The 47,008-nt window shown below is 48.6% G+C and carries 36 protein-coding genes and 1 pseudogene (1 of these 37 running past the window's edge); 20 read left to right on the plus strand and 17 right to left on the minus strand.

Translation table 11 applies throughout. From position 1 onward, the window contains the following. The 6 genes from HC229_RS09085 to HC229_RS09110 all read right to left on the minus strand — a co-directional run. Window positions 1-76: the 5' end (the start) of a hypothetical protein gene (locus tag HC229_RS09085; RefSeq protein WP_191020162.1), read on the minus strand. 524 nt of this gene lie to the left of the window's left edge; the window shows 76 of its 600 coding nt (coding positions 1-76); the start codon lies at window positions 74-76; the stop codon falls past the left edge of the window. Between the two features lie 68 nt (window positions 77-144). Further along, window positions 145-1,485, minus strand: coding sequence for a DUF58 domain-containing protein (locus HC229_RS09090; protein WP_223845563.1), 1,341 nt, complete (start codon window positions 1,483-1,485; stop codon window positions 145-147). Between the two features lie 272 nt (window positions 1,486-1,757). Next, entirely contained in the window at window positions 1,758-2,810 is a 1,053-nt protein-coding gene (locus HC229_RS09095; RefSeq protein WP_191020163.1) for an AAA family ATPase, read from the minus strand. A 2-nt stretch (window positions 2,811-2,812) separates the two neighbouring features. Then, window positions 2,813-3,994, minus strand: coding sequence for a DUF4350 domain-containing protein (locus HC229_RS09100; RefSeq protein WP_191020164.1), 1,182 nt, complete (start codon window positions 3,992-3,994; stop codon window positions 2,813-2,815). After that, window positions 3,994-4,725 carry a DUF4129 domain-containing protein gene (locus HC229_RS09105; RefSeq protein WP_191020165.1) on the minus strand — a complete coding sequence of 244 codons (732 nt, stop codon included), beginning with the start codon at window positions 4,723-4,725 and terminating at the stop codon, window positions 3,994-3,996. The genes HC229_RS09100 and HC229_RS09105 overlap by 1 nt, the downstream gene beginning before the upstream one ends. After that, on the minus strand, window positions 4,718-5,689 hold the full coding sequence (locus HC229_RS09110; RefSeq protein WP_191020166.1) for a stage II sporulation protein M: 972 nt from the start codon (window positions 5,687-5,689) through the stop codon (window positions 4,718-4,720). The genes HC229_RS09105 and HC229_RS09110 overlap by 8 nt, the downstream gene beginning before the upstream one ends. A gap of 20 nt (window positions 5,690-5,709) precedes the next feature. Between HC229_RS09110 and HC229_RS09115 the strand changes: the two genes are divergently transcribed. Both HC229_RS09115 and HC229_RS09120 read left to right on the plus strand, forming a co-directional pair. After that, on the plus strand, window positions 5,710-6,453 hold the full coding sequence (locus HC229_RS09115; RefSeq protein WP_191020167.1) for an RDD family protein: 744 nt from the start codon (window positions 5,710-5,712) through the stop codon (window positions 6,451-6,453). 525 nt (window positions 6,454-6,978) lie between these two features. Continuing rightward, on the plus strand, window positions 6,979-7,584 hold the full coding sequence (locus HC229_RS09120; protein WP_191020168.1) for a trimeric intracellular cation channel family protein: 606 nt from the start codon (window positions 6,979-6,981) through the stop codon (window positions 7,582-7,584). On the opposite strand, the gene HC229_RS09125 is transcribed toward HC229_RS09120, so the two are convergent. Continuing rightward, the gene (locus HC229_RS09125) at window positions 7,585-9,381 is read right to left on the minus strand and encodes a gliding motility-associated C-terminal domain-containing protein (protein WP_332871641.1); all 1,797 of its coding nucleotides are present in this window, start codon (window positions 9,379-9,381) and stop codon (window positions 7,585-7,587) included. A 289-nt stretch (window positions 9,382-9,670) separates the two neighbouring features. Here HC229_RS09125 and HC229_RS09130 point away from each other — a divergent pair, with 289 nt between their 5' ends. Genes HC229_RS09130 through HC229_RS09140 form a run of 3 tightly spaced genes read left to right on the plus strand, consistent with a single transcriptional unit; the run spans window position 9,671 to window position 13,032 of the window. Continuing rightward, entirely contained in the window at window positions 9,671-10,648 is a 978-nt protein-coding gene (locus tag HC229_RS09130; RefSeq protein ID WP_191020169.1) for a GNAT family N-acetyltransferase, read from the plus strand. Further along, window positions 10,645-11,742, plus strand: coding sequence for a DegT/DnrJ/EryC1/StrS family aminotransferase (locus tag HC229_RS09135; protein ID WP_191020170.1), 1,098 nt, complete (start codon window positions 10,645-10,647; stop codon window positions 11,740-11,742). The genes HC229_RS09130 and HC229_RS09135 overlap by 4 nt, the downstream gene beginning before the upstream one ends. Beyond that, window positions 11,743-13,032, plus strand: a complete 1,290-nt coding sequence (locus HC229_RS09140) for an O-antigen translocase (RefSeq protein ID WP_191020171.1) — start codon at window positions 11,743-11,745, stop codon at window positions 13,030-13,032. On the opposite strand, the gene HC229_RS09145 is transcribed toward HC229_RS09140, so the two are convergent. Then, window positions 12,963-14,639, minus strand: coding sequence for a hypothetical protein (locus HC229_RS09145; RefSeq protein ID WP_191020172.1), 1,677 nt, complete (start codon window positions 14,637-14,639; stop codon window positions 12,963-12,965). The genes HC229_RS09140 and HC229_RS09145 overlap by 70 nt on opposite strands. Between HC229_RS09145 and HC229_RS09150 the strand changes: the two genes are divergently transcribed. Then, window positions 14,638-16,266: an NAD(P)/FAD-dependent oxidoreductase gene (locus tag HC229_RS09150; protein WP_191020173.1), complete on the plus strand. Its 1,629-nt coding sequence runs from the start codon at window positions 14,638-14,640 to the stop codon at window positions 16,264-16,266. The genes HC229_RS09145 and HC229_RS09150 overlap by 2 nt on opposite strands. 50 nt (window positions 16,267-16,316) lie before the next feature. Here HC229_RS09150 and HC229_RS09155 read toward each other — a convergent pair whose 3' ends face one another. Next, window positions 16,317-17,459: a glycosyltransferase gene (locus tag HC229_RS09155; protein ID WP_191020174.1), complete on the minus strand. Its 1,143-nt coding sequence runs from the start codon at window positions 17,457-17,459 to the stop codon at window positions 16,317-16,319. Between the two features lie 40 nt (window positions 17,460-17,499). Here HC229_RS09155 and HC229_RS09160 point away from each other — a divergent pair, with 40 nt between their 5' ends. Next, window positions 17,500-18,582, plus strand: coding sequence for a glycosyltransferase (locus tag HC229_RS09160; protein ID WP_191020175.1), 1,083 nt, complete (start codon window positions 17,500-17,502; stop codon window positions 18,580-18,582). Beyond that, on the plus strand, window positions 18,582-18,974 hold the full coding sequence (locus HC229_RS09165; RefSeq protein WP_191020176.1) for a sugar 3,4-ketoisomerase: 393 nt from the start codon (window positions 18,582-18,584) through the stop codon (window positions 18,972-18,974). The genes HC229_RS09160 and HC229_RS09165 overlap by 1 nt, the downstream gene beginning before the upstream one ends. On the opposite strand, the gene HC229_RS09170 is transcribed toward HC229_RS09165, so the two are convergent. The 3 genes from HC229_RS09170 to HC229_RS09180 all read right to left on the minus strand — a co-directional run bounded on the left by HC229_RS09170 (window position 18,968) and on the right by HC229_RS09180 (window position 21,574). Further along, the gene (locus HC229_RS09170) at window positions 18,968-19,906 is read right to left on the minus strand and encodes a glycosyltransferase family 2 protein (protein ID WP_191020177.1); all 939 of its coding nucleotides are present in this window, start codon (window positions 19,904-19,906) and stop codon (window positions 18,968-18,970) included. The genes HC229_RS09165 and HC229_RS09170 overlap by 7 nt on opposite strands. Next, window positions 19,906-20,790: a glycosyltransferase family 2 protein gene (locus HC229_RS09175; protein WP_191020178.1), complete on the minus strand. Its 885-nt coding sequence runs from the start codon at window positions 20,788-20,790 to the stop codon at window positions 19,906-19,908. Before HC229_RS09175 ends, HC229_RS09170 begins: the two co-directional genes overlap by 1 nt. A gap of 100 nt (window positions 20,791-20,890) precedes the next feature. Continuing rightward, the gene (locus tag HC229_RS09180; RefSeq protein WP_191020179.1) at window positions 20,891-21,574 is read right to left on the minus strand and encodes a cell division ATP-binding protein FtsE; all 684 of its coding nucleotides are present in this window, start codon (window positions 21,572-21,574) and stop codon (window positions 20,891-20,893) included. A 102-nt stretch (window positions 21,575-21,676) separates the two neighbouring features. On the opposite strand from HC229_RS09180, the gene HC229_RS09185 reads away from it, so the two are divergent. The 10 genes from HC229_RS09185 to secDF all read left to right on the plus strand — a co-directional run bounded on the left by HC229_RS09185 (window position 21,677) and on the right by secDF (window position 39,135). Further along, a complete protein-coding gene (locus tag HC229_RS09185; protein ID WP_191020180.1) occupies window positions 21,677-21,823 on the plus strand; it encodes a hypothetical protein in 147 nt (48 codons plus the stop codon). A gap of 518 nt (window positions 21,824-22,341) precedes the next feature. Continuing rightward, window positions 22,342-25,353 (plus strand): tetratricopeptide repeat protein, encoded by a 3,012-nt coding sequence (locus HC229_RS09190; protein ID WP_191020181.1) that lies wholly within the window; start codon window positions 22,342-22,344, stop codon window positions 25,351-25,353. Between the two features lie 68 nt (window positions 25,354-25,421). Continuing rightward, complete coding sequence (locus HC229_RS09195; RefSeq protein ID WP_191020182.1) at window positions 25,422-27,173, plus strand: TonB-dependent receptor; 1,752 nt, start codon at window positions 25,422-25,424, stop codon at window positions 27,171-27,173. A 51-nt stretch (window positions 27,174-27,224) separates the two neighbouring features. After that, window positions 27,225-27,674: a hypothetical protein gene (locus HC229_RS09200; protein ID WP_191020183.1), complete on the plus strand. Its 450-nt coding sequence runs from the start codon at window positions 27,225-27,227 to the stop codon at window positions 27,672-27,674. A gap of 23 nt (window positions 27,675-27,697) precedes the next feature. Beyond that, window positions 27,698-29,251 (plus strand): hypothetical protein, encoded by a 1,554-nt coding sequence (locus tag HC229_RS09205; protein ID WP_191020184.1) that lies wholly within the window; start codon window positions 27,698-27,700, stop codon window positions 29,249-29,251. A gap of 168 nt (window positions 29,252-29,419) precedes the next feature. Beyond that, on the plus strand, window positions 29,420-31,036 hold the full coding sequence (gene asnB / locus HC229_RS09210; protein WP_191020185.1) for an asparagine synthase B: 1,617 nt from the start codon (window positions 29,420-29,422) through the stop codon (window positions 31,034-31,036). Between the two features lie 441 nt (window positions 31,037-31,477). After that, on the plus strand, window positions 31,478-32,500 hold the full coding sequence (locus tag HC229_RS09215; RefSeq protein WP_191020186.1) for a dipeptide epimerase: 1,023 nt from the start codon (window positions 31,478-31,480) through the stop codon (window positions 32,498-32,500). Between the two features lie 117 nt (window positions 32,501-32,617). Further along, window positions 32,618-34,555: a DNA topoisomerase (ATP-hydrolyzing) subunit B gene (gene gyrB / locus HC229_RS09220; RefSeq protein WP_191020187.1), complete on the plus strand. Its 1,938-nt coding sequence runs from the start codon at window positions 32,618-32,620 to the stop codon at window positions 34,553-34,555. Between the two features lie 282 nt (window positions 34,556-34,837). Continuing rightward, complete coding sequence (mdh, locus tag HC229_RS09225; protein WP_191020188.1) at window positions 34,838-35,773, plus strand: malate dehydrogenase; 936 nt, start codon at window positions 34,838-34,840, stop codon at window positions 35,771-35,773. Between the two features lie 374 nt (window positions 35,774-36,147). Then, the gene (secDF, locus tag HC229_RS09230) at window positions 36,148-39,135 is read left to right on the plus strand and encodes a protein translocase subunit SecDF (protein ID WP_191020189.1); all 2,988 of its coding nucleotides are present in this window, start codon (window positions 36,148-36,150) and stop codon (window positions 39,133-39,135) included. 200 nt (window positions 39,136-39,335) lie between these two features. Here secDF and HC229_RS09235 read toward each other — a convergent pair whose 3' ends face one another. From HC229_RS09235 to folE, 5 genes are all read right to left on the minus strand, one after another. Continuing rightward, entirely contained in the window at window positions 39,336-40,634 is a 1,299-nt protein-coding gene (locus tag HC229_RS09235) for a S41 family peptidase (protein WP_191020190.1), read from the minus strand. A 103-nt stretch (window positions 40,635-40,737) separates the two neighbouring features. Further along, complete coding sequence (gene lgt, locus HC229_RS09240) at window positions 40,738-41,679, minus strand: prolipoprotein diacylglyceryl transferase (RefSeq protein ID WP_191020191.1); 942 nt, start codon at window positions 41,677-41,679, stop codon at window positions 40,738-40,740. Window positions 41,680-41,743: 64 nt separating this feature from the next. After that, window positions 41,744-41,992 carry a membrane protein insertion efficiency factor YidD gene (gene yidD, locus HC229_RS09245; protein ID WP_191020205.1) on the minus strand — a complete coding sequence of 83 codons (249 nt, stop codon included), beginning with the start codon at window positions 41,990-41,992 and terminating at the stop codon, window positions 41,744-41,746. Between the two features lie 407 nt (window positions 41,993-42,399). Further along, window positions 42,400-43,881, minus strand: coding sequence for a cysteine--tRNA ligase (cysS, locus tag HC229_RS09250; RefSeq protein ID WP_191020192.1), 1,482 nt, complete (start codon window positions 43,879-43,881; stop codon window positions 42,400-42,402). A 201-nt stretch (window positions 43,882-44,082) separates the two neighbouring features. After that, window positions 44,083-44,754 carry a GTP cyclohydrolase I FolE gene (gene folE / locus HC229_RS09255; RefSeq protein ID WP_191020193.1) on the minus strand — a complete coding sequence of 224 codons (672 nt, stop codon included), beginning with the start codon at window positions 44,752-44,754 and terminating at the stop codon, window positions 44,083-44,085. A gap of 362 nt (window positions 44,755-45,116) precedes the next feature. Here folE and HC229_RS09260 point away from each other — a divergent pair, with 362 nt between their 5' ends. Further along, entirely contained in the window at window positions 45,117-45,335 is a 219-nt protein-coding gene (locus HC229_RS09260) for a hypothetical protein (RefSeq protein ID WP_191020194.1), read from the plus strand. A 2-nt stretch (window positions 45,336-45,337) separates the two neighbouring features. Further along, window positions 45,338-47,008: pseudogene (locus HC229_RS09265) on the plus strand (hypothetical protein); the annotation flags it as partial.

Genomic DNA, 47,008 nt, shown 5'->3' on the forward strand with positions numbered 1-47,008 from the left:
CCGCCAAAAGCTGCCAGATAAAATCGATAAACGTCCAATCTTCCATAACATACCGGAAACTCAATACCGAAATCATCCAATTATCTCATCATCTAATTATCTCATCATCTCATCATCTCATCATCTCATCATCTAATTATCCAATTAAAGAATCCCTCTCGCCTTGATCTCGAGGTACATATTGATGGTATCCAACGTCAAATCTTCGGGCGAGGTCAGCACCGAATAGATTCCGTATTTGCGCAATTCATTGACGATCAACCGTTTCTCAAACATGAATTTTTCGGCCACGACCTTGTCGTACACTTCGTGAATGCCTTCGGATTTCTTTTCGATGATCGAATTGAGTTCGGTGTTCTTAAAAAACACGACCACGAGCAAATGATGCTTGGCAATTCCTTTGAGGTAGCGCAATTGCCGGTGCAATCCGTCTAGGGTTTCAAAATTCGTGTACAAAACCACGAGGCTTCTATGGTTGACGTTTTTACGGATATCGGCATACAAACGGCTGTAATCGCTCTCAAAAAAATCGGTTTTGACGTTGTAGAGACTTTCGAGGATTTTCGCCATTTGGGACGAACGCTTTTCGGCAACGACGCGGTTCTCGACCTTTTTCGAAAACGAAAACATACCCGCTTTGTCCTGTTTTTTGAGGATGACGTTCGACAAGACCAACGTCGCGTTGATCGCGTAATCGAGCAGGCTCAATCCGTTGAACGGCATTTTCATCACGCGCCCTTTGTCGATCGCCATGTATACCGACTGGGATTTTTCGTCCTGGTATTGGTTGACCATGAAATTCGACTTCTTGGCCGTGGCCTTCCAGTTGATCGTACGGATGTCGTCTCCCGAAACGTATTCCTTGATCTGTTCGAATTCCATCGTATGGCCGATGCGGCGGATGCGCTTCACGCCGTATTGCGTCAGATGATGCGAAAACGCCATCAAATCGTATTTGCGCAGTTGGATGAACGACGGATACGTTTTGACCATCTGCTTGTCCTGGAACCGGAAACGGCGCGAGACCAGCTGTAACGGAGACGATACGAAGATATTCAGGTGGCCGAAATGGTATTCGCCTCTTTCGGTCGGACGCAAATGGTACTGGAAATCATCTGCAGACGAAGCCGCGATTTTGCGTTCGATGTTGAAATCGCGTATCTGGAACTGTTCCGGAATCTCATCGATGACCTTCACGCCGATTGCGAACGTGTAAAAGTTGCGCACTTTGACCAAGACGGGATTTTCGTCCCCGTTCGAAAATTTTTCGGGCAGTTCGCGCTCGCCTTCTATCGGATTTTTTGCCGAAAACAGAATCAGGATGTCGAGCACCAGGAACGTCATCAACGCCAGAAACAGGTAGCGCGCGGCATTGAAAAGGTTCGGGAAAAAGAACGCCAATACGAAAAACGTCCCGACTCCAATGAGGAGATAGAAAAAGAAGTTGTTGATGTACAACCCGAAAAGTCGGATGCGCTTTTTCAATGTTTACTTGTTTATGCGATTTTTAGTTTTGCTCCTTCGGCTGCGCCTGGTACGTTTGTGAAAATGTGGACAAGCGTTTTGTTATCGAATCGAGACTTGTTTAATTTTTTGAGAATCCTTTTTAATCGTCGAATATTCCATAGACCTTGCGAAACTTCCATTATCTCATCATCTAACTATTTCATTCGCTAATTCGCTAATTATCTAATTATCTAATTATCCCATCATCTAATTACCTCATTCGCTAATTACCTCATTCGCTAATTCGCTAATTACCTCGGAATCTCCACCGACTCCAAAATCTGTCTTACGATCTCCACGCTGTTCAAGCCTTCCATTTCGCGTTCCGGAGTCACGATGACGCGGTGTTGCAAAACCGGGATCGCGGCTTCCTTGATGTCTTCGGGCGTGACGAAATCGCGTCCTCTCAATGCGGCAAAACCTTTTGAAGCGTTCAAAATCGCAATCGAGGCACGAGGCGAGGCGCCAAGATACAGGAAAGCGTTGCTGCGGGTGTTGATGACGATCTTGGCGATGTACTCCACAAGCTGAGGTTCGACGACGATTTGCTTGACGAGCGCCTGGTAATGCCGGATCTGGTTGCCCGAAAGTACCGGCTTGATGTTGCCGAGTTTGTCGTGATCCTGGAGCTTATGCTCACGCATGATGATGTCGATCTCTTCCGAAAGCTTCGGATATTCCACCGAAATCTTGAACAGGAAACGGTCGAGCTGGGCCTCCGGCAAGCGATAGGTTCCTTCCTGTTCGATCGGGTTTTGCGTAGCCACGACAAGGAAAGGCGCGTCCATTTCGTACTGCTTTCCGTCGATGGTGATTTGTCGCTCCTCCATGACCTCGAAAAGCGCCGCCTGGGTTTTGGCAGGAGCGCGGTTGATCTCATCGATCAGGACCAGATTCGAGAAAATCGGGCCTTTGCGGAATTCGAACTCCGTGGTTTTCTGGTCGTAAACCGATGTTCCCAAAATATCCGACGGCATCAGGTCCGGAGTGAATTGTATGCGGCTGAAACCGATATCGGTAGATTTGGCGAGCAATTTCGCCGTGATCGTCTTTGCGACGCCGGGGACGCCTTCGAGCAGGACATGTCCGCCGGAAAGCAAGGCCACGAGCAATTGGTCGATCATTTTTTCCTGTCCGACGATCACGCTTGACAGCTCTCGCCTTACTTGTTCCAGGCTTGCGGAAAGCGGCGCGAGGTCGAGGCGGTTGCTGAAGCGCACGTCTTCGGATGAAGAAGTTTCATTCGTCGGTGCAAAACCTTCGCTATTATTTTCAAATTCTGGATTTTGGTTTTCGTTTTCCATCGCTATGAGAGTTTTTCCAATGCGGAATTTATTTTGATTAGATCGCCTTCGACCGCCAGGTGCGGGCTTCTGCGGTGGTCGTTTATCAGGTCGACCGCCTGTCTGATGTCATCCGTGCTTTTTCCTGACTTCTGTTGCAGTTTCACAACAAAGGTCTCGTCGAGACGCGTCGTGTCGATATGATAATCGTTCCTGATTTTTTCGAGGAAATAAATGATTTTTTTATCGATGACGGTATTGTGGTCGCCTTCCTGGAAATAAAGGTTGCCGATCGTCTTGGCGAAGTCGACCGTCGTGTTCGGCAACGGGTCAAGGATCGGCACGATGCGTTGTTTGCGCCTGGCGTTGAAAATCATGAATCCGACCATTCCAAAAACGAAAATCAGCCAGGCCCAATGCAGAGCAGGTTGCGACCTTATAAAGCGCAATGGCGACCCACTGATAGAGGACATGTCTTTCGAAACATGCCAATAAGTCTCGGCCTGAGGCAGATAAGAAAGCACTTTTTCGGCATATTCGCTGTGGTCCGCCTTGAGCAAATGTACGTTGGTGAACGCGGCCGGTGTCGTATGCAGCAAAAACGCTCCGTTGCGGTAGTAGACCTTGACGAAATTGGGGCGCAAGCTATCGGATTCGAAACTGCCCAAGATTTCGGTGTTTTCCTGATCGAAACCAGAGAAATACGCCGGCATCACGTCTTCGTGCATCGCATAGGTTTTCTTGCCGAAAATACTGTCTTTGAATTTCAGCCTGAGCGTGTCCCTCAAATTGAACTTCGTCCTGACTTCGATTTTGAGACTGTCCTTGAAAATGTCCGGCAACGTGCCCATGCTCACGAAAGCCGTATTGCCGTGACCGACGAAATAGAAAATCTCCTCCCACGATTGTTTGTCGAGGTTGTCGGCCCGGGAAATGGCCATTATGTTTCCGTTGGCTTTGTAGGCATTGGTCCCGTAGTCGTAGATCGAGTCGAAAAACTCGTAAGGGCTGCGCCTGATGCGGTGAACATCTGTCCCGAGCAACTGGTCTACTTCGCGATTGAATACGTAAAGCCCGAGCGGGATCTTGTCGTAAGCGGAATACGTCGGCGTCCAGTCGATTGGTTTTGGCTGGCTTCCGTCGAGCCAGATGATGAGCCCGAAAAGCGCCACGAGGAACATGATGTAATACTTGAGCTTTCCCATCAGTTGCGTTTTATCGTTTTCTCGAATGCGGACACGGCGCGCGCAAACGTCGGTTCATCCAAGTCAAAATCGCCGTACCAGATATAGTTGAACAGGTAGGAGAGGTAGGCGAAGTCTTTTTTGTCAGCTTTGGATTTTATTTCGTACAGATAATCCGAATTCGTTTTTTCGATGTCCCAATCGATTATGCCACGTTTGGAGAACTGCTGCAACACCCAAAGATAGTAATAGCGCACGGCCAGGCGTTTGTCTCCCGAGATCAGCGTTTCCTGTATCAGTTTGCCGAAGTCGGCTGTTTCGATGTTGCGTTCGATGTCGTCTGCCGAAATCAGTTTTTTGGACGTGCTCCTGCCAAAAATCCAACTTCCTTCCTTGTTCATGATCGATTTTACGATGAGGTAAATCACCACGACGACCAAAATAATCGCCAGTATCCTGAAAAACCAGGCCGCGGCCGTCAACGATTCTTCGCCTCCGAGCTGGAATAGCTTCTGGATGAGGCGTGCCAGCCATGCCTTAAATCGGTCCCACCAGGTTTCTTCTTCGGGTTTGGGGATGTAATTGAATTCCTCCGACTGGTATTTTTGTTTGAAATCGGGCGAAAAACGGCGTTCGACAATGGTGTCCGAAACAGCCGACTGGGCAACCAATGGAGGCTCTTCGTATACAATGCTGTCCTGAGCCTGTACCGATGCAACCGTCAACCACGTTACGAATAGAAACTTACGCAAGGCTTTTGATGAATTTTTTGTGTACGACAATCGGATAAATCAAATAGTACCAGGAAATGAGCGCCAATGTGGAAAGTATGATCGCCGAGCTGAGCCAAATTGGCATATCGATCGAATAACGCGTGATAAAACCTTCGAGAAATCCTGCGGCAATCGTGAAAACCCAGGTACTCAGGAAAATCTTGAACGAGGCCATGAATCCGATTTTGAGCGAACTCAAACGCGAATATGTTTTGGGGAATAAAATCGAGGCGCCCAAAATAAAACCGGCCGCCGTTTCGATCACGATGGCAAAAATCTCCATTGCCCCGTGAATCCAGATGCCGCGCACGCTTTCCCAAAAAACGCCTTTGTCGTAAAACATATATTGGAAAGCCCCGAGCATGATCCCGTTCTGGAACGCGACCTGGAAGGTCATGATCCCGGCCGAAATGCCATAAATGAAACAACGCGCCCCAACATAAAGATTGTTGAGCGTAATGCCGATGAAACTTCCCCAGTTGCTACCCGATTTGTAAACCGCCACGGGATTGCCTTTGTCGATATTTTCCATGGTCATGTTCACGTAACCGTCGCCGAGTATGAGCCTCACGAAATCCGTGTCGTTGGCGGCCGAGACCACACCAATGGCAACCGACAGGAAAAACAACACGAAAGCGTACAAGATATAGCGTCTGTAACCGTAGCATAGCAAAGGCACTTCGGTCTTGAAAAAATGAACGAGGCGGTTTTTTTCCATGCGCCTGGTCTTGTAAATGCGCTGGTAGACGCGGGCGGCCATGTCGTTGAGGTAAGAAACGATTTTGCTTTTCGGATAATACGTCTGGGCGTACGAAAGATCGTTGATCAGCTGAATGTAGAGGCTCGAAAGTTCGTCAGGGTTTTTTTTGTCGCCCGACGCTATGGCGCGTTCAAATTCAAACCATTTTTCTTTATTTTGCCTGATGAACGCTATTTCTCTCATGGGACGCTAAAATAGGAATTATGACCCAATTATCAATAAACACCACACAAAATGTGAACATCGTCTTTACGGCGGCCACGGTAGGCGATCGCATCCTGGCTTGCCTCGCGGACTGGCTCATCAAAATAGCGTACATGATCCTGGTTTACTACACGATTTTCGTCTACTCCGGCCTCATGGAGCAGTTGGACAAGATGGATAACTGGTCGGCGGGCGCCATTATAGTGGTTTGTTATCTTCCCGTCGTGTTTTATACCTTGGTTTTTGAAAGCTGGCTCGAAGGTCAAACCTGGGGAAAGCGCCTGCTCAAGATTAAAGTGGTCAAGATCGATGGTTACCAGGCGTCATTTTCGGATTATCTCGTCAGGTGGTTTTTCCGGCTCGTCGATCTTATGATGTTCAACGGACTGATTGCGGTAATTTGTGTTTCGGTGTCCAAAAAAAGCCAACGATTAGGTGACATGGCCGCCGGTACGTCCGTGATCACGCTCAAGAGCAAGGTCAACATCAGCCATACGATTCTCGAGGATATCGGTAGCGAATACGTTCCGACTTATCCGCTGGTGATCAAATTGTCGGACAACGATATCCGCATCATCAAGGAAACGTTCAACAACGCCATCGGGAGGCACGATTTCGAAACCGTCAGCAAACTCGTCAATAAAGTCGAAACGGTTTCCGGAATCCGGAACCAGTCCGGCAACAACAGCGATTTTTTACGGACGATCATCAAGGATTACAATTTTTACACGAGAGGTAATTAGTCAATTAGTCAATTAGCGAATTAGCGAATTAGTCAATTAGCGAATTAGTCAATTAGCGAATTAGTCAATTAGCGAATTAGCGAATTAGTTAATGTGGTAATTGACGGATGGCCTCGCGGTAAATCTTGCAGAACGGATTTTTTTAAACTCATTATTCTTTATTGTATTTTACTAGCACATCATTATCAAACTCCGACCGCTAATTTCCACATTCGCCATATATTCATTCGCTAATTGCCACATTCACTAATTTTTTCATCCGTTCGGCTGCGCCTCGGGCCGCTAATTATCAAATTATCAAATTATCAAATTACCAAGTTATCACATCTTCTACCATTCGCTAATTCGCTAATTATCAAATTATCAAATTACCAAGTTATCACATCATCTACCATTCGCTAATTGACTAATTCGCTAATTATCAAATTATCAAATTACCAAGTGATCACATCATCTACCATTCGCTAATTATTTCATCCGTTCGGCTGCGCTTCGGGCCGCTAATTATCAAATTCGCTAATTGAAATGTTCTACTACCTAAACGTCATCGGAACCATGGCTTTCGCCGTATCGGCATCGCTCACGGCCATGAATAAAAAACTCGATCCGTTCGGCGTGTTCGTGATCGCTTTCGCCACTTCGGTAGGAGGAGGGACGTTGCGCGATGTGCTCATCGGGAATACGCCCGTGGGCTGGATGCGAGACCTTAACGTGGTGTATTTCATCATCGCAGGATTCCTGCTGGCGGTGATTTTCCGGAAGAAACTCGACAAATTGCGCGTATCCTTGTTTTTGTTCGATACCATCGGGCTTGGCGTTTTTACCCTTATCGGAATCGAGCAGGGCATCGCAACCGGTCTGCATCCTGTGATTTGCGTGGCATTGGGGACCATGACGGCCTGTTTCGGAGGCGTGATCCGCGATATTTTGTGCAATGAAATCCCCGTCATTTTCAGGAAGGAAATTTACGCGACGCTGTGCATCGTAGGCGGGATTTTCTTTTTTACGCTTCGGGATGCGTTCAGGATGAACCAGGACGTGCTCTATATCACGACCTCGGCGCTGATCATCACATTGCGGCTTTTGGCGGTGCGTTACAAATGGTACCTCGCGCCCCTGGATCGCAATTGATCACTGCGTGATGTACAGAAAACCCGTAAACGGTTCCGGGTAATCGGGATCGTTGAGGTCGAGCACGTAATAATAGGTGCCGTCCGGCACGTTTCCATCCGACCATTTCAGGCCTTTCGTAAGACGGCCGTCCCACTCTGGGATATTGTTGTTTCCGGTCCAGACGAGCGCGCCCCATCTGTTAAATACGGAAATCTTGTGGTGCATGAAGATGTCCCGCAAGCCATCGATGTGGAAGTAGTCGTTGATCCCGTCTCCGTTGGACGAAATGAAATTATAAATCTTCGGCGGACAATTGCGCACCCTAAGCTCAAAATTCCCTGCGTTAAAACAGTTTTGGCCCTGAATCCTGAAGTAGATCAGATAGGGCGTGGCATTCGCGTGGAAATTATGGGCGTCGAGAATTTCATTGCTGCCATTTTCCGCATCTTCCAGGCTGTGATGGAAGGTGACCACCTCGCCGGGATTTAATCCGATCGTATCGTAATAGCCGGAAAAATCGAAAATCCCCGAAGTCAAGCCCTTGTTACACGAAAATACGGTCTGCGGCTGATTGAATTCCGGCAGCGGCATCAGGATTCCCGAAGTTTCCGAACCATTGTTGCCTTCGTTGAGTTCGGTGACGATTCCCGTTCCGTTTCCGATATCGTCAACCGATAACGTGATGGTGAAATCGGACGTGACCGAATTAGGCAAAGTCAACGTAATCTGTCCTGACTCGGCCGACCCGATCGCGATTGGTTGCTGGGTCGTCGCGCTCGAAAGAAGGACATCACCGAGGTAAAATGCAATGGGTGTGTTCGCTGGCAGCGTGTCGGTACTGTTGACATTATACACCGTATAATCGAGCACCACGGTTTGAGAGTTGCAGAAAGTTTCGAGGTTATCGGCTGCGATGGTGGCGTCCGGCAACTGGCTGTTGAGTTTGGTCACGATGGCGTTTACCATTACGACATCCTGGTTCGATTTGAGCGTGATCTCGGCCGTGGTATCGCCAATATTGATGTTTCCTTGGATGTTGTAGACATCGAGATCCATATTGTAGAGGTTCTCGGAATTGGTGAACGTGTTGGTGCCGTTGAAAGCATTGTCCTCCGGATTCAGTGCATTGCTGAGCAAGTCCTCGTTTATGCTCAGCGATTCGAGGTTGGCGATGTTGCGGTCGCCTTCCCAAGCCAGGAAACCGATTTTGGCGCCCACATTGTCGATCACATTAAGGCTGTCGAGCATAATGGTTATTTCGTAAGGCACCGACTGCATTCCGTCGTACACGTTGAGTTGGTTCAACGGAAGCGCGTCGTTCTTGTACACCACGACAATGGCCCATCCGGCGAAATTGGTGCGGTTCTGGAACGCATAGCCGATGTAGTCCGAGACATCGAGTTCACTAAGGGTGTAATTGCCGTTTCCGGTATTTTGGACGAGCGATGTGACATCCGCGAAAGCGCTGAAATAATTATAGGTCAGCCCGCCGCTTAACCATTCGTGGGAAAATGTCCGTTCTGCAACAATCGGTGTGGCATTCAACTTTACGCTGAAATCGCCGAATCCGCAACCGGCCCAATAGAGGTAAGCCGCCTCGATCTCATCGTCCGGTCCGAGTGTAAAATTGGCGGAAGTGGACGTCAATACAGACGGCGAGATCATATAGGAATTCTCCTGTGGATTCATCGTATTGCCAAAAAAAACGAAATCAAACCGACCGTTGAATTGCTGGAAGAGCGAAATATCCTGCGCACAGAGCGTGCAACAGAATAAAAGACAGGCGATAAGTGGGGAAAGTAATCCTGGCTTCACTTGCGATTTTTGTTTTTAAAGATACGGATTTTGGAAAAGGTTGCCTCGTGCAAATGAGAAGTTACGGGTTTGCGGTAAGGATTCGGGTGTCTCTGATACCAATTGATGCAAATGGGCTGACTTGAGTGATTTAACATTTTCGGCACAAAACCTGTAATTCGGTGTCGCGAAATTTCGTTATTTTAGACCTAACAAATTTGTGAAATTTGTTAGGTCTTACCCGAAGGTTCGCAATTCCGTCCTCAGTTTGCGCAAAAAAACCTTAATTTGCCTTCACAAACAGCCAACCTTGACCCAATTCACCGTAAAGCGCTATCAGGCCAACGATTCAAGAAAATGGAACGACTTCAACGCCTCGTCCAAGAACGGCACTTTCCTGTTTGACCGGGGTTTCATGGAGTATCATTCCGACCGGTTTGACGATTTTTCGCTTATGGCTTACGAAGGCGGCAAGCTCGTCGCGCTTTGTCCGCTGCACCGCAAAAGTGATTTGGCGCAATCCCATTGGGGCCTGACATACGGCGGCTTGGTTTACGCCTCTACCATCAACCTGAAACGCGTTTTGCTTGTTTTTCGGGCGATGTTGGAATTTTTATCGGAATCGGGCGTCGAAACGTTGCAAATAAAGACGATTCCGGCCATTTATCACAAGTTTCCCTCGGACGAGCTGCTTTACGCGCTTTTCGTATCGGGCGCCAAACTCACGAGACGCGACTCACTTTCGGCAATAGACCTCAGGAAGCCCTTTGTGACAACCAAAACAAGGCGCCAAAGCATCCGCCGCAGCCAGGTAAATCAACTTGAAATCGTGGAAGAGGCGAATTTTGCACCGTTCTGGAACGATATCCTGATTCCGAACCTCGAGGCGCGCCATGGCGTACAACCCGTGCATTCGCTCGAAGAAATACAAATGCTGCACGAGCGTTTTCCAGAAAATATCCGCCAGTTTAATGTGTATCATTACGGAAAACTCGTTGCGGGAACTACGGTTTTTGAGACCGACACCGTCGCCCATCCGCAGTACATTTCGGCCAATTCAGAAAAGAACGAACTCAATTCGCTCGACCGCCTTTACCATTTCCTGATTGCCGATGCGTTTAAGGAAAAGGCCTTTTTCGATTTCGGGATATCCAATGAGGAACAGGGCCGAAAGCTCAACGAAGGGTTGGTTTTCTGGAAAGAAAGCTTCGGGGCCCATACCGTCACTCAGGATTTTTATGAAGTGGCCACCAAAAATTACAGATTGCTTGATACCGTTTTGATATGATCCGATTTCTCGATTTACAGAAAATAAACGCGGGTTACGAACAGGCGCTTCGCCAAAAATTCGATGAGACACTCCAAAAAGGCTGGTTCATCCTCGGGGACGAAGTGAAGCGCTTTGAATCGGGTTTTGCAGCCTATTGCGGTACCAGATACTGCATCGGCACCGGCACCGGCCTCGACGCACTCGTGCTGATTTTCAAGGCGTATATCGAGCTTGGGAAACTGAAACCGGGAGATGAAGTCATCGTTCCTGCAAATACGTTTATCGCCTCGATGCTCGCCATCGAACAAGCGGGTCTGAAATCCGTTTTGGTCGAACCCGATCTGACTTCCTACAATCTCGACCCGACGCTCGTTCCTGCTAAAATCACCGCTAAAACAAAGGCCATTCTCGCGGTTCATCTATATGGAAAACTGGCGCCGATGCATGCCTTGCGCGATATCGCCAAAAAATACGATTTGCTTCTTATCGAAGACGCAGCCCAAGCCCACGGCGCGGGTTTCGATGGACGAAAAGCGGGAAATTTTGCCCATGCCGCTGCTTTTTCATTTTACCCGGCCAAGAATCTCGGCGCATTGGGAGATGCGGGCGCGGTCACGACAAACGATTCCGAACTCGCAAGCGCCATTTTCCGGATGCACAATTACGGGTCGGAAAAAAAATACGTCCATGTTGCAAAAGGCGTGAATTCTAGGCTTGACGAAATCCAGGCGGCGTTTCTCAACATCAAACTGCCGAACTTGGACAGTGACAACCAACTGCGGCAAAAGATTGCCTCACGTTACGTTTCCGAGATCAAAAATCCGAAAATCGCGCTTCCGATTTATAAAGGCTCTCCCGACCACGTATTCCATTTGTTTGTCATCCGCAGCGAAGAGCGCGAAGCCTTGCGTGCCTATCTGCTTGACAACGGCATCGAGACACAAATCCATTATCCAATCCCACCTCACAAGCAAAGCGCTTTCGAGGAATGGAACGATATTGCGCTTCCGATAACCGAGAAAATCCATGCGGAAGTCCTGAGTCTGCCCATCAGTCCGGTCATGACCGATGCGGAAGTCACACAGGTAATCGAGGCGCTAAACGCTTGGTAGATGGGCGTTCCAAAAAAAATATTGCAATCCTCACTTTTGCGCGCCACCTCGCTCAACGCATTTGGCGTATTGGTCAAAATCGTCATCGGGTTTGCGACTTCAAAAGTGATCGCGGTCTTTGTCGGACCGTCGGGCATGGCGCTCGTGGGCAATCTGCGCAACTTCCTGACGTCTCTCGAAGGCGTTGCGACATTGGGCTTTCAGAACGGCATAGTGAAATATGTGGCGGAAAGCAAAACATCCGATACGGAACTCAGGAAGGCGATTTCTACGATTTTCATCAGCCTTTTTGCCATCATGGCGATTTGCTGTGCGGCACTTTTCGTGTTTTCAGTATTTTGGAGCAACTGGATTTTTGACGGGAATTCCGGCTTCTCCAGCATATTTCGGATACTCGCGATCGCATTGCCGTTTTACGCGCTTTCCATCGTTTTGATTGCGATTCTCAACGGTTTGGGAAATTACCGCAACGTGATCTGGGCCAATATCTTCGGAAACCTTATCGGACTTGCGATTTCAATCGGGCTGATCGTACAGTTGAAACTTTTTGGGGCGTTGCTCGCGATCGTCCTGAGCCCGTCGGCTTTGTTTTTCGTGACGATTGTTTACATGAGACGCGAAATTCCGCTTTGGACGTTCATTTCGATCGGGAATTTTGACAGGTCGTTGCTCAAAAGAATGGGCGCTTATTCGCTGATGACGTTGTTTTCGGCCGTGTGCGTGCCTTTGGTTTATCTGCAAATCCGCCAGCAAGTCATTGATGTTTCCGGGGTTGACGCCGCCGGGCATTGGGAAGCCATGAACCGCATTTCGTCTTACTATATGTTGTTCGTGACGACGCTGGTTTCGGTCTACTTCCTTCCGAAATTGGTTTTGGCCGATGGAAATCGCGAAATCCGGGGTATTTTCCTGAGTTACCTAAGCACTGTCGTTCCCATGTTTATCGCGTCCGGTTTATTGCTGTTTTGGTTGCGGGATCTGGTCATTAGCATTTTGTTTACGGCTGATTTCAAACCCGTATCCGATTTGTTTGCCTGGCAGATTCTCGGAGACGGCTTCCGATGCGTGTCGCTGATTTTTGGATGTTGCCTTATTGCCAAGAAGATGACGCAGGCATTTTTTGTAACCGAGATTCTTTCGCTTGTGATTTTATATGTCGCAAGTCATTTGCTGCTGCAAGCCGTAGGTATTCGCGGCCTGGTGATCGCCCATGCTGTGACTTACTCGGCATACGCGTTGGTTTTGATCGGATATTTTGGAAAGACATTGTGGAGTCCTGATGTGTCATAAACCAGGAAGTGTCGGGTTTTTTCGACTGGTTTGCCGTGTTTCAGGACGTAATTTGCATAAAGGCTGAATTCGTTCTTATCGTCTTTCGGATTCAAGAACGGCTCTCCGCTGACGAAAGAACGTTCCAAAAATAAGAATTTGGCCAGGGCAGGCGTCGCGCGAAGAAACGTCCCGGACGCATTTTTGAGTTCAAACGTCGTCAGCCAATCTGCGGGTAGCGGATTCCGGTCGCCGAACAAATAATAAACTTGCGGCAGGCTTGGCGCCACAACATAAGGTTGACCGTATTTTTCGCGCAGCATTTTTACTTCTTGCAGTTTTTCAGATGTTTCTGCGGAAGCCACCACACCGGCCAATTTCGGAGACACCGCTGAGAGGTTGCAGTCCAAATCCAGGAATCCCGTTTCCCGGTAGCGCGAAAAATTCCCGACGACGAGCAAGATGCCTATCGGAACGCTCAAAAACAAATACAACCGTTTGATGCGATAGGTACCGAAATCGTCGAACATCAGCACAAAAAACGAAAGCGCCAGTGCGTGCGCAAACAAAACTGGAAACGGAAAGCCCTTACTCAATCCCGCGCACCAGGCTATTCCTGTGAGCACGGCAATCGGAAAATATTTCGCGATGCGGTTCATCTGGAAATGGGTTTTTCTGAAAAAGGCAACGCTTACCGCTACGAGCAATATGGTAGAGGCGGTGTTAAAGCCAAAAATCGGGATCGCTGCCAAAGCGGAAAGAAATGTGGCGATCGCGAGCCATTTGAGCACCGAGCCAACGTCCGGAAATCGCTTACCTGAATTGAAGGCTGCAAAACAAAAGGACAACGCCAGCAAGCCGACCCAGACGAATTTCGTCTGGAATGCGTTGAGGTAGCAAAGCAAGCCGAGTTCGAGAAAATCCCTGGAATTTCCGGTTCCTGAGATTTGCGACATGATGTTGGAAAACGACGCGATCGAAACGAAACAGGAGCCGATCGCAAAGACAAAAGCCGCTGCGGAAACGACGAACAAGACGGCTTTTTTCCAGCCGAACCGGAGTGCGATCCATATCGAAAAAAATACAGGTACAAAATAAAACGACTGTTTGCAACCGGCAGACAAAACCGCCAGCAACGCCACCGCGATAAATGTAAACACGTTTGCTTTTTGGACACGTGCCAGAATGTAGAATGCGGCAGATGCAAATAATATCCCGTCGACGGTAAACCACGGATCGGGATAGATCTTTCCCGTAGCCATCACGAAGCACACGAGCATCGCGCCCCATTTGTCGATTTTATAGCGTCGCAGGAAAAACAGGCGATCGACGCCGTCCACGACAAAGAAAACCTGGAGTGCAAACAAGAGATATCCAATTACCCTAAGTAGGTAAACCTGCGCATAGTCGGGTAGAACCCAAACAAAAAAGCCGTGAAAGTAAGCCGTTACGGGAGGCCGGATGCTCCAAAAATCCCGAAACGCCTGCTCTCCATTGGCCACTCGCCAGCTTTGTGATTGCACGAAGCCCGTGTCCCAGTTTTCGAATCCAAAACGCGCGAAAAAAAGGGCATAAAACGCGACGGTCGCCAAAAAAGCAATGCGGTAAAATCTGGATAGGGAAGTCATGGCTAACGAATCTCGTTCAAATATAGCGGAATCGCGCAAAAAAGCTTGGGGAAAAAGTGTAGTTTTGGGAACCAGAAAAAATCGAGTGGAACCCAAAAAAGCAATTATAATTGGAGGTGGGCCTGCCGGACTCACCGCCGCTTACGAATTCCTCAAAACGTCCGACGTGGAGCCGATCGTCATCGAAATGAGCGACCACTGGGGCGGGATTTCACGTACGGTGGATTACAAAGGGAACAAGATCGACATAGGCGGCCACCGTTTTTTTTCAAAATCGGATGTGGTCATGCAATGGTGGAACGACATTCTCCCGATCTATTCCGAAAATTCCGACATAAAATTGACGTACCGCAATGCTACGACGAACGTGAAAATCGCGCCGAATGCAGAAGCTGCGGGCGATAAGGTAATGTTGGTCCGCAAGCGCAAGTCACGTATTTTCTTCAACCATAAATTTTTTGATTATCCGATATCGCTCACGCCGAAAACCGTGGGGAAAATCGGTTATTTCAACACGCTCTTGATCGGGTTAAGCTATTTGCGATCCGTTATCTTTCCGATTAAAAACCCTAAAACGCTAGACGAATTTTTTATCAGCCGGTTCGGGAGGCGTCTTTACGAAATGTTCTTCAAGGACTACACCGAGAAAGTCTGGGGAATCCCGTGTTCGAAAATCTCGGCGGAATGGGGCGCCCAGCGCATCAAAGGGCTTTCGATCCGGAAAACGATAGCGCATTACCTCAAGGGGATTTTCGGAAAAGGGAATGATGTTAACCAAAAAAATACCGAGACGTCACTGATTGAATATTTTCTGTACCCGAAATTCGGGCCGGGACAATTGTGGGACGAGGTCGCCTCCCGAATCGAAGAACGCGGCGGACAGTTGCGGCAAAATACCAGGGTGGTTGGTTTGAAAACGGAAGGAAATTCGGTGACGTCAGTACTCGTCGAAAACCTGGAGTCTGGTGCAACCGAAGAAATTTCGGGCGATTATTTTATCTCGACAATGCCGGTAAAGGAATTGATTGCGAATCTCGATGCCGACATTTCCGCAAACGTGCGCGAGGTCGCCAACGGCTTGCTTTACCGCGATTTCATTACCGTTGGGTTGTTGCTCAGGAACATCAATTTCGAACTCGAGGACAATTGGATTTACATCCAGGAACCTTACGTAAAAGTTGGGCGGATGCAGGTTTTCAATAACTGGAGCCCGTTCTTGGTAAAGGACAAGGATACGACATGGGTCGGGTTGGAATACTTCTGCAATGAAGACGACGCCATCTGGAAAAAATCCGAAGCGGAAATGAAAACGCTTGCAATTTCCGAAATGGTCGAACTTGGCTTTATTTCATCTGCTGGCGACGTACTCGACGCGACCGTAATCAAAATGCCCAAGACGTACCCGGCATATTTCGGGTCTTATGATCGGTTTGACGAGATAAAATCCTACACTGATCAATTTGAAAACCTGTTTCTCGTCGGACGCAACGGCATGCACAAATACAACAACCAGGACCATTCGATGCTCACGGCGATCCAGGCTGTCCAGAATATCGGCAAAGGGATTTTAACAAAGGACAATTTGTGGGCGATCAACACGGAGCAGGAATATCACGAGGAAAAGTAAGTTGAAAATCGACTAAGTGTTTATTTGTTAAGATGTTGAAGCTATAAGATTCACGCTTTTGTCCAGACTTCGAGATAGCGTGCGGCAATTTGGCGAAAGTCGTGCTCCCGTTCTACAAATGTCCTCGCATGTTTTCCCATTCGCGACATTTCTCGGCGATCTTTAACCAACCTCGAAATTTCAGCTACGATATAATCGACATTCGGCAACGCATTTACGGCCACTTTTTCAGATAATCCATAGTGTTCGTAAAATTCAGATTCCGCTCCCGTAAAAACGACTTTTCCCCTTGCCATCGCCTCCAGGGCATTATAACCTTGGTCGAACGCATAAATCTGGTCGAGCACGATATGCGCTTTTTTGACGTGTTCAACGTATTCGGAATAGGGCAAACTGTCCACGGTTTCGATTTTGAGCTTATTTTCGAATTTTTCTTTAACGATGTTCAACGCCTGTTCAAAATACTTTCCGCCTTTTTTGACTGAGCTGTATTTGTTGGCGCCGTAAAATATTGTAATGGGGTCGCTTTCGGAAAGCGGCTCAAACTTGATTTTGTCGATGTTGACGGGATTCGGAATCAACGTGGTTTCAATTCCCGCTTTGTCCAAAATCAGTTTATAATCGAGATCGGAAGTGAGTAAAGCCGATGCGTTTTCCGAAACGTAACGATATAATTCACGGTATTTACCGGACGTATATTTCAGTGTGTACCGATAATGTGGTTCCAGGGATTCGTCCTCAAAATACGGCGTCATGACCGAATAGCGCTGGTTGTTTTTGAGCCATTCATCCACGACGGGCGTTTCGTCCCCGCAAATGAGCAGGAAGATTTTTCCGTTTTGCGCGAACAGGCGCTTGTACAGCCTCATTTCCAGGCCGGGCAAGGTTTCGATAGCGTCGGAATTGATGAGCTGGACCACGTCGTAACCTTTGAGCTGAGGCAATAATTTCTCGAAACGCCGGCCTTTTTCGAGGCTTTCAAGCGTAAACCCAAAAAACTTGTTGACGATCCTGCTGACGAGTTTCAAAAAACCGGAACTGCCGACGGTCCTGGCCGCAATCGACAAATCGACGGGAAAATTCTTGAAGTCGTCTCCGCTGCCCACCAACGTCACTTCATGTCCGAGCACGACGAGCCCTTCCTTTAGCGAATTGTGCAAACGGCTGAATTCTCCCACAAGCAGTATCCTCATAAAATCGTTTATATTTGTTCAAAAGTAAGTAAACTCGCGCATGCCGCCACTCAAAATTTGCCTTGTCGGAAACAGTTTGTCGTTTGGCGGAGCTGACAAGATCCACGCCGTGCTGTCGAATTATTTATCAGACCAAGGTTTTGACGTTCACAACATCATTTTTATCGATGCGGTCACGTACGAATTTTCAGGGAAACTGCTGAACCTTGGTAAAACGTACAAGACTGGTGGAATAGTTGAGGTCCTGAAGCGTTTCCGCATGATTTTAAGCTATATCCGCCGACACGATTTCGACTACATTATCGATTTCAGGACCCATCACAAACCCGTCCGGGAACTGTTGCTGTCACGCCTCATGTCCTGCTACCGATACATTCCCACCGTTCACAGTTATAAAACAGAGTGGTACCTGACATCCAATCGCCTGGTATCCAAAATGCTGTTCGCAAAGGCGAGCCAAATCGTGTGCGTCTCCGATATGATCGAACAGAAATTAAGAACACATTACGGTTATCACAACGTACGCACGATTCATAATCCGTTGGAGACGGCGAAAATTGTAAACCTTTCCGGGGCGCCTGTTCCAGTACATTACCGTTACATTATCGCCGCCGGGCGTATGGCAAATGACGACCACAAGCAGTTCAAAAAGCTGATCAGGGCGTATGCCGAATCGGATTTGGCGCGGCGCGACATACGGTTGATGCTCATCGGGGACGGACCGCTGAAAGACGAGCTGGTGCAATCGGCCTCAGACCACAATGTGTCGCAGCTGGTCGTTTTCGGAGGTTTCGTTACCAATCCATATCCGCTGCTCAAAAAGGCCGAATTCACGGTGCTGACCAGTAAATTCGAGGGTTTGCCGAATATTATCGCGGAATCTTTGGCTGTCGGAACTCCTGTCGTATCTTTCGACTGCAAATCGGGGCCGGCCGACCTGATCCAGCACCGCCGGAACGGTTTGCTCGTACCCGATCAGGACTGGAGCGCGCTTACCGGCTCATTAGATGAAATGGCGCAAGACGGAGAGCTCCGTGAGCACTGCCGATGTAATGCACGTCAGAGCGTCGCCCGTCTGGACGTTTCGGAAATTGGCAACATCTGGAAAAAACTATTGACGTAATGGAGATCCAACTCATTAAAATACCGGTTATCGAAGACTATCGCGGCAATATTGGCGTCGTCGAAAAAGATACCGTTCCCTTTGAAATAAAACGCGTTTACTACTTGTTCGACGTCCCCAGCAGCGCTTCCCGCGGCGGCCATGCGCACAAGGAACAAGCGGCGTTGCTTGTCCCGCTTTCCGGAAGTTTTGACGTGGTGCTCCACGACGGAAAGCAGCGGGCGACCGTAACGCTCAACAAGCCCGATAAAGGCCTTCTGATCCCGCGCAACACCTGGCGCGAACTAGAAAATTTTTCTTCGGGAGCGGTCTGCATGGTGATTTCTTCAGGTGAATTTGACGAAGGCGACTACATTCGCGACTTTGACGATTTCCTCGGACTTACTCAATGATAAGCCGAAACCTCGACATTTTTTGACTCGAGGAACTTTTTGAAGCGATACATCGGGCGCAATACAAAAGCAGGTAGGGAAAGCAGCAACTTTGTTTTGACCGACAGATTTTTAGGGTCGAGCTGCCGGATGTAAAAACGGCACCGTTCATCGTCAGCCAATTTCATTTTTAAGGCGAATTCCGCGCGGTATAGATCAAGGAAACGTTTCAGCGAACGATTTGTTTTTTCTTCCGTCGAAAATTGGTCGAGTAGGGCAAACGCGCGTTTTTTTGTATAGGTAAGCGACATTCTGTTGTCTGCAGAAAGGTTGTGGTAAGCCGAAATTTCACTGTCAAAAGCAACGGGATAACGAATCGCGGTCCTGATCCATAAATCGAGATCTTCTCCGGCACCAAGCGTGATTGCTTCGTCGAAATTCCCCACCTCGTCTAACACTTTCCTCGGTATGCCCACGGCCGACGTCCAGGCCATCCGGTCGATATAACTGGACTGAAAAAAATCGGGAACGACACCACGCCACGGGAATTCGGGTAGACCGATGAACCTTGGGGCTTTTTTGATGTCAGCTGCATAATATCTGGCGTAATTCGTACACAAAAGCCCGGCTTCCGGAAAATCGGAATACAGTCTTTCAAGGTTGTGGAGATGAGCCGGAAGCCACAAATCGTCTGCATCCAGAAAAGCGATGATCACGCCTTGGGATTTTGAAATGCCCAGGTTGCGCGCCGCCGAAACGCCTTTGTTTTCAGTTTTGAAATATCGGATACGAGGATCGGAAAACTTCTGGACTTCGTGTTGGCTTCCGTCGGTCGAGCCGTCGTTGACCACAATGATCTCGAAATCCCCGGTTTGCGCCAGCGCCGATTCCAGCGTCCTGAAAATGTGGCGCTGTTTGTTGAAAAGCGGTATGATTACAGATATTTTTGGCATCAGTCCGGGATTGAGCAAAGATATCCGAGTCGGTAAACGTCGTACCAAAACAGCGATGGTCGCGGTTTGGAAATGTCCGAAAGTAACGATTTTCGAGTCAGCTCGAAGAAATGGCGAACGAAAAAAGCGAGATGTGTTTTCTTAAGGAACAGGTAATACGTGCCCATTTTCACGTAATCGGTTGCGATTTTCCCGCTTTCCAACAATTGTTTCAATGCAAATAATGCTTCGTGTTCTTTGCGCAGCATGACCTCGAAAGTATCGAGCCCGAGATGGAAGACCGGATTGTCGATGTGGCTCACGGGAATTGCGGCTTGTCGCATCTGAAATGAAAAAACCGTGTCCTCGTGCCTAAGGTTCGGAAGCGTTTCATCGAACCTGACCTTGTCGAACAACTGCTTCGGGATCGCAAAATTGAGCGAGAGGAAGGCGAGATACGGATTTTTACTGCGCTCGGCCGCAGGAAGTGCCTCGCGGTCTTTTCCGTATGTCCAGCGCAACATCTTTGGCGGTGCTGGTTTTTCTTCGGAGTATCGGATGCCGCCGTTGATCGCTTTTTTACCTTTTCGGATTTCGGAAACATATCGCGAGATAAAATCGTCATTGGCCGGGAATGTGTCGGCATCCAAAAAAAGCAGCCACTCGAATTTTGCCCTTGAAGCCAGTAAATTCCTGATTCTGCTGCGTCCGATGTTTTCATCCAAAACCTCAAAACGGCAGTTCGCGAGTTCGTTCACGCGATTGTTTTCCGATAGAAATCCGCGGGAAGCGTCATCTAACGCCAAAATTTCAAACGCGATTTGAAGCGAAGTGCATTGTCGGTGCAGTTCCGCCACGAGGTCGAAAACATCACAATGATAGGTAGGGATGAGAATGGAGAGCACACAAAAGATTTAGCCGCGAATCCGCGAGTTGCCACGGTGGCTAAATTCGCAAATTCTCGGCTAAATAAAAACTATAACGCCATGTTTTATCGCGCGTCGCTCAGACCGTGCGCTGCACGACTTCGAACAACGTATTGTTGTCGCATTTGAGCGTCTTGGAAGGAAATTTCAAAAGCAACGCATAATCGTGGGTCGCCATGATGACGGCCTTTCCGTTGGCGTTGATCTTCCGCAACACTTCCATGACTTCGACGGACGTTTGCGGGTCGAGGTTTCCGGTCGGTTCGTCGGCCAGGATGAGTTCAGGGTCGTTCAGCAAAGCGCGCGCGATGGCAATGCGTTGTTGCTCGCCTCCCGAGATCTGATGGGGCATTTTGTTCGACTTTGCTCGCATTCCCACGCGGTCGAGCACTTCGTCTATCTTGTCCTGCATCTCCTTTTTGTCCTTCCAGCCGGTAGCGCGCAAAACGAAAATCATATTGTCGTTGATCGAACGGTCGGGCAACAGTTTAAAGTCCTGGAACACGATCCCGATCTTGCGCCTCAAAAATGGAATTTGCGACTGCTTGAGTTTGGCCAGGTCGAAATCGACGATGCTTGCGGCGCCTTCCTTGAGAGGCAAATCCGCGTAAAGCGTTTTCATGAACGAACTTTTACCCGTTCCGGTCTTTCCGATGATGTAAATGAACTCTCCCTCTTTGACCTCGAGGTTGACGTTGGACAATACGACGCGATCGTCCTGGAAAATGGTGACGTTGTGCAGGGAAACGATTGGCTCTGGCATGGATGGGAATGTTTGGACGTAAAAGTAAACGAAAAAGTTAAAAGGCGAAAGCCAAAAGTTTAAAGTCGGCGCGATCGATCGATTACGAGCCAATTTAATCTCATGACAGCCATGAGGCAGGTAACGGGCGGCATTGTCAGCGAACGACATATCGTCTTTTTATTTTTTGGCGTTGCGCCGCATCGAAACCAGTTTTCAATTCAGGACAGTGGCGGCGCCGGGCTAACGGCACTCGCTATTTTCCGCTAAAGGACGCGAAAAATGAGCTCAGGCAAAGCCGTTATCCCTAACGCAACAGTTGGAAAGAAAGAAAGAAAGAAATGAAGTGCCTTTGGAGATCAACTTTTAACAAAAACGGCAGATTTACCGTAACGCCAGTATTTTGGGAAAGCCGAACTTTGCCAATACGGGGAAAGGGCGATACGTCCCTACAAAAAATCGCGTTCATTCTGGTACAGAAAATCTGTAGAAATCGTTAAAACTTATCCGGTAAATCGTTTTTGCCTAAACGAAATTCTTGAAACAGAGGTTGAAAGCATGTTGCCGAAGTGACGCAACATCCCAAAGTCCTGTTTCGTTTGGTCTTATCCGAATGGCACTGTACGTGTCGTACCGGGCCCGATCATAATAGCTCAATCTCAGTATTTTCAGGGCTTTCAAAAACTTCCCAACAATCGTCTGTTAAAAAAAATGTTCATAATAAAACCCGAAAGCCACCCGTTATAAAACCGTTAAGGCGTTAAATTTGATAATTAAACCCATGCGAAATGCGTAAAAGAACCCGTATTGCCGCTCTACTTTTCTTCGGCGGAACTGCCCTTTTGTCGGCACAGAAAACCGAGATTTATTCCCACGAGCTCAAAGAATTCGACCGTGCGGTAGAGTTGTACAAGGACAATCAATACCAGTCGGCCCAAATCATTTTCGAAAAGGTCAAGGACGAAACGAACAACACCAACGTCAAGGCCGATTGCGCCTACTATAGCGCGAATTGCGCCATCCGTCTCGAACAGCCGAATGCCGACGAGAAAATGGAGGATTTTGTAGAAGATTACCCTACGAGTACGAAGCAGAACCAGGCTTACATCGAGGTTGCGCATTATTATTTCGAGCAAGGCAGATATCCACAGGCCTTGCAGTGGTTCGACAAGGTCGATGAGGGCACACTTTCACAGGACGAACGCGACAAATTCAACTTCCAGAAAGGGTATGCATTCTTTAGCGCAGGTAAGAAAAAAGAGGCAACGGGTTATTTCAACCAGGTGCTGAATTCCAAGGAGTACGGTTCCCAGGCCAAATATTATATGGGTTTCATGTCTTACGAAGCCGACGATTACAAGGAAGCCAGCAAGTATTTCGACGAGGTCTCGGGAGAAGAAAAATACAAAGAGAAACTTTCGTATTTCGAAGCTGACATGAATTTCAAGCTTGGAAAATTCGACCAGGCGATCAAGTCCGGAGAGAAGGCCATGGCAAAATCGAACGCCATTGAGAAGTCGGAATTGAACAAAATCATCGGCGAGAGCTACTTCAATCTCAAGCAGTACGATAAAGCCATTCCGTATCTCAAGGAATATCGCGGCAAGAAAGGCAAGTGGAACAACACCGATTTTTACCAACTCGGTTACGCTTACTATAAACAGGGAGATTACGAAAATGCGATCGCCCAGTTCAACAAAATCGTCGGAGGAAATGACTCCGTGGCTCAAAATGCGTATTACCACCTCGGCGAAAGCTATCTCAAGACCGATCTGAAGCAACAGGCGTTGAACGCTTTCAAAAATGCTTCGGAAATGCAATTCGACGCCAAGATCGCCGAAGACGCCGCCTTGAACTACGCTAAATTGAGTTACGAAATCGGAAACTCCTACCAGCCGGTTCCCGACGTTTTGGCGAATTTCCTTCAAAAGTATCCGAACAATCCCAACAGGACCGAAGTTGAAGGCTTGCTCATCAATTCCTACATCACCTCTAAAAATTACGCCGGGGCACTCGATCTGCTCGAGAAAAACAAGACGGCCAACCGCGAGGCGTATCAAAAAGTAACGTTCTATCGCGGCCTCGAATTGTATCAGGATGGCAATTACAAAGAGGCGCTTTCGATGTTCAACAAATCGATCGCCGAGCCGCGAAACCGCCATTTTACAGCTCGTGCGACGTTTTGGAAAGCCGAAACGGAATACACCCTCGACAATTTCAACGAAGCACTCATCAGCTTCAAGCAATTCGATGGTTTTGCCGAGGCCAAGAGCACGAATGAATACAAAAATTTCAATTACAACCTGGCTTACGCTTACTTTAAGCTCAAGGAATACGATAATGCGGGCGACAATTTCCAGAAATACATCGACGCCCACAAAGACGATAAAACCCGTCTCAACGATGCCTACCTGCGCCTTGGCGACTGTCGATTCGTAACCGCGAAGTACTGGCCGGCAATGGACGCCTACAACAAGGCGATCGAAATGCGTGGTGTCGATGCCGATTATGCGGCGTTCCAAAAAGCGATTTCCTACGGATTCGTGCAGCGCAACGACAAAAAGATCGACGATTTGAACAAATTCATCGCGAACTTCCCGAAATCGCAATATCGGGACGATGCGATGTTCGAACTTGGGAACGTGTATGTCGTAGAAAAGAAAACCGAACAGGCCAACCAAACCTATGACAAGCTCGTTGCGGAATATAGGAACAGTTCGTACGCGCCCAAAGCATTGCTAAGACAAGGCCTCAATTATTACAACGCCGAGAACGATACACAGGCACTTGCGAAATTCAAGAAAATCGCGTCGGAATTTCCGAATACGGCAGAGGCTAAAGAGGCGGTCGCAACTGCCCGTATCATTTATGTGGATAGTGGAAAGGTCGACGAATACGCGACTTGGGTAAGGACGCTCGATTTCGTCGAAGTCACGGATGCCGAACTCGAAAAAGACACGTACGAAGCAGCCGAAAAGCAATATCAGCAAAACAATACGAAGGCGGCCATTTCAGGATTCAGCGGCTATATCGCCAAATTTCCGACGGGACCGAATTCGCTTAAAGCCAATTTCTACCTCGCCCAATTGTATTACAAGGACGGCCTGATGGACAACGCGGCGGCATCTTACGAAGCGGTTGCCTCCCGTCCGCGAAACGAATTCACGGAGCAGTCATTGGCGCGACTGGCTGAAATTTACCTCAAGAAAACAGATGCGGCAAAAACGACTGCCGTGTTGAAGCGTTTGGAAACAGAAGCCGAATATCCGCAAAATGTGACGTTCGCCCAAGCCAACCTGATGAAGACGTATTACGAGCAAAAGGACTATCCGAACGCCGTGATCTATGCCGAAAAGGTATTGGCCAATCCGAAGATGGACGACAAGGTGCGGTCCGATGCGCAAATCATCGTCGCCCGTTCGGCCTGGAACAGCGCAGACGAAGCAAAAGCGAGAACGGCCTATGCGAAGTTGCAGACGATCGCCAAAGGAGAACTTGCGGCCGAAGCATTGTACTACGATGCCTACTTTAAAAACAAGGACGGAAAATTCGAGGCTTCGAACACGGCGGTCCAAAAGTTGGCAAAAGATTATTCGGGATATAAATATTTCGGTGCGAAAGGATTGCTGATCATGGCCCGGAATTTTTACGGACTCAAAGACAGTTTCCAGGCTACGTACATCCTCGAGAGCGTGATCAAGAACTTCACGGCATATCCGGAAGTGGTCGAGGAAGCGCAAGCGGAACTTACAAAAATCAAGTCGCAGGAATCCCAAACCAATTCTTCAATTACAGACTGAACCTTAAACTTTAAACCTTAAACTTTAAACGTTAAACTTTAAGCCCTTCATCTGAAAATCTGAAAAAAATGACAATCAAAATAAAGAACATACTCGTATTGCTTTGCATCGGAACGGCCACGACCGTTTTCGGACAAAAGAAGAACGAAGACATAGGAACCGAGGTCGTTAATGTCGTCAAGCCTTATACACCGACGATTTCCGACGCGTTCAAAGTCAAGGAGACGCCCCAGCTCGAGGATTCGGTCACGACCAAAAAAGAAGTGATCAAATACAATATATTCTCGTTTCCCGTGGCCTCGACGTTCACGCCTTCAAAGGGTCGAGCCGCTGCTGTCGACAAAACGCCTCGCGCAAGGTTGTTCAAGAATTACGCAACCCTGGGCATCGGAAATTACTTCAACGCAATCGGGGAATTGTTCGTAACCGAAGAAGTCGGCGACAACGGCTACATTGGTGGTTCGCTGCGCCATTTCTCATCTCGCGGCGGAATCGACGACGCCGTGCTCGACGACAAATTCTCAAACACGGCCATCGATTTGACTTACGGAAGCCGTATCGACAATTTTGGGTTCAGCATTGACGCGGGTTACCAACACCAAATCTACAATTGGTACGGGATGTACGTGGACGAACCGTTTTTCGACCCGGCCCTTTTCAATTCAATCGATCCTCAGCAAACCTATCACAATGCATACGTGGGCGGTCGTCTGGAAGTCGGAGAAAGCTTTTTTACGGGAGCGACTTTAAAGTACAACCGCTTTTGGGATGCGTACGATTCGGCAGAGAATCGCTTTTTGTTCAAGCCGTCTTTTGATTTTGAAATATCCGAAACGTCCATCGAGACTGACCTGATCGTCGATTATGTCGGAGGGGAGTTCGACCGGCCGTATCTTGGAGGAAGTCTGGATCCTGCGATGAAATATGGTTTTGCGAACTTCGGGATCCATCCGAGCTTCGTGGTGAACCGTGACGATTGGACGATCAACATTGGAGCCGCCGCATTCTACAGCCTCGACACCGAAAACAGCGACAACAAGCTCTATATTTATCCCGAAGCGACCGCTACGTTGAAAGTCGTAGGTGACCTCATGGTGTTTTATGTTGGTGCAGAAGGCGGGCTCGACCAGAATTCGTATCGCGATTTCACGAATGCCAATCCTTTTGTCTCCCCGACCTTATTTGTTGCCCCGACAAACCGCCAGCTCGACCTCTACGCGGGTCTCAAGGGTAAGCTTGCCAATAGCGTCAGTTACAACGTGCGCGGTTTTTTCAAACACGAGAAAAACAAAGCGCTTTATTTGCTGAACCGTTTTCCGGGAGCCGATGGCGATCCTGATCTCGGCGGATACGAATATGCGAATTCATTCGGCGTGGTGTACGACAATGTGCGTACGTTCGGCGGATACGGCGAAATCATAGCGGATTTTTCCAAAAGTGTTTCGTTTGGCCTGAACGCGACGTTCAATGCCTACGATGTGGAATGGGCCGAAGAAGCGTGGAACCTTCCACAAATTAGGGCAGGCGCGAATCTTGACGTCGACATCACCAAAAAATGGTACGCGGGAGCCGATGTGTTCTATGTCGGGGAACGCAAGGACATGCTCGACTTCACGGATGTCGTCGGCGGAACGACTGAAATCGTCACGCTCAAAGGATATTTCGACGCCAACGCCCACGTCGGTTACCAACACAACGAACGCCTTAGCGGATTTTTAAAATTCAACAACATCGCCAACCAGAAATACGAAAAATGGCTCAACTATCCGGTTCAGGGCTTTCAGGTGATGTTAGGGGCGAATTACAAGTTTGACTTTTAAGAGTTTAAAGTTTGAAGTTGTGAGCCGAACGACTTTTTTGCCGCCATTTTAATGAACCTGAAACAAAAAGTCCACGCGAAATATTCCCAACTCGTCTCGGATAAGATCGATGCGTTCCGCGACATGATTTCCGCCTTGAGCGAAGATGCGCAGAACGACGCCAAGAGTTCGGCCGGGGACAAGCATGAGACGGCGCTTTCGATGATGCATCTCGAACAGGAAAAACTCAATGCGAAATTGGCCGAATGCCTGGACCAAAAGACGGTTCTGGATAAAATCAATCCCCTAATCCCGGGCGATAAAGTCGTTCTGGGCAGCCTCGTTTTGGCAAATGGCATCTATTTTTACGTAAGCCTCGCATTGCCAAAAATTGCGATTGAAGGCACAAACATTCTCGCCTTGTCGCCACAATCGCCACTGGGAAGCAAACTTGTTGGAAATCAATTGGGTGGACAGGTTGAAATTAATGGAACCCGATATACTATTCAGGATATTTTATAGTTTTAACCGTAAACAAACTATAAATGAAATTCCTGATCTCACTCGCCGCCTTGCTCAGCGGATTTTTGCTCTTTGCGCAAAGCGAATTCCCGGTTCATCAAAATGGTTTGATCTATTCCGACAACGCGGTCGGGAAACTAAAAACGATCGTGGATTCGCTGAATCTCAAGTTTAAATCGTGCGGTCCTCCCAAAACGTTTTATTCGCTGCCTCAAGGGCGAGGGCATTTCGTCAGTTTAGATGGCAATCGCGCTGCCGAAGCCATGAACGATATAGAAGCAGGGATTTCACTCGATAAATTCCTGTCCAAATACAAAAAGGCCAAGATCGTCCGGAACCTGTTGGTTGTTACGTATCACATCAAAGGGTACGAAAACCTTGACATTTCCGTATTCGAAGCCGTGGGACACGATAGGGAAGAACAGATTGAGGTCGATGGTGCGACCGCGAAAGACAGAATGCGGCTCGGGCTTCAAAACAAATGGATTTTTGACTTTGACGACAAGGTCGATCTTCAGGACGGTATCGTCGAGGCTTTTTTTATTACCGATGACTTCAAAGCTCGCGCCTTGCCGCCTAAATACGCAAAGATGATCGCCTACGCGGATTGCCTGGTCGATACAAGCGCACAGGTTTTTCACAAGAGCGCCAAATCTTCGGGACGACTGTTCTTTCAGGAACATGCCAACCAGCTGGAATCGATGGGCTTCATGGACTATTTTTTCAAAGCAGCCAAACGTCCGGGTCATTTCGGGTCACAAGCTATTGATACCGCCGCCGCTTTTTCTGATGACGAAGTGGAGATGGAGCGCATGGAGCGGGATTTTGAGCGTAGGTGGAAGCTGGATTCAACCTGGCGCGAACAACGGTTTGTCAAATTCGATTCGCTGAAAAACGCGGACGCCAAATTTTATCCTGCTTTTATGGAAGCTGTCGCAAACGCCGGGATTACCCAGGCATCAGATGATTTCTTCGAAGAACTTGTCGCACACTACATCTCACCTCAAGCCGCACTGGAGCTGAAGCGCAACCGCATCGTGGTAGGAGGTTGCAGCCAGGATCAAAGTCCCCGCTATCACGCACAGAATATTGCGATGCTCGCGGCCGAAACGACCAATTGGAGTATTTTTCTGAAATCCCACCTTAATATCATGAACGACCGGTTTGAACGTGTGAGCGACGGCAGTTATGCTTTCAAGGCTCGCAAAACCTATGTCCGGGAACTTGAAGTGCTCGACATCAACCTGCCGGATTTGATTTTCGGGATTTCGATTCGTATCGGAAATCCATCAGACGGACATTATTTCAGCAGTATTTCAAGAACGGGAAGAGCGCTTTCCGAAAGTGCCGACGCAGCTCGTTTCGAATCGGAAATGCTCGAGATAATCCACGACCGCGAACTGGACAGTTACAACCGGATCTTGATCTGTCACCTGTTTGACAACTACAATTACAACTTGGACGACAAAGAGCGCCAATCTCGAAATTTGGGAAAACTTCAGGTCGCGGCAGCCACGCTTCCGGATTACGTCGCGACACATGTTCGATTTGACGAATACGACCGCCGCAACCGCTAAGTTTAAAATTTAAACCACAGCTCCGGAATGACAGCGGCGTACTTACATATTATTCGTTAATTTTGATTTTTAAAATAAAAATATAACCGAATTCCGATGTTCGGTTTTTCAATTGTAATCATATCTACATCTTTGCCTTATCAATAAAAATCAGGTAAGTCAAAGCGTATGTGCGGAATATTAGCCATAATCGGAAAAGGAAAAGACGAGCAGCTCGTAAGGCGACTCTCTAAACGGATGTCCCATCGGGGGCCGGACGAGAGCGACATCCACATCACCGAAAAAGGCCATATCCTAAGTCACGAACGCTTGTCTATTATCGATCTTCATTCGGGAAAGCAGCCAATCCAAGGATGTACTACGGCCTGGATGGTCCACAACGGGGAGATATACAACCATCAGGAGTTGCGCGACACGGTGTTGAAGCAGCATACGTTTCGCTCCAAATCAGATTCTGAAGTCATCGTTCACCTTTACGAAGAGTTCGGATACGACTTCCTTCACATGCTGGACGGGGATTTCGCCTTTGTCGTGGTAGACGGGGACGATTTCATAGCGGGACGCGATCCCATCGGCGTTAAGCCATTATATTACGGCCTCGACGAAAGAGGACGGGTGTATTTCGCCTCCGAAATGAAACCTATAGCCGATCAATGCAAAACCCTTGCGACGTTTCCTCCGGGGCATTATTACACGCCTCAGACAGGTTTCGTCAAATATTACAAACCCGAATACGAAGACCCTAAAAAAGCCGATAAGCCGCTCGATATGGCACTGCTTCGCGAATCTTTGACCGTAGCCGTGCGAAAAAGGCTTATGAGCGATGTGCCGATAGGCGTGTTGCTTTCCGGTGGGCTCGATTCGTCGTTGACATCGTCGATTGCGGCTCGACTGCTCAAAGAAACAGGAAAAGAGCTGCATTCGTTCTCGATCGGTTTGGATTCAGGTGCGCCTGATGCCGTCGCTGCCCGAAAAGTCGCGGATTTCCTCGGGACAAAACACCACGAGATCCATTTTACCATCGAACAGGGCATCGAAATTCTCGACAAACTGATCTGGCATCTCGAGACCTATGACGTCACGTCGGTGCGCGCCAGCACGCCAATGTATTTTCTGTCGAAGGCGATCACCGAACAAGGCGTCAAAGTAGTGCTGTCGGGAGAAGGAGCCGATGAAATTTTTGGAGGTTATCTCTATTTCAGGAACGCCCCGTCTACCGAAGAATTCCAAAAAGAAACGATCGAGCGCGTGCAAAAACTGTTCACCGCAGATTTATTGCGCGCCGACAAATCCACAATGGCACATGGGCTCGAAGCCCGCGTCCCGTTCCTCGACAAACAATTTCTCGACGTCGCCATGACCGTTGAAGCTGAGCAGAAGCAGCCTAAGACCTATGACGGCGTTGAAAAACATATCCTCAGGAAAGCCTTCGACACTCCAGGCGAGCCGTATTTGCCGGCCGAAGTGTTGTGGCGCCAAAAGGAACAATTCTCAGACGGCGTCGGTTATAACTGGATCGACACCCTCATCGATTACTGCTCGTCACAGGTGACCGACGAACAGATGGAAGCTGCGCACGAGCGTTTTCCTTACAATACGCCGGCCACGAAGGAGGCCTATTTTTACCGGGACATTTTTCACAAGCATTATCCACAATTGAGCGCCGCCCAAACCGTGCGCAAGTGGATTCCGAAATGGCAGGAAAACCAAGACCCGTCAGGACGTGCGAACGCGGCCCACGTAAAGGCCGATACAGAAATCGCCAAGTCCGATATTACCGTGTAGTTGTTAGTTGGTTTGTTATATAGTTGTTTGTATTTTTTTAAATGCGAGGTTGTAGTTGGCCTCGCGTTTTTTTTTGTTTAAAGTTTAAAGTTTAAAGTTCAAAGTTTAAGGTTTGAAGTTGGGCTTTGGGCGTGCCACCGCCTCCGCAGGCTGCGGCGCTGTCGGGCTCTCGGCACTCGCTTTTTGGAAACCTCAAAGGTTTTATTGCGCCCCGTCCTTTCGAATCGTCCTGTGCGGTAAAACCTTTGAGGTTGTCCAAAAGAGCTCAGGCAAAAAGCCTCGATCCCTCACGCGATCGGTGTAGAAACGTAGCTCGCGGCTAAAACCAGGCGCACGATTATCCTTCGGCAAAGAGAGCGTCCGATTTGTCTGAAACAGCTGTGGACGTCCTGCCTTTTTCTCGTCCGACACAAAAAAACTATATTCGTCCAAACTTCTGCGATGCCACTTACGCTTTCCTATCGGTTTTTCGATCTCCCGCTGCGCCATAAATTCGAGATATCGCGCTACAGCGTTTCGGTACAGAAGACCGTAGTGGCAATTGTTTCGGACGGCGAAATTTCCGGTTATGGAGAAGCGACGGCGAACCCGTATTACAATTCTACCCGGGAAAAACTGGGCGAATCGATTGCAAAGGCAATCCCAATCATCGCTTCGGCAGGCGAGACACATCCCGAGATGCTATGGCCGAAACTCGAATCGGTGCTTTTTGACGATTATTTCGCCTTGTGCGCCGTCGACGTGGCGTATTGGGATTACTATGCAAGGAAACACGGCAGGACATTGCGGAGTTTTTGGTCGAACGGTTCCGAACCGCTTCCGTCGACATCGTACACGATCGGCATCGCCCCAATCGAGGAAATGAAGGCCAAAATAGCCGAATTCCCGTGGCCGATCTACAAAATCAAGCTCGGCACCCAAAACGACCTCGAAATCGTCGAGACGCTGCGAAAATGCACCGATTCGCCTTTCCGTGTCGATGCGAACGCCGCCTGGTCGGTTAAACAAGCGATCGCCTATTCCAAAATCCTGGGCGATTTACAGGTGGAATTCATAGAACAACCTTTGGCCGCATCCGATATCGACGGAATGAAACGCCTCAAATCCGAATCGCATTTGCCGTGTCTCGCCGACGAAAGCTGCCAGCGCGAAACAGATGTTTTGCCGTGTTCCCAACAGTTTCACGGCATCAACATCAAACTGATGAAATGCGGCGGGATTACGCCCGCGCGTCGCATGATCGCCAACGCCCGCGAGCTTGGGCTGTCTGTGATGGCCGGCTGCATGACCGAATCTACTTTCGGGATTTCGGCCCTTGCGCAACTCGCTCCTTTGCTTGATTTCATCGACTGCGACGGAGCGCTTTTGCTGGCTTCGGACATCGCATCGGGCGCAAGCTTCGAATACGGAAAAATCACCTTTGGCGAAAACGTTGGAAGTGGGGCGAAACCATTGCTTTTTTAATCAACACAATGTTGATAACTTAAGCGCTCCGACGCATGGGAAACAACCCAAAATCCTCCCTATTTGCTTATATTTGCGCGTAAGTCAAAAAACCAGTTTTTTACACTAGAAATTTTTATGAGCGAAGAAGTTAAGAAGGACTATTCGGCGGCCAGTATTCAGGCGTTAGAAGGAATGGAGCACGTCAGGATGCGTCCTTCCATGTACATAGGTGACGTGGGTGTCCGCGGGTTGCACCATTTGGTTTATGAAGTCGTGGATAACTCGATTGACGAAGCCATGGGCGGGCACTGCGACACCATTTCGGTTGCCATCAACGAAGACGGTTCGGTTACGGTTGAAGACAACGGACGCGGTATTCCGGTAGACATGCACGAAAAGGAAGGCGTGTCTGCGCTCGAGGTCGTCATGACCAAGATTGGGGCCGGAGGTAAGTTCGACAAAGATTCCTATAAGGTTTCGGGCGGTTTGCACGGCGTCGGTGTCTCTGTTGTGAACGCTCTGTCCGAGCACATGAAATCAGAAGTGTTCCGCGACGGAAAATCGTATGAACAGGAATACGAAAGAGGGAAGTCGCTTTACCCGGTAAAACAAACGGGAACTGCCGACAAAAGAGGAACGCGCCAGACGTTTTGGCCAGATCCTCAAATTTTCCAGCAAACCACGGAGTTTTCTTACGACACTCTGGCGGCGAGAATGCGCGAACTGTCGTTTTTGAACAAAGGCGTCACGATCACGTTTACCGACAAACGCGAAGTCGATGAAAATGGCGATTTCCGCTCAGAAACGTTTTTCTCGACCGAAGGACTAAAGGAATACATCCGTTACCTCGACGGCAACCGCGAGCCTATCATGGCCGGTGTCGTGAGCATGGAAAACGAAAAAGGCGAGATTCCGGTGGAGGTCGCGTTAATTTACAATACAAGTTATTCGGAGAATATTTTTTCTTACGTCAACAATATCAACACGCACGAAGGTGGAACGCACCTTCAGGGATTTCGTATGGGATTGACGCGTACGTTAAAAAAGTATGCCGACGCGTCTGGATTGCTCGATAAACTGAAATTCGAAATCACCGGAGACGACTTCCGCGAAGGTTTGACGGCGATCATTTCGGTGAAAGTCCAGGAGCCTCAGTTCGAAGGCCAGACGAAGACCAAACTTGGAAACAGGGAAGTGGTTTCCCCGGTATCACAGGCTGTAGCCGAGATGCTCGAAAATTACCTCGAGGAAAACCCGAACGATGCGAAGATCATCGTGCAAAAGGTCATTTTGGCGGCACAAGCCCGTCACGCAGCGAAGAAAGCGCGTGAAATGGTGCAAAGAAAGTCGGTTATGGGAGGCGGCGGTCTTCCTGGTAAATTGTCAGATTGTTCGGAACAGGATCCTGAAAAATGCGAGATTTTCTTCGTTGAGGGAGACTCGGCGGGCGGGACGGCCAAGCAAGGCCGCGACCGCGCATTCCAAGCGATCATGCCGTTGCGTGGTAAAATCCTCAATGTCGAGAAAGCCATGCACCACAAGGTGTTCGAAAATGAAGAAATCCGCAACATCTTTACCGCCTTGGGCGTAACCGTAGGAACGGCAGAGGACAGCAAAGCGCTCAACCTCGAGAAACTGCGTTACCACAAAGTAATCATCATGTGTGATGCCGATGTCGACGGTTCCCACATCGCTACGTTGATTTTGACGTTCTTCTTTAGATTCATGAGAGAATTGATTGAAGAAGGACACGTTTACATAGCCGCTCCGCCTTTGTATTTGGTGAAGAAAGGCAACAAGAAGGAATATGCGTGGAACGACGATCAGCGCGACCAGGCAAGTGAAAGAATGGGTGGCAGCACGAACGTCCAGCGTTACAAGGGTCTTGGCGAAATGAATGCCGAGCAGTTGTGGGAAACCACGATGGATCCTGAGCACCGCACGTTGCGCCAGATCACGATCGACAGCCTGGCTGAAGCCGACCGGATTTTCTCGATGCTGATGGGCGATGAGGTTCCGCCGAGACGGGAGTTCATCGAGAAGAATGCGGCGTATGCGAAGATTGATGCGTAAAAAATTGGTTTGAGGTTTAAAGTTTGGAGTTGGTGACAATGTTGGACTTTAAACCTCAAATTTTTAAACCCGATTTGATTTCGGGAACGGTGCGGCCCGGATGGCAGCGGAAAGCCCGCAAGTTGGAATAAGCTGGTTTTTGCAGGCTGCCGAGGCGACCAGCGGAAGCTTTGGCAGGCGGCTAAAAAACCGCTTATTAAAACGCGGACTTGCAGCGGACAGCCGTAATTGCCGCCAACCTTAAACTTTGAACCTTAAACTTTAAACAAAATAACGTTTTATATGAAAGTTACCATTGTAGGCGCCGGAAATGTAGGCGCAACCTGTGCAGACGTCATTTCGTACAGGGGAATTGCAAGCGAGGTCGTTTTGCTCGATATCAAAGAAGGTTTTGCTGAAGGCAAGGCGATGGATATCATGCAATGCGCCACGAATACTGGGTTTGACACTAATGTGAGCGGTGTGACCAACGATTATTCGAAGACGGCAAATTCAGATGTGGTGGTGATCACTTCGGGAATTCCACGGAAGCCCGGAATGACGCGCGAAGAACTCATCGGGATCAATGCCGGGATCGTGAAATCGGTCGCTGACAATGTGTTGACGCATTCACCTGAGGCGATCATCGTAGTCGTGTCCAATCCTATGGATACGATGACCTACCTGACGTTGAAGGCCACGGGATTGCCTAAGAACCGCATCATCGGGATGGGCGGAGCGCTCGACAGCTCCCGTTTCAAATATTATTTGTCAAAGGCCCTGGACAAACCTTCGAACGATGTTTCGGGAATGGTGATCGGTGGTCATGGCGATACGACGATGATTCCGTTGACGCGTCTTGCGGCTTACAACGGGATTCCGGTTACGCAGTTTTTGTCTGATGAAAAACTCAAAGAGGTTTTTGAGGCGACGAAAGTGGGAGGCGCTACGTTGACGGGATTGCTCGGAACTTCGGCCTGGTATGCGCCGGGAGCGTCGGTGGCTTATCTTGTCGATTCTATTTTGAACGACCAGAAAAAGATGATCGCTTGTTCGGTTTTGCTTGAAGGCGAATACGGCCAGAGCGACATCTGTTTGGGTGTTCCTTGCATCATCGGGAAGAACGGACTCGAAGAAATCGTCTCCATCGACCTTAACGACGAAGAAAAAGAGTTGTTCGCCAAAAGTGCCGACGCCGTTCGCGCCATGAACGGGGATTTGAAGTCGGTTTTGGCATAAAATCGCTATCGATATAATAAAGACGCGTCGTGGGAAACTTCGGCGCGTTTTTTTTTGGTTTTAATGAGTTGCCGCATCGATCCGAATACGGTCAAATTTGAAAAAAAAACGAAGCGGCTTGATGTTTTGCGTCAGATGTAAAGAAGTTTTCACGGTTTGAAACCGAAAAAAAACTTATGAACAATGGCAGGCCTCTTTTTTAATAGAAATCTCCAAATAAATTGGTTAATGTAACCAGTAATTATATATTTGCACGTTTTCGAAAAAACAGGGCTGAGTGCGCCCTTTCAGTTTCTAGCTGAAAGCCAGTATTTACGACCTTTTCATTGACCAATCACAAACAAGCTTATAATAGATTAATTAATTTTTACGTAATGCAGAATAGAGGACTAGTCAAGTTTTTTGCAATTTTGTTTGCACTGGTATGCGTGTACCAGCTTATTTTCACGTTCGTCGCCGACAGCGTGGAAACCAAGGCCAAGGCGTTTGCGGCCGGGGATTCCGAGAAAGAAGTGAAATATCTCGACTCCATCGGGAAAACCGAAGTTTTGAACCTTGGGTTTGCTTCGTTTACCTACAATGAGGTAAAAGAGAAGAAAATCAACAAAGGGCTTGACCTTGAAGGCGGAATCAACGTCATCCTCGAGATTTCGGTCAAGGATATCCTCAAAGGATTGTCGAACAATACCTCGAACGCGGTGTTCAACAAGTCGCTTGACGATGCGACCAAAAACAAAAAAGGAAACCAGGACTACCTCGATGCATTTTTCGATGCCTTCCAGGAGAACTCGAAAGGTAGCGTTAAACTCGCTTCTCCTGAGGTCTTCGCCAACAAAACCCTTGGGGACGCTGTCAACTTCAAAATGACGGACGACCAGGTGAAAAAGGTAATCCGCGAAAAGGTCGGGGAATCGATCAAATCCGGTTTTGAGGTATTGCGCAAGCGTATCGACAAATTTGGCGTAACCCAGCCGAATATCCAGCAACTTGGGCAGTCAGGTCGTATCCTTGTGGAGCTTCCGGGTGCAAAAGATGTAGACCGTATCAAAAAACTACTTTCAGGAACCGCTCAATTGGAGTTCTGGGAGACTTATAAAATAGAAGAAGTCGGACAGTTTCTTATGGCCGCAAACGAAGCGCTTAAGAAAACCGAAACCGCTGTTGAGCCAGTTGCCGAAACTCCTGCTGCAAAGACAGGTATCGACACGCTTTTGACTGGTAAGGAGAAAGATTCTACTGCCGCTCCGGCGAAAGGGAAAAATCCTCTTGTCGACAAATTCGTTTCTCAAGGCGGCGGCCCGATCCTGGCCTACGTTTCTACGAAAGATACCGCAGCGATCAACTCTTACCTCAAGAGAGGCGACATCCGCGCTTTGATGGGAACTGAAATCCGCAACGCCAAATTCGTTTGGGGAATCGTGGAGACAGCCAAAGACGACAAAGGAAAAGACGTCGAAAGCGTCGGACTTTATGCGTTGAAGCCGAAAAGCCGCAGTGTCGGTCCTGCTATGAGCGGTGGTGTCGTAACCGATGCCCGCGACACGTTCGACGAATTAGGAAAACCGGCCGTTTCCATGCAAATGAACGGAGCCGGAGCCCGCGACTGGGAAGAACTGACAGGAAAGGCGTTTAACGAGAAAAGTTACATCGCGATCGTTCTTGACAACATCGTATATTCCGCTCCTGGCGTAACCAGCGGGCCTATCGCAGGTGGGCGTTCGTCTATCTCCGGAAACTTCTCGGTAACCGAAACAAAAGATTTGGCCAACGTGCTCCGCGCCGGTAAACTTCCTGCAAAGGCAGATATCGTGCAGTCGGAAGTGGTCGGGCCGTCATTGGGTCAGGAAGCGATCGACAACGGTACGAATTCGGCTATCATCGGATTGCTTATCGTATGTTTGTGGATGGTGGTTTATTATGGAAAAGCAGGTTGGGTTGCCAACGCCGCTCTTGCCGTGAACGTCTTGTTTATTTTCGGATTCCTCGCCAGCGTTGGAGCCGTATTGACTTTGCCAGGTATTGCCGGTATTGTTTTGACGATGGGTACTGCCGTGGATGCGAACATCATCATTTACGAAAGAGCGAAGGAAGAACTGCGACATGGCCTTTCGTTGCCGGATGCCGTCAAAGCCTCTTTCGGATGGAAGGGCGCGATGCGTTCGATCGTCGATGCCAACGTTACGCACGTGTTGACGGGAGCGATCCTCTTTATTTTCGGAACGGGTCCTATCCAAGGTTTCGCAACGACATTGTTGATCGGTATCATCACGACTTTGTTCACGTCTATTTTCATCACGAGAATCCTTTTGGATTGGGGCGTTTACAGAGGCCAGAAGTTTACTTTCCACACGAATATCTCCAAAAACTGGTTCACGAACTTCAACTACGACTTCCTTCGCGTCAAGAAATGGTCATACGGGATTTCTGCTGCCGTTACGATCATCAGCATCGTCGGTCTTGTGACACAAGGGTTGAACCCGGGTGTTGACTTTGCAGGAGGACGTACGTTCCAAGTGCGTTTTGAAAAGCCGGTAAGCCCTGAAACTTTGCACGAGGAATTGATGGGAGTTTTCGAAGGAAGCGCCGAGGTGAAGACTTTCGGAGGCAACAACCAGCTCAAGATCGTTACCAAATACGCCGTTGAGCAGCACGGTATCGAAATCGACGAAAAAGTCAACCATATGTTGTTCGACGCGTTGAAGAAGCACTATAGCGCTGATATGACGTACGAAAAATTCGTCAACGTCTACGACGGCAAAACACTTGGTATCCTGAACTCGTATAAAGTTACGCCAACCGTCGCCGATGACATCAAGACCAATTCCTATTGGGCGATCCTCGGAGCGATGGCCGTCGTATTCCTTTACCTGATGGTGTCTTTCCGCAAATGGCAATATTCTTTGGGCGCTATCGCGGCCGTTGCACACGACGTTATCTTCGTATTGGGAATCTACGCCTGGTTGTGGAAATATATGCCGTTCGGAATGGAAATCGACCAGCACTTCATCGCGGCTATCCTAACCGTTATCGGATACTCGATGAACGATACCGTAATCGTATTCGACCGTGTGCGCGAATACTTGGCAGGTAAGACGAAGGGAACGTTCAACGATATCGTAAACAAATCGATCAACTCGACGATGTCGCGTACTTTGAACACTTCCCTTACGATGATCTTCGTATTGGCGATCATGTTCGTATTTGGCGGAGAAAGCATCCGCGGATTCATCTTCGCGATGTTGGTCGGTATTGTCGTCGGAACGTATTCGTCACTATTCATCGCAACGCCGGTATTGTGCGACTCTATCCCGGATGCGGAACACAAACGCATAGAGGAAGAGCACAACAGGGAGCTCGCATAATCTTTCGGGATTTCACATAACAAAAAAGGCTGTTTTTATCGACAGCCTTTTTTTATTGGAAGCGGGTGAATGAGATCAGGACTTGCAACTTACCGCAGCTTAAACGATTCCGCATATTGTTCTGCGCCGCATTTCAGCCTTTCAAATTTTAAATCCTTTGATCCGTCAATCCGCGGCGAAATAAACCGTGACGTTCGCGGTCAATTCACTTCAACGACGGAGTCCACATTGCCATGGCTGATTTCGGTTTCCCGATTGTCCGGGTCGACGATCCACTTGCCGTCGACAATGAACTTATACCGCTGCCTGCCCGTTTCGCTTTCCAAATCGACAACCCAGCCTTTTGCGGTTTTTTGCATCGCTTCGGACGTCCAGTCATTAAACGTGCCGGCAACCCGGACTTCTTTCGCATCGTGATGATTGGCGAGTTCAAGCGTTACTTTTTTGAATGTGGGCTTTGTTTTTTCGAGCTCGCCACACCATTGCAGCAGCGCATTTTTCCAAATTTCCTCGTCGCTTTTTGACGCGATTGTCCGCATGGCCAATTGGCGGGCTTCGATGAGCGCGAGTTTTGTTTTGATGGCGATATCGGGAGCGATACCGTGCGTTTCCCAGTCACTTACCGCATTTTCGTCACCGACTATTTTTCCCACCGAAATATAGGCCTGGAAGTGGTCGGACAACCTGACGATTCCGCCTGGATGTGAGCCTCCGCCCGTGGTTTGCCCGATAATCGTGGCGCGTTTGTATTTCTTCATTCCGGCCACGAAAGCCTCGGCTCCTGAAAACGTATTGCGGCTCGTCAGCACAAAAACCGGTTTGTCTAGGTATTTACGCCCGGGAACGGCGGCTGATGTCCAGGAGACGGTCGTTCCATTCTTTTTGCGCCAGAATATTTCCTCGAGTTTTACCGGTTTGCTGAAAAAATAGCTAAGCAAAAACGGGACGGCTTCCGGCGATCGGCTTCCGCCACAATGGCGCAGATCGATGATCAGGGCTTCGGTGTGCGACAAGTACGCCATCATTCCGGCATAGGTTGTCGATGCGAACTCGGGATCGACGAACGCTTCAAAATCGATGTATCCTACGTTTCCCGTAAGTACTTCAACTTTGCGGATCGCGTAGTTCGTGTGCCGGAGCATGTTCGCATAACCTTGTTTTTCCTGTTCGGGAAGGCTCATGATTTCCGTGCGGTTGTCGGCGGGAAGCACCGTTTGGCTGTATTCCACGCGCAAGTGGCGATCGGCAACCTGGGATTGTAACTGTCTGGTGAGGATCGAGGCAAACGCCTGGCCGTCGCCGATTTTGTCGTAAGCGCCGTTTTTGGATTGTTTGGCCAGGAAGGCGTGAAGTCGTTTGCCTTCGCTTTCGGAATAGTATTTTTCCGATAAGGTAGTGCCTAGCTTTCGAATGGTTTCGGATTTTTCGTCCCGCCCGACAGATTGCGGGAAAACCGGAAAGCAGCACAAGGCCAAGGCCGTGATGATGATTGATTTCATGATGATTGATAGGCGTAGGACGACGCGCTTTCAAAAATGTTTCAACCGTCAGTAAAACAAAAAAAAACCGCCCAAATGAGCGGTTGTTGCAGTGGTATTTCGGTTATTCTTCTTCGATGCCCCTGATTGGTTTCTCTGCGAAAAAGATAAGGTAAAGCCCGGCCAGGATAAACGGGATGCTGAGCCACTGACCTGTCGAGAACAATCCCAAATCAGACTCGAAACCGCCCTGGCTTTCCTTGACGTATTCCACAAGAAACCGGACCGACCAGAGCAACACAAGGAAAACGCCGAAAATTAGGCCTTTCCGTTGACGCGCATCGGTCTTCCAATACATGAACATCAGAATGGCGAACACGATCACATATCCAACGGCTTCGTAAATCTGGGCCGGGTGCCTCGCCGGAACCTGGTTCAGGAACACGGCGAATTTCGGATCTGTCGCTATCGCGTTATATGCATCGTTCGGATTGCTGATTCCCGTCATGCCCATGGCTTCAGACGGATTGAACTGATCGCGTATGAATTTGAGCCCGAGTGCCGAATCGGTTTGTTTTCCGATGATTTCCGAATTAAAAAAATTCCCTATCCTCACGAATATTCCGCCCGAGGCAACCGGAAGCGCCACGCGGTCCAAAACCCACAAAATTGGTTTATGGACAATTTTTTTGGCGTAGAAATACATGGTGATGATCACCGCTATCGCAGCTCCGTGGCTCGCCAAGCCCTGGAAGCCCGTAAAGCGGAACTCCGGCTCGAACTTGAACGGAAGCAAAATTTCGGTAGGATGTTGGCTGAAGTAATCCCAGTCGTAAAAAAAGACATGGCCAAGGCGCGCGCCAAGCAACGTCGCGAGCACCGTCCAGATGAAAAGGGTGTCGAGTTTCTCGATCGCGATGTGCTCCCGGTCGTATATTTTTTTAGTGATGAACCAACCGAGGCCAAAAGCGACGACGAACATCAAACTGTAAAATCGGATTACAAAAAAGCCAAGATCGATGCCTTCGGATGGATTCCAAACCGAGGCTGCCAAAACGTTTGTCATGGTTTAGGTTGAATTAGTCAGTAAAAATAAGGAAATTCCGAATAAACCGAATGTTTAAACAATCCTAATGTTTGTGCCCACAATCCTTTGGAGGGACAGGATCGTAGCCGTGTCCGCCCCAAGGATTGCAGCTTACGATGCGTTTGATGCCGAGCCAACTGCCGTAAAACAATCCGTGAACCTGCAATGCCTCAAGAAAATAGGCCGAACAAGTAGGAGTGTAGCGGCACATCGCAGGCGTAAACGGCGAAATGCAGTTCCGGTAGATCCAGATCAGGGCGACGAGGGGCGATATGAGGATTTTTTGGATGATTAGATGATGAGATGATTAGATAATTAGATAATTAGCAAATTAGCGACCCGGGGCGCAGCCGAACGGGCCGAAGGCAATTGGCGAATTAGCGAATTAGCAAATTAGCGAATTGGCAAATCAGCGAATGAACAAATTAGCAAATGGATAAAGGAACGAACGGTCAAAGCAGCAGCGAACGCGGCGGTCGATGGTAATGAATCAAATTTACTGTAAAAGAGACGCGGTGATTGATATTATAATGAGAGGAAATAACAGCTGGCTTTCAAATTTTTAGTTGATATTGTGATTTATTGTTCCAAAGTCAATAACGCGATATCACCATGCTTCACAATCATCTAATCATCCCATTATCTAATTATCTCATTCGCTAATTACCACATTCGCTAATTCGCTAATTACCACATTCGCTAATTAACCACAAACGTCGTCCCGTCTTTACCATCCTTAAGCTGGATGCCAAGCCCAACCAATTGATCACGTATCTGGTCGCTCATCGCAAAATCCTTATTGGCGCGGGCGGTATTCCTCATATCGATGAGCAGGTTTACGACATTTTCGAGTTTCTCCAAATGCGTGTCTCCGGCTTTTTCGTCCCGAAGTCCCAAAACGTCATAGACAAACGCATGCATCGCGCTCTGGAAATCCGTCAGGTCGGCTTGCGTCAACGTCTCTTTGGCATCTTTGAGCAGGTTCACATAGCGCACGCCTTCGAACAAGTGCGAAATCAGGATCGGGCTGTTGAAATCGTCGTTCATCGCATCGTAGCACAATTTCTTCCAGGCCGCGATGTCCAAACTCGACGTTGCCGAGGGCGAAAGGGCAGGCAAGGCGTCCATGGCTTCCATGAGTCGGTTGTAGCCTTTCTCGGCCGCCGTTATCGCATCGTCAGAAAAATCAAGGATGCTGCGGTAATGCGCCTGCATCATGAAGAATCGCGCCACCGAGGCCGAAAACGGTTTGCTCAAAAACGGATTGTCCCCGCTCAAAATCTCTCCCGGCAAAATATTGTTTCCCGTCGATTTCGACATTTTTTTGCCGTTGAGCGTCAGCATATTGGCATGCATCCAATAGTTTACCGGTGAATTTCCGGTCGCCGCCTCATTCTGTGCGATTTCGCATTCGTGGTGAGGGAATTTCAAATCCATGCCGCCACCGTGAATGTCGAATTTTTCGCCGAGATATTTTGTGCTCATCGCCGTACATTCCAAGTGCCATCCAGGGAAACCGTCGCTCCAAGGGGAAGGCCAGCGCATAATGTGTTCCGGCTCGGCTTTTTTCCAAAGCGCGAAATCCTGAGGGCTTTTCTTGTCAGATTGTCCGTCCGTATCCCGCGTATTGGCAAGCATGTCTTCCACATTGCGTCCGGATAAAATGCCGTAGCGGTATTTTTCGTTGAATTTGGCGATGTCAAAATAAACCGACCCGTTCGATTCGTAAGCATATCCCTGGTCGATGATTTTCTGTACGATCCCGATCTGCTCGATGATATGTCCCGTAGCGGTCGGTTCTATGCTCGGCGGCAAAAAGTTGAACGCGCTCAAAATATGGTGGAAATCCACGGTGTAACGCTGCACGATTTCCATCGGCTCGAGCTGTTCCACGCGCGCCTTTCGGGCGATTTTGTCTTCGCCGTCGTCCACGTCGTCCACGATATGGCCCACATCGGTAATATTCCGCACATAGCGCACCTTGTATCCCAAATGTTGCAGGTATCGGAAAATCACATCAAACGACATGAACGTCCGTAAATTTCCCAAATGCACATTGCTGTAAACCGTCGGTCCGCACACATACATTCCTACATTTCCTTCGTGTATGGGCGTGAAAGCTTCCTTCTCGCCGCTGAGCGAGTTATAAATTTTAAGTTCCTGGGTAGAATACAATGGCATGGTGGTGTTTTTTATTTGAAGCCCATCCGGCTATCCGCTCCAATCTTGCCTGCAACAGCGGTTTTTGCCATAAATGCTTCCGGCTTCCTACGGTCGCCGTCACCATTTTCGCAAAATCACGCTTTTGCCGCGCAAGGATTTTCGCTTCCATCCGGGCTATGATCTCGGTAAATATCGGGAATCCCGCCTAAAAAAGGAAAATTAAAACTGAGTGTCGAGTTTGATGTAGTCCAAAAATTCGCGACGGACTTTGTCTTCCTTGAACTTGCCTCCGAATTCTGACGTCACCGTGCTGCTTTCGATGTCCTTGATTCCTCTCGAATTCACGCAAAGGTGTTTGGCGTCGATCACGCAGGCGACATCCTGAGTCCCGAGCGCGCGCTGCAATTCCTGTACGATTTGCATCGTCAGGCGTTCCTGCACCTGAGGGCGTTTGGCGAAATGGTCCACGATGCGGTTCATCTTGGAAAGCCCGATCACTTTTCCAGCAGAAATGTAGGCGACATGCGCACGCCCTATAATAGGGAGCAGGTGGTGTTCGCAAGTCGAATATACCGTGATGTTTTTCTCGACGAGCATCTCGCCGTATTTATAGTGATTCTCGAACGTCGAAGGGTTCGGCTTTTTAACGGGATTCAAACCGCCGAACAGTTCTTTTACGAACATTTTCGCCACGCGGTTCGGCGTGCCCTTGAGGCTGTCGTCGGTGAGGTCCATTCCGAGCGTCAACAGAATACTTTCGACATCTTTTTTGATGAGCTCGATCTTTTTTTCGTCGGATAGTTCAAAAGCGTCGGGCCTGATAGGATTTTGGGCACTTGTCCCTATGTGGTCGTTACCGATTTCGTCGTGAAAATCGTCGTTTGAAATCATAAATATCTGATTTGCTGTAAGTGAAAAATGTGGTTGCAAAGATAAAAATTCTCAATCAAAACCTCTATTTCATAACTGATATTTCAACAATCAAAAATTAACTATAAATATTTGCTAAATTTATGTAAATTTCGCGCTTCCAAAAATACTGCTACTTTATGAGAAAACTTAGCCTAATTTGCTTCCTTGTTTGTTTATCCTTTAAACTTCAGGCGCAAAGTGTCCAAAATCCTTGCAATTTTGCGTTTTCCGTAGAATTGATCAAATGCGAGGACTCCGTCCAGAATCACCAGAAATTTGCGACGCTAAAATGGGATTTCAGTGATGCGTCACTCGCGGGGGCTTCAGTCAAAATTGAAGTCGTGCCCATCCTGGATTGCTGGGAAGAACTCAACGCCAGTCAACTGCGCGAGAAGCACAATATAGAAATCACATTAGCCAACAGCAAAGGACAAACCGAATTGCGGCATATGCAATTGTCGGCCAAATGCCTGAAATGGCGCACGGTCATCACCACAGCGTCCGGCTGCAACACGGAATCTGACTGGAAATTCCACGCTTTCATACCTAAAAGATCGTAAGAATGAAAAGAATTCTTTTACTCTTCGCATTTCTATCCGTACAGTTCATGTACAGCCAGGGAACGACCTGCCAGAATGCCCAACCGTTTTGCTCAGGGGCCCAGGCTTATGTGTATGACAACGTGGACCAGACAAACAACGCCCCTGCTCTGGGCCAGATGGCATGTTTGGGTTCAACACCGAATCCAACCTGGTTCTACCTCCAGATCGACCAAGGCGGTGATCTTGTTTTTACGATGATTCAAAATACCTCCTACGATTTCAACACAGGCCAGTTCAATGGAACCAACCTTGACGTCGACTTTATCGCGTGGGGGCCGTTCAATGATCCTGCCTCGATGTGTGCGTTGATCGATTTCGCGGCATGTTCGGGATGTGGCAGCAATACAGGTGGAGAGATCTACCCTCAGGATGGCGTCATCGATTGTAGTTATGACCCTTCATTTACCGAAACGTTGACGATCAACAACGCTCAGCCGGGCCAGGTTTACGCGGTATTGATTACCAATTACGGTCAACTGGACGGTTACATCAGCCTCCAGCAGACAAATAGCGGGCAGCCTGGAGCCGGAAGTACCGATTGTAGCATCGTGTGTCCGCTTACGGTGACCCAGCCTGGCATCATTTGCGCGAGCAATCCCGAGACTACCGTTACTGCAATTTCGGGCGCTTCGAATGCCATTTATACTTGGTATGATCCAAACGGAAACCAGCTGGCGACGGGTCCGGGCAACCAATTGACGGTCGACGCTCCGGGAACGTATTCCGTGCACGCTATCGGGCAAATTCCTTCCGGCCAAACCTGTGAGGAGCAAATTAAGGAGTTTACCGTTGTGGAATACACGCCTCCGGGATATTCCGATCCTACTACCATCTCGGCTTGTAACACTCCGGGTCCCGCGCTTTTCAACCTCAATAGTGCGATCGCGCAAATGGGAATTACACCTGCCGATTTTATCATCGCTTATTATCACACACAACAAGAAGCCATAGACGTTGCACCGGGAGCCCTGAATCCTGTCAATTATCCGGGTACGAATGGGGAATTGGTTTACATCTCCCTGGAAAGCCTCGATACCGGTTGTGTTTTCGTATCCAGTGTTACATTGGTATTTGATTGCCAAAATGATCTGAACGAATGTGATATCGATAATGACGGCGTGGAAGATTTTGATTTGAGTGCCCAGACGCCAATCGTTTTAGGTACCCTGAATCCCGCCGATTATACGGTTACATACCACAATTCACAGGCCGACGCCAACACGGGGGCGAACCCTATCGCTCCGGATACGGCTTATCCGGGATCGGATGCCGAACCCATATACGTTCACATTCATGAAAATGCGAATCCCGGCAACGTAAGTACTTCGAGTTTTACATTGCACCTGATCCCGACTCCGGTTCTTGCGCCTGTGTCTAACGTGGTTGCGTGTGATTCGTTTGTGCTTCCGACGTTGACCGTCGGTGATTATTTCACGGGAAGCGGAGGCACCGGACCTATTTCCGGACCTATCACGACCAATCAAACCGTTTACGTGTACGCCCAATCCGGAACTACACCAAACTGTGTTGCGGAAACCAGCTTTACCGTGACGATCAACGCGACTCCGGCCACGCCGGTTGCCAATGACGTGACGGCCTGCGACAGCTATACGCTTCCTGCCCTTACCGGC

This window comes from Flavobacterium selenitireducens (assembly GCF_014748335.1).
Classification (GTDB): Bacteria; Bacteroidota; Bacteroidia; order Flavobacteriales; family Flavobacteriaceae; genus Flavobacterium; species Flavobacterium selenitireducens.

What these genes read in the sequence shown, in the direction of transcription:
- mdh (WP_191020188.1), top strand. Translation starts at nt 34,838, where the DNA reads ATGAAAGTTACCATTGTAGGCGCCGGAAATGTAGGCGCAACCTGTGCA.
- HC229_RS09170 (WP_191020177.1), bottom strand. Translation starts at nt 19,906, where the DNA reads ATGCCAAAAATATCTGTAATCATACCGCTTTTCAACAAACAGCGCCAC.
- HC229_RS09200 (WP_191020183.1), top strand. Translation starts at nt 27,225, where the DNA reads ATGAACCTGAAACAAAAAGTCCACGCGAAATATTCCCAACTCGTCTCG.
- HC229_RS09195 (WP_191020182.1), top strand. Translation starts at nt 25,422, where the DNA reads ATGACAATCAAAATAAAGAACATACTCGTATTGCTTTGCATCGGAACG.
- HC229_RS09115 (WP_191020167.1), top strand. Translation starts at nt 5,710, where the DNA reads ATGACCCAATTATCAATAAACACCACACAAAATGTGAACATCGTCTTT.
- HC229_RS09165 (WP_191020176.1), top strand. Translation starts at nt 18,582, where the DNA reads ATGGAGATCCAACTCATTAAAATACCGGTTATCGAAGACTATCGCGGC.
- asnB (WP_191020185.1), top strand. Translation starts at nt 29,420, where the DNA reads ATGTGCGGAATATTAGCCATAATCGGAAAAGGAAAAGACGAGCAGCTC.
- HC229_RS09185 (WP_191020180.1), top strand. Translation starts at nt 21,677, where the DNA reads ATGACAGCCATGAGGCAGGTAACGGGCGGCATTGTCAGCGAACGACAT.
- gyrB (WP_191020187.1), top strand. Translation starts at nt 32,618, where the DNA reads ATGAGCGAAGAAGTTAAGAAGGACTATTCGGCGGCCAGTATTCAGGCG.
- HC229_RS09180 (WP_191020179.1), bottom strand. Translation starts at nt 21,574, where the DNA reads ATGCCAGAGCCAATCGTTTCCCTGCACAACGTCACCATTTTCCAGGAC.
- HC229_RS09145 (WP_191020172.1), bottom strand. Translation starts at nt 14,639, where the DNA reads ATGACTTCCCTATCCAGATTTTACCGCATTGCTTTTTTGGCGACCGTC.
- lgt (WP_191020191.1), bottom strand. Translation starts at nt 41,679, where the DNA reads ATGACAAACGTTTTGGCAGCCTCGGTTTGGAATCCATCCGAAGGCATC.
- HC229_RS09150 (WP_191020173.1), top strand. Translation starts at nt 14,638, where the DNA reads ATGGCTAACGAATCTCGTTCAAATATAGCGGAATCGCGCAAAAAAGCT.
- HC229_RS09215 (WP_191020186.1), top strand. Translation starts at nt 31,478, where the DNA reads ATGCCACTTACGCTTTCCTATCGGTTTTTCGATCTCCCGCTGCGCCAT.
- HC229_RS09135 (WP_191020170.1), top strand. Translation starts at nt 10,645, where the DNA reads ATGATCCGATTTCTCGATTTACAGAAAATAAACGCGGGTTACGAACAG.
- HC229_RS09110 (WP_191020166.1), bottom strand. Translation starts at nt 5,689, where the DNA reads ATGAGAGAAATAGCGTTCATCAGGCAAAATAAAGAAAAATGGTTTGAA.
- folE (WP_191020193.1), bottom strand. Translation starts at nt 44,754, where the DNA reads ATGATTTCAAACGACGATTTTCACGACGAAATCGGTAACGACCACATA.
- HC229_RS09155 (WP_191020174.1), bottom strand. Translation starts at nt 17,459, where the DNA reads ATGAGGATACTGCTTGTGGGAGAATTCAGCCGTTTGCACAATTCGCTA.
- cysS (WP_191020192.1), bottom strand. Translation starts at nt 43,881, where the DNA reads ATGCCATTGTATTCTACCCAGGAACTTAAAATTTATAACTCGCTCAGC.
- HC229_RS09095 (WP_191020163.1), bottom strand. Translation starts at nt 2,810, where the DNA reads ATGGAAAACGAAAACCAAAATCCAGAATTTGAAAATAATAGCGAAGGT.
- HC229_RS09205 (WP_191020184.1), top strand. Translation starts at nt 27,698, where the DNA reads ATGAAATTCCTGATCTCACTCGCCGCCTTGCTCAGCGGATTTTTGCTC.
- secDF (WP_191020189.1), top strand. Translation starts at nt 36,148, where the DNA reads ATGCAGAATAGAGGACTAGTCAAGTTTTTTGCAATTTTGTTTGCACTG.
- HC229_RS09100 (WP_191020164.1), bottom strand. Translation starts at nt 3,994, where the DNA reads ATGGGAAAGCTCAAGTATTACATCATGTTCCTCGTGGCGCTTTTCGGG.
- HC229_RS09190 (WP_191020181.1), top strand. Translation starts at nt 22,342, where the DNA reads ATGCGTAAAAGAACCCGTATTGCCGCTCTACTTTTCTTCGGCGGAACT.
- HC229_RS09140 (WP_191020171.1), top strand. Translation starts at nt 11,743, where the DNA reads ATGGGCGTTCCAAAAAAAATATTGCAATCCTCACTTTTGCGCGCCACC.
- HC229_RS09160 (WP_191020175.1), top strand. Translation starts at nt 17,500, where the DNA reads ATGCCGCCACTCAAAATTTGCCTTGTCGGAAACAGTTTGTCGTTTGGC.
- HC229_RS09235 (WP_191020190.1), bottom strand. Translation starts at nt 40,634, where the DNA reads ATGAAATCAATCATCATCACGGCCTTGGCCTTGTGCTGCTTTCCGGTT.
- HC229_RS09120 (WP_191020168.1), top strand. Translation starts at nt 6,979, where the DNA reads ATGTTCTACTACCTAAACGTCATCGGAACCATGGCTTTCGCCGTATCG.